This is a genomic window from Achromobacter sp. GW823-FHT04E03, assembly GCF_058796095.1.
This window is the reverse complement of sequence record NZ_JBXAIJ010000003.1, coordinates 620,173-676,963: the sequence shown is the minus strand read 5'-3', so window position 1 is coordinate 676,963 and position 56,791 is coordinate 620,173. Positions and strand designations below refer to the sequence as shown.

The window sequence follows — 56,791 nt, the reverse complement described above, 5'->3', positions numbered from 1 at the left end:
AGCGTGTATGCGCCCATGGCGCTGCGCGCGGAGGCTTGGCGCAGGCTGGCCGATGAATTGCCGCGCGGCATGCTGGAGGCCAATACGCAGGAGCTGGGCCTGTCGGAAATCGCGGCCGCCGCCGCGCCGTTGCTGGAGGGCAGGATACGCGGCCGCATCGTCGTCGACGTGAATCGATAAGGGCCGCAGCATAGCGACCCGCATACCACCAAAGGAGACTGGGCATGATGAAGCAACGATGGCGTTCCGTCATCGCTGCGGCGGCGCTTTGCGCCACCGCTGGCGCGGCATGGGGACAGGGGTATCCGGACAGGCCGGTGCGGCTGATCGTGCCGTTTCCGCCTGGCGGTTCGGTGGATTACGTGGCGCGCAACATCGCGCCCGTGTTGTCGCAGAAGCTGGGCCAGACCGTGGTGGTGGACAACAAGGGCGGCGCGTCCGGCACCATCGGCACCGCCGAGCTGGCGCGCGCGCCGGCCGACGGCTACACGCTGATGCTGGCTTTCGACTCGCACGCGGTTAACGGTTCGCTGTACAAGAATCTGTCGTACGACACGATCAAGTCCTTCGACTACATCAGCCTGATCGGCACCATGCCCGCAGTGCTGCTGACTGCCAAGAAGACCGGCATCACCACCCTGCAGCAGTTCCTGGACTATGCGCGCGCGCATCCGGGGCAGGTGAACTACGGTTCTTCAGGCGTGGGCGGCTCCAATCACCTGAACCTGGCCGCCCTGGCGGCGCGCACGGGCATCAAGGTGACGCACGTGCCTTATCGCGGGGGCGGCCCGATGTTCAACGCGGTGCTGGGCGGCGAGGTGGATGTGGTCATCGCCAGCCTGCCGACCATCGTTGGCTTCGTGCAGGGCGGGCGCCTGAACGCGCTGGCCATCGGCACGGCGCAGCCCGCGCCCGCGCTGCCGGACGTGCCGCCCATCGCCACGCTGGTGCCCGGCTTCGAAGCCTATTCCTGGGTTGGCATGCTGGCGCCGGCGGGCCTGCCGCCCGAGGTGCGCAAGCGTGTGCAGCAGGCGCTGCGCGACACGCTGGCGACCCCGCAGGTCAAAGACAGCATGGAGCAGGGCGGCTTCAACATCGTGTCCAGCTCGCCGGAGGAATTTCAACAGCGCGTGCAGGCCGAATCGCAGCGGTGGGGCAAGCTGATACAGGACACCGGCATAAAGATCGAATAGCGGCCTGGCATGGGCAGGGCTGCGGGGCCTGCCGGCGCCCCACGCCGCGCCTCAGCCCTTCAGCCCGATGCGTCGCGCCAGCTTGTGCAGATTGCTGGAGTCCACGCCCAGCGCGCGCGCCGCATGGGCCCAGTTGCCCTGGTGCGTTTCCAGCGCCCGGCGGATGGCCTGGCGCTGGCAGGCGTCCACCGCCTCGCGCAGCGTCTGGTCTGGACCGGCGGGCGCGTCGGCATCCTCCTGCGGCGCGGCCAGCGGCATGTCGCCGTCGGACAGGTCCAGCAGCTTGGCGCCCAGCGTCACGATTTCATTGCGCGTGGCGCCGTGGCTGACGGCCTTGATCGCGGCGCGGCTGATGACGTGCTCAAGTTCGCGCACATTGCCGGGCCAGCGGTAGCGGCGCAGCATGTCCTCGGCCTCGGGCGACAGCCGCAGGCTGCGCAGGCCCAGCCGCGCGCGGTTCAGTTCCAGGTAGCGGCCCGCCAGCAGCAGCACGTCATTGCCGCGGTCGCGCAGCGGCGGAATGGGGATGGGATAGACCGACAGCCGGTGATAGAGGTCGGCGCGGAAATCACCGGCGCGCACCAGGTCGCGCAGGCTGCGGTTGGTGGCAGCCAGGATGCGCACGTCGACGCGGCGCGGCCGGTCGTCGCCCAGGCGCTGGATTTCGCCGTTCTGCAAGGTGCGCAGCAGCTTGGCTTGCACCAGCAGCGGCAGTTCGCCCACTTCGTCCAGGAACAGCGTGCCGCCGTTGGCGGCCTCGAAGCGGCCGGGGCGGTCGGCCACGGCGCCCGAGAAGGCGCCCTTGGCGTGGCCGAACAGTTCGCTCTCGGCCAGCGATTCGGGCAGGGCCGCGCAATTCACGTGCACCAGCGGCTTGTCGCGACGGCGGGAGAGCCGGTGCACGCGATGCGCGAACAGTTCCTTGCCGACGCCAGTCTCGCCTAGAAGCAGGATGGGCAGCTCCGAGTCCGCCACCACCTGGATCTCATGCAGCAGTCGGCCGATGGCTTCGCTTTGTCCCAGGATCTCGTTGTTGTCGGCGACGGCGCTGTCGGCCGGTTCGGCGCCGCGCGCCACGCGCAGCGCGCGGATTTCCGCTTCCAGGCGCGTGGTGCGCAAGGCGGCTTCCAGCAGCACGATGTAGTCGCGCAAGTCCGACTGGGCCTCGGCGTCGAAAGTGCCGACTTCCAGCGCGTCCAGCGTCAGCACACCCCAGGGGCGGCCCTCGATGTGCAGGCTGGTGCCCATGCAGTCGTGCACCGGCAGCGGTTCCCCGGCCATGCCGTTGATCAGGCCGTCATAGGGATCGGGCAGGGTGCTGTCGTGGTGGAAACAGGTGACGCCGCGCCGCGCCAGGATGGCCGCCAGCCGCGGGTGCTGCTGCACGGCGAAGCGGCGGCCCAGGGCGTCTTGCGTCAGGCCGTCGACCGCGATAGGGCGCAGATGGTCTTCCTCCAGTTGCAGCAGCGCCACCGCGCCGCAACGGAAATGCGTGCGCAGGCTGGACACCAGCCGCTGCAGGCGGACGGCGGGGGGCAGGTCGGCGACCAGATCGGCAAGCAGGAGGTTTTGCATGGGGTGAATTTTACCGTTCGGGGTGGTTTAAACCTCACGTTTGCAGGGTGATATTCACCCTTTAATTTGCAGTTCATTGATAAATAGCAAGTTTTTCCTGGCACGGATTTCGCATTGCTTTCTGTACCCGTCACGAACTATGGAGAGACGCGATGAGCATGGTTGAGCAATCCCTGGGGCAGTTGGCCCGCAGCATCCCTGGCGCCACGCAGGTGTTTCATGAGTACCAGCTGGACTTCTGCTGTGGCGGCAAGAAGAGCCTGGCCGAGGCGGCGGCCCAGCGCTCGCTGGACGCGGCACAGATCGAGGCGCGCCTGATGGAGCTGGCGCGCAGCCCGTCCCACGAGACGGATTGGGGGCTGGCCTCGCCGGCCGAACTGGTCGATCACATCCTGGCGCGCTACCACGAGGTGCATCGCCAGCAACTGCCCGAGCTGATCCGGCTGGCGCTGAAGGTGGAGCAGGTGCACGCCGACAGCCCGGACTGCCCGACCGGCCTGGCCGATCACCTGCGCGTGATGCAGCAGGAACTGGAAAGCCATATGCAGAAGGAGGAACAGGTGCTGTTCCCGATGCTGGCGCGCGGCCATGGCGCCATGGCCGGCATGCCCATCATGGTCATGCGCGCCGAGCACGACGACCACGGCGTGGCGCTGGAACGGCTGCTGGCGCTGACCCACGACATCACGTTGCCGCGCGCCGCCTGCAACACCTGGCGGGCGCTGTACCTGGGGCTGCGCACCTTCAAGGAAGACCTGATGGCGCACATCCACCTGGAAAACAACATCCTGTTCGAGAACGCGGCCAGTCCGGCGGCGCACGCGCGCAGCTAGTGTCCGCGTCCGGGCGCCGCAACAGCTAGCGGCGTTCCGGCGGAATGCCGTCCAGGCTGCGCCGCAGGGCCTCGTGCGCGGCCAGATCGACCGGGCGGTGCTTGCGCTCGGCGCTGGCTGGGTACTTGCCCAGGAAATTCCCGCCTTTGCGGTCGCTGGCCGGGCGCACGGGCCGGGACGCGAAGCCGCCGCCGCAATTGGGGCAGACATTGCCCAGCAATCCTTCGGCGCAGGCAGCGCAGAAGGTGCATTCAAAGCTGCATATCCGGGCGGCGGTGGAGTCTGGCGGCAGCGCCGCATCGCAGTGTTCGCAGCTGGGTCGCAAGGCAAGCATGTGGCCTCCTGGGGCGAGTGTCGGGTTCTGGCGCCAGGGTAGGCCGGGATGGCCGGCGGCGCCATTGGCATTACGGACAGAAAAGAAGTGAAAACGGCCAGGCTGGTTACGCTTGGCGGGCGGCTGCCGCCTGTACACTCGAAAATCCTTTCGAGGCACAGGGGATTCTTGATGGCTGGAAGCAGCTTCTTTGCACTGTTCGACGATATCGCGACCATCCTGGACGACGTGTCCGTGATGACCAAGGTCGCGGCCAAGAAGACGGCCGGGGTGCTGGGCGACGACCTGGCATTGAACGCCCAGCAGGTCACGGGCGTGCCGGTCAACCGGGAACTGCCGGTCGTCTGGGCGGTGGCCAAGGGCTCCTTCATCAACAAGCTGATCCTGGTGCCGGCGGCGCTGCTGATCAGCGCCTTCGCGCCCTGGGCCGTGACGCCCCTGCTGATGGTGGGCGGGGCCTTTCTCTGCTACGAAGGCGTGGAGAAGCTGGCGCACAAGTTCCTGCCGCACGGCGATTCGGACGAAGGCAATCACGCCGCGCGGGCCGAAGCCCTGCAGGACGACTCGGTCGATATGGTGGCGTTCGAGCGCGACAAGATCAAAGGCGCAATACGCACGGACTTCATCCTGTCGGCGGAAATCATCGTCATCAGCCTGGGGGCGGTGGCGGATGCGGACTTCACCCGTCAGGTGCTGGTGCTGTCGGTCATCGCCATCGCGATGACGGTCGGGGTCTACGGCCTGGTGGCCGGCATCGTCAAGCTCGACGACCTGGGCCTCTACCTCAGCCAGAAGTCGTCCCAGGCCATGGCCTGGCTGGGCCGGCGCATCGTGGGCGCGGCGCCCTATCTGATGAAGACGCTGTCGGTGGTTGGCACCGCCGCCATGTTCATGGTGGGCGGCGCCATCCTGACTCACGGCATCCCGCCGGTGCAGGCCGCGGTCGATCAGGCCGCCGCCGCGGTCGGCGGGGGCGGGGTGGTGCAGGCGCTTACGGCCACCTTGCTCAACGCCTTGTTCGGCATCGTGGCCGGAGCCGTGGTGCTGGGGGCGGTCAGCCTCGCCAAGCGGTTGTTCAAGAAAGGTTGAAGCGGGCAGGCGTCGTCCCGCCCGGCGGGACGCGCCCCGAGCCATCCAGGGGAGCGCCGCGGCGCTCCCTTTTTACGTTCCTAGGGAATCCCCTGCCTTGTTGGGCCGGAATACGTGCGCCTAAAATTGGCGCCAATTTATGTGATCATTATTTTGACCACCGGCACAGACCATCGGCCTCTGCGGCCATGGAAACGAGGAAATCATGCAGTCCAACGCAGCACTTGCCATCCAGCCCGACGCCGCCCGCGCGCGGGCCATGTACGACCTGGGCCACAGCACCGTCTTCGCCGCCCGCTCCGATCCGCGCTTTTCCTATTGCACCTATGTCCCGCCGCACATCGACAGCGCCAGGCATCCGATGCAGCTGGTGGTGATCATGCACGGCACCGGCCGCGCCTTCGTGGAATACCGCGACGCGTTCGCCGAGTTCGCCCGCTGGAACGACTGCATCGTGCTGTGCCCGCTGTTCCCCGTGAGCCCGCTGGGCGACGGCAATCGCGACGGCTTCAAGCAATTGCGCGAAGGCAACATCCGCTACGACGAGATCCTGCTGGACATGGTGGCGGAAGTGGGCGAGAAGTTCGGCTGCGACTTCAAGAAGTTCGGCCTGTTCGGCTACTCCGGCGGCGGCCAGTTCGTGAATCGATTCGCCTACCTGCACCCGGAAAGCCTGTGGGCCGTGTCGATCGGCGCGCCGGGCTCGGTCACGCTGCTGGATCCCAGCCAGGATTGGTGGGTGGGCGTGCGCGATGCCGAGACCCGTTTCGGCAAGCGCATCGACATCGAAGCGCTCAAGCAGGTGGCGGTCCACATGATCGTGGGCAAGGCCGACCTGGAAACCTGGGAAATCACTCACCGCGAAGGCGGAAAGTTCTTCATGCCCGGCGCCAACTCGGCCGGCAATACCCGCCCGGAGCGCCTGGAGTCGCTGCGCCGTTCGTTCGAGGCGCAAGGCGTGAACGCGGTGCTGGACGTGGTGGAAAACGTGCCGCATGACGGCTTGAAGTGTGTGGGCCAGGTGCAGGACTTCCTGGCCTCCGCCCTGCGCAAGCTGCGACATGAAGACAACTGAGACCGGCGGACGCGGCGCTTGCGGGCATCCGCGAGTCCGTGACCAGGAATAGGAGAGGGGCATGCTGCGTTTCGCGCTATCCCGGATCGTCATGGCCATACCGACGCTGCTGATCGTGGCGGTGGCGGTATTCGTGATGATCCGGCTCATCCCGGGCGACCCCGCCCAACTGCTGCTGGGTGACCTGGCGACGCCTGCCGCGCTGGCTGACCTGCGGGAGCGGCTGGGGCTGGACCAGACCTGGCTTACCCAGTTCGGCATCTGGTTCGGCAACATGCTGCACGGGGACCTGGGGTCGTCCATCAATACCGGCCAGCCGGTGCTGCCGCTGGTGTGGGACCGCTTCCTGATCAGCGGCCGCGTGGTGGTGGTGGCGGTGCTGTTCGCCGCGCTGGTGGCGGTGCCGGCCGGCATGATCGCCGCCTGGAAGCAGAACAAGGCGCCTGACCTGTTCCTGGTCGGCACGGCCACGCTGCTGGTGTCGATTCCGACCTTCTGGCTGGGTTTGCTGCTGCTGATCTTCTTCGGCCTCAAGCTGCAGTGGCTGCCAGTGGTGGGCTACGTGTCCATCGGCGAGGACTGGAAGGCCGGCCTGCTGTACCTGGCCATGCCCATCCTGACGCTGTTCCTGCATGAGATCGGCGTGCTGATGCGCATGGCGCGGGCCAGCACGCTGGAAGTGCTGCGGCTGGACTACATCACCCATGCGCGCGCCAAGGGGCTGTCGGAATCCGCGGTGTTGATGCGCCACGCGTTCCGCAATGCCTTCGGACCCACCTGGACGCTGATCGGCCTGGTGCTGGGCAACCTGCTGGGCGGCATCGCGGTGGTGGAAACGGTATTCACCATCCCCGGCCTGGGGCGCCTGCTGGTGGACTCCATCTTCGCCCGCGACTACCCCGTGATCCAGGGCTGTCTGCTGTTCGTGGGCGTGGTCTACGTGATCGTGAACCTGTTCATCGACCTTTGCTATCCCCTCTTTGACCCGAGAGTGACCGCCGAATGAAAAAGCGAATTGCAGCCAACGCGCTACTGGGCGGCGTCATCGTGGCGCTGATGCTGGTGGCGGCCGTCATGGGCGCCTTCTGGACGCCGCATGACCCGCTCAAGATCAACTTCGTGGCGCGCCTGAAGCCGCCTGGCGGCGAGTTCCTGCTGGGCACGGACGAATTCGGCCGCGACGAGCTGTCGCGCCTGCTGGCGGGGGCTTCCAGCAGCGTCTGGATCAGCCTGCTGACGGTAAGCTTCGCCATCGTCGCGGGCACGATCATCGGCACCCTGACCGGCTTTGTGCGGGGCTGGACCGACCGCATCATCATGGCCTTCAACAATGCCTTGCTGGCCTTTCCCGGCCTGCTGCTGGCGCTGGGCCTGCTGGCCGTGGTGGGCGCCAACAAATACGGCATCATCCTGGCGCTGGGCCTGGCCTACACGCCCTCGGTGACGCGCATCGTGCGCGGCACGGTGCTGTCGCTGCGCGAGAAGGAGTTCATCGAATCCTCGCGCGTGCTGGGCAACTCCGAGCTCTACACCATGTTCCGCCATGTGCTGCCCAATTGCGTGGCGCCGCTGACGGTGCTGGCGACCTCCATGTTCGGCTGGGTGATCCTGGCGGAAAGCGCGCTGTCCTTCCTGGGCCTGGGCGTACCGCCTCCCGCGCCCACCTGGGGCAACATGCTGGCCGCTGCCCGGCCGTTCATGGCGCAGGCTTCCTATCTATCCATACTTCCCGGCCTGGCCATCGCGCTCGCGCTGCTGGGAATCAATCTGCTGGGCGACGCGGTGCGTGACCGCCTCGATCCCCGCATGAGGGGCGTGTAATGAGCGCATTGGTATCGGTATCGAATCTGTCGCTGACCGTCGGCCCCGGCGGGCGCGAGATCGTCAGCGGAGTGTCCTTCGAGGTGGCGCCCGGTGAGATGGTCGGCATCGTCGGCGAATCCGGCAGCGGCAAGACGCAGGCCGCGCGCGCCATCATGGGCCTGACGCCGTCGCCGTTGGTGGTGGCTGGCGGCTCCATCAAGTTCGAAGGCGTGGACGTGACGCAGGCGTCGCCGGCTGCGCTGCGCAAGCTGCGCGGCGCGCGCATCGGCATGGTGTTCCAGGAGCCGATGACCTCGCTGAATCCGTCCATGCCAATTGGCCGCCAGCTGGATGAGGGCCTGCGCCTGCATCGCAAGGACCTGTCCGCCGCCGCGCGCCGCGAACGCATCCTGGAAATGCTGCGACGGGTCGGCATCCGCGATCCCAAGGGAGCGATGGAAGCCTGGCCGCACGAGTTCTCCGGCGGCATGCGCCAGCGCATGATGCTGGCATCGGTGATGCTGCTGGAGCCAGCGCTGCTGATCGCCGACGAGCCCACCACCGCGCTGGACGCGGTGGTGCAGCGCGACGTGCTGGAACTGATGGTGGACCTGACCCGCGAACACCATACCGCGGTGCTGATGATCAGCCACGACCTGCCAATGGTCGCGCGCTACACCGAGCGCATGGTGGTGATGCAGCATGGCAAGGTGCTGGAGACCGGCGCCACCGCCAGCATCCTGGAGCGGCCGCAGCATCCCTACACGCGCAAGCTGCTGGACGCCATGCCGCGCCGGCTGCCGGCGCGCCAACTGGGCAAGGAGCCGCCCATTGTCGAGGTCAAGAATCTGGTGGTCGATTACGCCGGCCACCAGCGGCTGTTCTCGCGCACTGGCGCCAAGCGTGCGCTCAACGGCATCGACCTGCATGTCAAGCCGCGAGAAGTGGTGGCGGTGGTGGGCGGCTCGGGTTCGGGCAAGACCACGCTGGGCCGGGCCATTGCCGGACTGCTGGCGCCCACTTCGGGCCAGATCCTGTTCCGTGGCCAACCGGTGAACCGCCGGTCGGCGTCCTGGCGCGACTACCGGCTGAACTGCCAGATGGTGTTCCAGGATCCGTATTCCTCGCTGGACCCGCGCATGACCATCGGCCAACTGGTGGGCGAGGGCCTGCGCATGCTGGACGACATGCCCGCGGCGGAAAAGCGACGCCGGGTGGACGAAGTGCTGGCCGAAGTGGGCCTGGGCTCCGAGTACGCCAAGCGCTATCCGCACGAGATGTCGGGCGGGCAGCGTCAGCGCGTGGCGATCGCCCGCGCCATCGTGCGCCGTCCGGCCTTCGTCATCGCCGATGAGCCGGTGTCCGCGCTGGACGTGACCGTGCGCGGGCAGGTGCTGGACCTGTTTGCCGACCTGCAGGAACGCCACGGCTTTTCCTGCCTGTTCATCAGCCACGACCTGGGCGTGGTGGAGCAGGTGGCCGACCGCGTGGTGGTGATGCGTGACGGCGGCATCGTCGAGCAGGGCTCGCGCGACGCCGTGTTCGACCAGCCGCAAGAGGAATACACCCGCAGCCTGCTGTCGGCGATTCCGGCGCTGGAATCCACCGATACCGGCGGCGTGCGCCTGCGCTGGCGGCTGGACCAACAGGAGCCGTTGCGGGCCAGCGCCTGAGGGCCGGGTATCCCAGGGGGCGACGGCGCCGTACCCCAGGGATACTTACGCATAAAATACGCGCTTCGGATTTGATAGACGGGAGTGGTCCATGCCGAAAGCGGCAACGGCGCAACCCGGCCTGGTTGATCGCATCGCCCACGATATACAGGCGGGCGTTTACGGTCCCGGCGCCTGGCTGAAACAGATCGACCTGCAGGAACGCTACGACGCCAAGCGTCTGGACGTCCGGCGGGCGCTAGACCAATTGGCCGCCAAGCGGCTGATCGCGCACATCCCGAACCGGGGCTATCACGTCTATGCCATGGATCCGGACCAGCATCTGCAGATCCGCGACATCCGCATCCTGCTGGAAACGGGCGCGGCGGCGGACCTGATGCCCAACGTCACCGCGGGCAAAGTCAAGGCACTGCGCACCCTGGCCGAACGCTTCGCCAAGCTGTTGCAGGACGGCACGCTGCTGGAACAGTACGAGGTCAACCTGGCTTTCCACGCGGGCATGTACGACATGTGCCGCAATCGCGAACTGGTCGCGCTGATCCACGAAACGCGCGCCCGCGGCCCGGCGGCGCCAGCCAAGGAATGGGTGACGCGTTCGCGCATCGAGATCTCCGCGCGCGAGCATTTCGACATGGTGGACGCGCTGGAAGCCCGCGACGTCAAGCGTCTGCAAAAAATCATTGCCCAGCACGTGGGGCAGGACATCTCCTGACGCTGCCAGCGTGTCCCGCGCTGCACGCATGCGGCGGCCTTCGGAAAGAAGGCCGCCGTTTTTCATTCCGGCGGCGTCTTCAGGGATACCCCCGATAGCGGAGCGGCGCATTCCGCTCATAATGGGCAGCTAATTTTGGCGCCAATATATGCGTGAATTTTGCGCCGCACGCCGGGGAGTTTTTGCATGCACCACGTTTTCGTACCCAGAGCGCTCGCGCTCAGCCTGGCGCTGGCCGCCGCCGGTTCGGCCCAGGCCGCGCTGCTGACCATCGCCCAGCCCGCCGACATCCGCTCGACCAACCCCGGCGTCAACCGCGACAACACCACCGACGGCGTGGTGCTCAACATCGTGGAAGGTCTGGTCGGCTACCGCGAGAACGGCACTGTGGGCCCTCTGCTGGCGAAGTCGGTGGACCTGTCGGAAGACGGCCTGACCTACACCTTCAAGCTGCGCGACGGCGTCAAGTTTCACAACGGCGCCGCGCTGACCTCGGCCGACGTGATCTGGAGCTGGCAGCGCTACATGGATCCCAAGACGGACTGGCGCTGCCGCAGCGACTTCGACGGCCGCAACGGCCTGAAAGTGACGGACGTGTCCGCGCCCGACGCGCAGACCGTGGTGATGAAGGTGGACCGCAAGTCGGCCGTGTTCCTGGATTCGCTGGCCCGCACCGATTGCGGCATGACCGCCATCATCTCCAAGGATTCGGTCGCGGCCGACGGTTCCTGGATCAAGCCGGTGGGCACCGGCCCCTACATGTTCAAGGACTGGAAGCGCGGCGAATACACCTTGCTGACGGCCTACAAGGACTACGTCTCGCCCGCCGGCGACAAATCGGACGGCTACGTGGGGTCCAAGCGTCCGCTGGCCGACGAGGTCAAGTTCCTGGTGGTGCCGGATCCTTCCACTTCGAAGGCAGGCCTGCTGTCGGGCGCGATCGACGCCGCGCAGATCACCAACACCGACGTGGGCGAACTGAAGAACGCCAAGAACCTGACGGTGTTCAGCCCGCATGACGCGGTCAAGCACGTGCTGCTGTTCCAGACCGAGGATCCGGTCCTGAAGAATGTGAAGATCCGCCAGGCCATCGCCGCCTCGCTGGATATTCCGCAGGTCGTGGCCGCCGCCTCCGAAGGCCTGGGCCAGCTAAACAATTCCGCCGTCTACGCGGGGTCGGCCTATTACAAGGACGCGGAAAAGCGCGGCTACAAATACGATCCGGCCCGGGCGCAGCAATTGCTGAAGGAAGCCGGCTACAAGGGCGAGCCCGTGGTCATCTACGCCAACAAGCGCGCCCACGTACCGAGCTATCAAGTCGCGGTGATCGCCCAGGCCATGATGCAGGCGGTGGGCATCAACGCCAAGATCGAGGTGCTGGAATGGGCCACGCAGTTGGACCGCTACAACACCGGCAAGTACCAGATCAGCTCGTTCTCGTTCTCTTCGCGCCTGGATCCGTCGCTGAGCTTCGAGCAATTTTCGGGCGACAAGGCCAAGCAGCCGCGCAAGGTCTGGGATGACCCGGCGGCGCAGAAGCTGATAGATGAGAGCTTTCTCGAATCCGATCCGGCCAGGCGCCAGGCGCTGTTCGACCAGCTGCACGCCCTGATGCTGGAACAGACCCCCATGCTGATGCTGTACAACGGCGCGGATGCATGGGCATCCAGCAAGCGCGTGGAAGGATTCTCGGTCTGGGAAGGCAAGCCGCGGGCCTGGGAAACCAAGGTCCGCGACGGCAAGTAAGACGCTTGACGGCGCCGGGCCGCCAGTGCGGCCCGGCCTGAATCGCTAGTCGAGCTTCACGCCCGCCTGCTTGATCACCGCGGCCCAATCGCGCACTTCATTGCCCAGGAACGCACTCAGCTCGGCCTGCGTGGACGGCGCCAGGATCAGGCCCTCGTCGGCAAAACGCTTGCGCAGCTCGGCGTTGGTCAGCACCTTCTCCAGCGCCGGTTGCAGGCGCTGCACCACTTCCGCCGGCACGCCGGCGGGCGCCATCAGGCTGTACCAAGTGGTGGCTTCCAGTCCCTTCACGCCTTGCGATGCGGCGGTCGTGACTTCGGGCAGGGCGGGCGACTTCTCGATACCCGTCACCGCCGCGGCGCCGACCCGGCCGCCCTTGTACTGCGGCAGCATCTCCACCACCTGCGTCACGCCCATGCTCAACTCGCCCGAGGCCACCGCCAGCAGCACGGGCGCGCTGCCCTTGTAGGGCACGTGCACCAGTTTCCCGCCCGTGGCCAGGTTCAGCACTTCACCGGTCAGGTGGGTGATGCTGCCCGCGCCGGAAGAGCCGAAGGTCAGCTTGCCCGGATCCTTGTTCGCCAGGGCGATCAGCTCGGGAAGGTTCTTCGCCTGCAGGCCCGGATTGACCGCGAATACCAGCGGGCTCTTGCCCACCAGCGTGATCGGCGTGAAGTCCTTGGCCGGGTCGTAGTTCAGGTTCGGATACAGGCTGGGCGCGATGGCCAGCGTGGACACGTTGCCCAGCAGCAGCGTGTAGCCGTCGGGCTCCGCTCGCGCCACCGCATTGGTGCCGATGGTGCCGCCCGCGCCGGCGCGGTTTTCCACGATGACCTGCTTGCCCAGCGTGTCGTTCAACTGCTGCGACAGTGCGCGCGCCAGGGTGTCGGCCGCGCCGCCGGGCGGGAAGGGCACGACGATGCGGATCGGTTTGCTGGGATAGGCCTCGGCTTGCGCCGCCGGGCTCAGGCCCAGCGCCAGCAACCCGGCCAGGGCCGTGGCCAGCAGGCCGCGGCGATTGATTTTCTGGTACTTCGACATGCTGCTCTCCTGATGAGAAAACGTGGGCGATGCAGAAAATGAATCAGCGCGCGGCGCCCTGGGCGGCCGGATGGTGCGCATGCCAGTGGCGCGCGATGTCGGCGCGCCGGCAGACCCAGACGTCGCCGTGCGCCGCCACGTGGTCCAGGAAGCGCGCCAGGCCCGCCGCGCGGCCCGGCTGGCCGACCAGGCGCAGATGCAGCCCCACGGACATCATCTTGGGAGCCGTGGCGCCTTCCTCGTACAGCATGTCGAACGCGTCGCGCAGGTACTCGAACAGGTCCTGCCCCGTGGCCATGCCGCCGCGGATGAACTTGGCGTCGTTGTTGGCCAGGCCGTAGGGCACCAGCAGATGAGGCTTGCCGGCAACTTCGGTCCAGTAGGGCAGCTCGTCGTTGTAGGTGTCGGAGTCGTAGAGAAAACCGCCTTCCTCGGCCAGCAGGGCGCGGGTGTTCAGGCTGGGGCCGTAGCGGCAATACCAGCCCAGCGGCCGCGAGCCCACCGTGCGGGTGATCGATTCCACGGTGCGGCGGATGCGCTCGCGTTCCTCTTCCAGCGTCAGGTTCTGGTGCCGTTCCCAGCGCCAGCCGTGCGCGCACACGTCATAGCCCGCCGCCTTGATGGCCTCGCAGACTTCCGGATTGCGTTCCAGCGCCAGGCCGCAGCCCAGTATCGTGGCCGCCATGCCGCGCTCCTGCAGCAGCCGGTGCACGCGCCAGAAGCCGATCCGGCTGCCATACTCGAACATCGACTCGGCCGCCAGGTCCCGCCCGGCGAAGCCGCCCGCGCCGCCCTCGGTCAGTCCGGTTTCGGATTCAGCGTCGCCGTCCGGCACCGAAGGCTCGCCGCCTTCCTCGTAGTTGATGCAGAGATTCAACGCCAGGCGCGCGCCGCCCGGCCAACGGGGATCGGGCGGGTTGGCGCCGTAGCCGACGAAATCGCGGCGCAAGTGGGGATGATCGGTAGTCATAGCGGGCTAGCCATCGGGATAGGGTCAATCGGAAATCGAAACCAGGGCGTGCGGAGCCGGCGCCTGCCAGAACTCGTCGTCATCGCCGCGGCCGGTCTGGCCCATCAGGACCAGGAACTCCGCCGGCCCCCGCAGCACGGTCAGGCCGTGATGCCAGGCGCCCACGCGGTAGCACACGCCCTGGCTGCCGGTTGCGAGAAACGCTTCCAGCCGCGCCATGTCAGGCAGGTCGTCGGCCCCGGTAGGCGCCACCACCACCAGATAGGGCGAGTCCGTCAGCGGCACGAAACTCTGCGCCGCGTAGCGGTGGCGCTCCATCAGCCGGATCTCCACCGGCCCGGGCGGCGCCGCCTGCACCCGGCTGACCCAGCTGGCGTGCCGCACAACTTCGGGGCTGTGCCGCATGGGCTCGGTCAGATGGTGACGGCGCTCCGCGCCCTGGTGCGCGATCACTTCGCCATAAGGCGCGAAGGCCTCCGGCGTGAGCGGCCGCGGGCGGATCACGAGCGGGGAGGCATCCATGTCACGCGCCATGGCTCAGATACCCCAGCGAATTCACGTAGCTGCGCCGCACGTTCTCCAGATGCGCCGCCATCGCCTGCCGCGCCCGGGTCGATTCCCCCGACAGCAGCGCTTCCACAATCGCCAGATGTTCTTCCCGCGCCTGCACCTGCCGCTGCGGCAGCCGCTCCACATCGCACATCCGCACCTGCCGCCGCGTCGCCGTGATCATCGTCGCCAGATTCCGGTTGCCGCAATACGCCGCCACCAGATCGTGCAGCGCGTTGTCGACCTCCCAATCCGACTTCTCGTCCGGCGTCTTCGCATCCAGCAAAGCCTGCAGCCGCGCCCGCAGCCCTTCCAACGGCTCCGCCGGAATCCGCCCGGTCGCCATCGCCGCGGCTTCGCTCTCCAGCAGGCTGCGGATCTGCAGCAGCTCCAGCAGGTCCGTCACGCCAAACGAGCGCACCACGATGGACCCGTTGGACAGCCGCTCCAGCATCCCTTCACCCAACAACCGGTTCATGGCCGCGCGCAAAGGCGTGCGCGACACCTCCAGCTCATCCGCCAGTCGGCGTTCCTCCAACACTTCCCCCGCCGGAATCCGGCGCGAAACGATCTGGTCCAGCAGGGTTTGATAGGTGCGTTGCGTAGCGTTCATGTGTATTGCAGCGTAAGAAAAAGGCGCGGACGGCAGAGACTCCGAGTTGCCGTCCGGCGCAATGGACGAGAAGGTACCCCACTGGTATCCCAAAGAGATACCAGTAGTATCCCTAATAGGCCGGACTGATGCTGCCAGCCAATCTGAGAGGAGTGAGACGGGGAGAAGAAGAAAAAAGCGGAGGGAAAACTGCGGGGAGAGGAAACTGCGAGTAGAGAAAAAACAAGACCCACGCCAGCGCGCCAGCGCACACCGCCCCGACGCCCCACCACCACGTAAGCTGCTTGCGGCCGCCTGCGCGGCCGCAAGCGGCGGGCCCCGCAAACCTCGCCACTACCCACGGGTCTAACCGCGCAGCGAACCAAGAAACTCGTAGCCCGGCGGCGCGGGCCCTGAGGCTGCGAGCAACCTCGATGCGCCCGAGGGAATCGGAAGGAGCCGCCGCAGGCGGTGACGACGATGACGACGGGGCAGTCCGGAGCGAACGCTCCGGACCGCAATCGTGGGCGCGAGCAGCCTCAGGGCCCGCGCCGCCGGGCGACCTACGAAGACAACGAAGGCACCAACAAAGACAACAAAACCAACATCAAGGCGCCGAAACCCGCTCCACCTCCCAAGCCCGCGGCTTCTTGACCGCCCAAGGCTGATACCCCCTGATATCCGCCCGATAAGCCCCAATATCCAACCCGTTATACAAAGGAATACTAGGCACATCCGCCAGGAACAGCCTATGCAGCTGATCAAACGAAGCCTGCCGCTTCGCATGATCCGTATCCGACGACGCCGCCTCGATCAGCTTCAGCGCCTGCGGATTGTCCCAGACCTTGCGCGGCTGCTTCGCCTTGTCCCCCGTCACCATCTCGTAGTTCAGCGCCGCATCCAGCCGCGCCGAATAGGGGAACGTCATCATCTGGTAAGTGCCCGCGTTATAGCGGTCCAGCTGCGTCGCCCATTCCACCACCGACAACTGCGCCTTGATCCCCACCGCCTGCAGCATCGCCTGGATGATCACCGCCGAGTTGTACGACTGCGGATAGCGCTTGGTCGTCAGGATCGTCAGATCCTGCCCCTTGTAGCCCGCTTCGCCCAGCAGCTTCTGCGCCAGCGCCGGATCGTAGTTCCAGCCCTGCTTCTGCGCCGCGTCATAGTAGGGCGACACCAGCGGCACGATCGAATTGTTGGGCTGAGCCAGGCCTTCCGTCACCGCCGCCGCCAGTTGCTGGTAATCGATCGCGTGCGCCAGCGCCTGCCGCATCTTCGGATTGGCCAGCACCGGATCCTTGGTCTGCATCAGCAATGCCGTCATGCTCATCACCGGCGCATGCGCCACCTTGACGTTCGGCGTGCCTTGCAGCACCGGCACGTCGCTATTGGACACGTCCTCGATGATGTCGATGTTGCCGCGCTGCAGGGCCGCCTTGGCGGTGGAATCGTCCGGCACGATCAGGAAGCGCACCTCGTCCACCAGCGGCCGTTTCGATCCCGTATAACCGTCACGCTTGCCGTCCAGGTTCGAATAGCCCGCGAACTTCGTCAGCCGCACGTACTCGCCGCGCTTCCATTCCGCCAATTCGAACGGCCCGGTGCCGATGGGCTTGTCCCAGGAACCGTCCGCCCGCACCGAATCCTTGGACAGGATGCCAGTGCCGCCGCAGTCGGCGCGCGCCAGCGTCGCCAGGAACAGGCTGCTGGGCTTTTCGATGTGGTAGACCACGGTCTGCGCGTCCGGCGCTTCCACGCCCGTCACCTTGACCGTGCCGCGCCCGTCGAACTCGCTGGCGCAACGCCAGCCCGAATTGGCCGCGGTGTAATGCTGCCAGGTCCACAGCACGTCGGCCGACGTCATCGGCTTGCCGTTGTGGAACTTGATGCCTTCGCGCAGCTTGAAGGTATAGGTCTTGCCGTCCGCGCTGATATCCACCGACTTGGCCAGCAGCGGCCGCACCTCGGCGTCCTCTCCGTAGGCCACCAGGCCCTCGACGATGTGCAGCACCACCGCGTCGCTGTTGCTGTCGCGGTTCACGCCGGGTTCGGTGGAGCGGATATCGGCCGTGAACGAAATGCGCAGCGGCGGGGCGGATTGCGCCCAGGCCGCGCCGGCCATGGAGCCCAGCGCCAGCGCAACCGCGGCGCTCAACAAATGGTTTTTCATCGATACGTTTTCCTGGGGTTGCGCGGGCGCGCCGCTTCAGGCGGCAGCCAGCAGTTCGGGTTCGGCGGTCAGGCTGTAGCGGGTGAAACTGCGGTTCAGCGCCGGCAGCGGCGCCACTTCCATCAGGCCGGCCTCGGGCTCCATGATCACCATCGCCACCGTGGCCGACAGATTGTCGTGGCTGCCGGGGCGCGGCGGACGGCACACGGAATAGGGCGCGCCGAAGTCATCGAACAGCGCGCGCTTCAAGTCTTCGCGCGTCAGCTTGGATTCCTCGTTCAGCAGGCGGCGCACGCGCCAGTCGCGGTAAGCGCTTTCCGGCGTGCTGGCGCGGCCCGTGTCGCGCAGCTTGCTCAGGGCCACTTCGCTGACCCAGTGGTTGGCGTGGACGATGAGATCGTCGCTGCCCGGGTAGATGGGGAAGGCTTCATCGGTGGTGCATTCGTAGTCGACGCCGAAGCCCGCCGCCATGCCGATCATGATGTTGTTCGAGCAGGACTTGGGCGTGGTCGCCACCGCCTTGATCGCCAGCGCGAAGTGTTCCTGTTCCAGCACCTTGCGGCGGATCAACGAAAGCGGCACGCCCAGCTGGCGGAAGTCGCGGTCGGACTCCAGGTAGTTGGCGGTGATCGAGACGCCGGCGCTGTTCAGGCCGCTGCGCGCCAGTCCGCCCGCTTCGACGAAGGTCAGCATGTCGGGGCCGTTGTCGTTGTGCACGCGCAGCACGATGGCGGTCTCGGCGCATTCCGCGCGCCAGTCCCAGTTCTGGCCATGGATCAGGCGGCCGTTGGCCGAGCGGGTCGGCAGGATCAGCGCGCCGGTGCAGCCGTCGCCCGGCTCCAGCTCGGCGGCCTTCTTCTTCTCGGCGCGGGCCTTGGCGATGACTTCGGTGCGCGCGTTCACCATCACGATGTCTTCGAAAGGCACGTCGGCGCCCGCGGCGATGCCGCGCATTTCTTCCAGGTAGTGCGGCGCGAAGTTCTCGATCTCGCGGGCGAAGCCATTGATCAGCTGGGTGCGCGCCATGGCGTCATAGCCCAGGTCGACCAGGGTCTGGCCGTACATCTTGGCGCTCTTGCGCACGCGGTCGGCGGCTTGCTGGCCATACGAGCGGCCGCGGGCCTCGGGCGCGCCCGAAACCGATACGAAGGGAAATTGGGTGATCTGGGTCATGGACTTGGGCGGCGCGCCGCGCCGCAATCTGGGGGTGGGAATTGGATGGCGAAAAAATGTTAGCTTATTTTGGCGCCAATATTGCTCAGGGTTTACCAGTGCAAGCACGCCATCGGCGTCTTGCGTTCAGCGCGTAGGGGGGGAGGCGGCCAGCTCGGAGCAGGTCTTGAAGCTGGCGCCTGCGGCGCGGAAGCGCTCCAGCAATTGCTCGACTTTCACCAACCTGGCCGCGCGGCCGACGCCGTTGTCGGCGCGCGGATGCAGGGTCAGGCAGGCATAACCATCGGTCGCCAGCAGCGCATCGCCTTGCTCCACCCAGTGCGCATAGGCACGGTCCTGCGTCACGCGGCGGCTGAAATGGGTGGCGTCGCACAGGCCTTCGCTCCAGGGCAGCTCCACCATGCCGGGGCCGCCGTCCGCGTCCAGCGCGTAGGGGGCGTCGTCGTCGATGGCGCTGCTGTCGTAGCGATAGCCGAGCTGGTGGAGCAGCGGCACGGTATTGGCGGTAAACGCGCCGGCATAGCGAAAGCCTTGCGGGGCGGAGCCGGTCAGTTCGGCCAGCCGGTCGCGGGCCCGTTCCAGCACTTCGCCTTCGCGCTCGCCCAGCGCGGGCAGGTCTTCGTAGGCATTGCCGTGCGAGGCGGCCTCGTGGCCGTCGCGCAGGCTCTGCTCCAGCAGGCCGCGGCAGCGTTCGGCTTCGAATACCGGCCAGAACAGCGTGGCGCGGATGTCCTGGCGGCGCAGCATGTCCAGCACGCGCGCCAGGCCGCCGCCGTAGGTGTAGCGGCCATGCGCGTCGCGCCCGTGCAGCGAGGTTTCGGGCTGGGTCGCGGCTTCGGGGCCGATGCCCTGCACATTGATGGTGACCAGTACGGTTTTGTCGGCGCTCATGCGCTTCTCCAGGCGTCGGGGCGGGCCAGGCAGTGCCGCGCCAGCGCTTCCAGCGTCATGACGTGCACATCGGGTTGTGCGGCCAGATAGGCCAGGAAGCGGTCCAGCGCCGCGGCGCGGGCCGGCGTGCCGGAGCCGCCGGCGGCCTTGGGGTGTACGGTCAGGTGCACATAGCCTTCGGCTGCGCGCAGCGCCTCGAATTCCTGCACCCAGTTGTCATAGGCTTCCGCGGCGAGGCTGTGTCCCGAGAAGTAGAACGGATAGTCGTCCAGCGAGACCGTGTTGTTCGGCAGCATGATGAAGTCCGTCGTGTCCGCCGGCAGGTAGGGACGGTCCTGGTCCTTTTCGCTGGCGTCGTAGCAGTAACCCAGCCGCCGCAGCGCGGGCAGGGTGCGATGGCTCTTGCGGCCCGAGGGCGAGCACCAGCCCGCGGGCGTTACGCCCAGCTCGCGCTGGATGATGCGGTGGGTCTTTTCCAGCAGCGCGGGCTCGTCATCGCCCAGGTCCCAGGCTTCGTGCAGATAGCCGTGGGCGGCGATCTCGTGGCCCGCGTCCAGGATGTCGTGGAAGGTCGCCGGATAGTGCTCGACGTCATAGCCGCAGGCAAAGAACGTGGCCGGCATGCCGTGGCGCGCCAGGATCTCCAGATGCCGCGCCACGCCGCGGCGGATGGCATAGCGGCCCGCGGTGTGGGGACCGGCCGGGAACTGCTTGCGGCCGACCTCGACGGCGGGGCCGTCGACGTGGACGGTGACGCAGACCACCGCGCGCACCGGCGCGGCGCCCGCGGCGCGCAGGCCCTGCGCGCGCAGCTCGCGGTCCAGCGCCAGCCAGGGATTGGAGTGGGCGTCCACGGGGACGCCATAGGGTATGCGTTGCATCAGGTGGCCTTGATGTTGGCGCTCTTGATCAGCGTGCGCCACTTTTCGCTTTCGGTGGCGACGAAACGGCTCAGTTCTTGCGGGGTGCTGCCGTGCAGCTCCAGCCCGTTCTGCGTCAATTGCTCCAGGGCGGGCTGCTTGAGCGCGCTTTGCACGGCGCCATTGAGCGTCTGGACGATGGCGGCGGACGTGCCCGCGGGCGCGAACACGCCGTTCCAGCCTATGGCCTGATAGCCGGGAAAGCCCGATTCCGCCACGGTCGGCACGTCGGGCAGCGCCTGCGCGCGCTGCGCCGAGGTCACGGCCAGCGGGCGCGACTTGCCGCCGCGGATGAATTGCTGCTGGTTGATCACCACATCCATCAGGATCGGGAACTGTCCGCCCAGGAAGTCGTTGACCGCGGCTGCCGCGCCCTTGTACGGCACGCCGGGCAGGTCCAGGCCGGCCGTGGCCTTGAGCAGTTCCATGGCCAGGTGCGCAGAGCTGCCGTTCTGCGTGATGCCATAGAAGTACTTGCCCGGATTGGCCTTGATGATGGCGACCAGCTCCTGCAGCGTGCGCGCCGGAAACGACGGATGCACCACCAGCACGTTGTTGTAGTAGCAGACCATGGACACCGGTTCGAAGTCCTTGACCGGGTCATAGCCGATGTTCTCGTACAGGCTCTGGTTCACCGTGTGCGTACCGGTGGAGCCCAGCGCGATGGTGTAGCCGTCCGGCGCCGAACGCGCGGCCTGCTGGGTACCGATGTTGCCTGCGGCGCCACCCTTGTTGATGACGACCACGCTTTGTTTGAGCGCTTCGCCGATGCCCTGGGCCAGCGGACGCGCCACCAGGTCGGTGCCGCCGCCAGCGGGGAAGGGCACGATGAACTGGATGGCGCGTTCGGCCGGATAGCCGGCCGCCCAGGCGCGGCCGGGCCGCGCCAGCGCCGCGCTGGCCAAGGTGGCGGCCGAAGCCCCCAGGAAATGCCGGCGGCTGATGCCGCCCTTGGTGCCGCAAGACTGCTTCATGGATTTTCCCCTGATGTTTTCCGCAGGTGCAGTGGCGTGTTGGACGTCAATCTGCCCATTGCTTGAATATCATTATTCGATAAAAAATTATCTAATCCAATTAGTTTTTATCTATAAATGATAAAAAATAGAAAAACGATAGTTTGCGTCTGGAGGGAAATCAGGGTCTGGTAGTCAGCGCCTATGGCCCAGGCGCGCCGCGGGCATCCCTGTGATACGCTGCGCCCGATCCCGCGTTGTTCCCCGTCCCACGACCGCCATGTCCACCCTGAAGCGAGCCCTAGCGATACTTGACCTCTTCAGCCTGGAAACCCCGGTGCTGTCGGCGGAAGAGATCATTTCGCGCCTGTCGTATTCGGCGCCCACGGGCTACCGCTACATCCGCGATCTGACGGACCTGGGCTATCTGCTGCGCGTGACCGGCGAAGGCTACAAGCTGGGGCCGCGCATCATCGAACTGGACCACCTCATCATCGACGGCGATCCGGTGCTGGGCGTGGCGCGTCCGATCATGCGCGAGGTGGTGGATCAGGTGGGCGGCGACGTATTGCTCAGCGTGATCCACGGCCTGCGCATCCTCAACATCCACCACGAGCGCGGACCCGACGAACTGGGCATTCCGCACGGCCGCGGCCGCGCCCATCCGCTGTTCCGCGGCGCCACGGCCAAGACCATCGTGGCTTTCCTGCCGCGCAAGGATCAGCGCCGCCTGTACGAGGCCCATGCGGACGAGATCCGCGACCTGGGCCTGGGGGCGACGCAGGCCGAATTCACCGGCAAGCTGGACCGGATCCGGGTGCAGGGTTTTTATCTGGGAGTGGGCGAGATCTCGCCAGAACGGGCGGGCATCGCGGTGCCGGTGTTCCAGGAAGACCGGCGCGTGTTCGGCGCGCTGACCGTCACCTTTCTTGCGGCTCGGCTCAACACTATCGCGCAGGACAAGACCACGGCCTTGCTGCAGTCGGCCGCCCGCCGCATCGAATCGCTGGCGCTGGCCACCCGCATGAAGGAACAAGCCCCCGCGCCGTGAGCGCGAGGGCTTGCGTGCCGATCCGCCGCGGCCATGGCCGCGTGTCGCCGGATGTGGCCGGATGCGCCTATTGCTGCGCGGCGCGGGCCGGCGACCCCATGGCCTGGAACAGCGCCGCCGTTTCGGTCAGGCGCGCATTGGCGTATTCGATCTCGCGCAGGCGGGCCGCCACGTAGTGCTGCTCGGCGGCGTACTCGGTATATGGCGCCAGCGCGCCCAGCCGCACGCGGCTGGCGGTGTTGCGGTAGGACTGCTCCGCGGCGCGGCGCGACGCTTCGGCGGAGGCCAGCGCCTGCCCGTCGGCGTCCAGCCGCGACAGCGTGTCGGCCACGTCGCGGAAGGCGGTCAGCACGGTCTGCTTGTATTGCAGCAACGCGGCTTCGTAGCGTTCCTTGGCCGCGCTGCGCTCGGCCAGTAGCGCCCCGCCATGGAAGATAGGCTGCGTGAGCGAAGCGCCGATGGCCCAGACGGCGCCGGCGCCCGACATCGCAGCGGGCCAATTGAAGCCGCTCTTGCCCATGGACGCGGACAAGGACAGGCTGGGGAACAGCTGCGCGGTGGCCAAGCCCACGTCGGCCGCCGCGGCCTGCACCACCGCATCGGCGAACAGGATGTCCGGGCGCGCGGCCAGCAGTTCGGACGGCACCACCACCGGCACTTGTTGCGGCACGGCCAGCATGCTGAAGGCGAGATCGGGCGGAGCCTGGTCCGGATTGCGGCCCAGCAGCACCGCCAGCGCATGGCGCGTCGCATGCCAGCGCGCGCGCAGGCCGGGTAGCGACGCTTCCAGCGTGGCGGCGTCCTGGTCCGCGTCCAGCGCGTCGTTCTGCGAGGCCGAGCCCAGTTCGTAGCGGCGCTGCGTGTCGCGCGCGACCTGCCGCGCCAGCACCACCTGCTTCTCCGTCAACGCCACGCGTTCGGCCAGCGCCGCAGCAGTGATGGCGCCTGTGACGATGTTGCTGGCGAGCGAACGGCGGGCCGACTCCAGCTGAAAGGTCTGCTGCTCGACCTGGGCCGCGAGCGAGGCGTTGGCAAAACGCGCCGCGCCGAACAGGTCCAGGTCGTACTTGGCGTGGACCTGGCCGGTGAAGACGTTGTATTGCGCCGTCGGTTCGGGCAGGTTCGGCATGGTCAGCGCGCGCCGGCGGGAGGCATCGGCGCCCGCGTCGACCGAAGGCAGTAACGATGAATTCACCTGGCCGCGCAGCTGTTCGCGCGCGCCGGCCAGGTTGCGTTCGGCGGCGGCAAGGTCCGGGCTGTTGGCGAGACCTTCGGCCACCAGCGCGTTCAGCGCCTCTGATTCATAGCGCTTCCACCATTCGGGCACGGGCCGCGCGCCTTGCTCGAAGCGCTGCGCAACGCCCTGGGCGGCGGCGCTCGCGGGGGGCGTGGCTTCGACGCCGTACTGCGTCGGTTGCGCGACCGCGGGCGGCTTGCTGCTGGGCGCGAAGGCGCAGGCGCCCAGCGCCAGCATCAAGGGCAGGGCGGCCACGCGCAAGGAAAGTTGGGTCATCGTCATGCTCCCCGTTCCACCGTGTCGCCGGCGTTGGCGCCCGGCGGCACGCCTTCGGGTTCGTCGCGCTCGTCGTGGCGGACGCGGAACCACGCGGCATACAGGGCCGGCAGGAAGAACAGCGTCAGCACGGTGGCGATGGTGATGCCGCCCATCAGGGCGGTGGCCATGGGGCCGAAGAAGTTGCTGCGCAACAGCGGAATCAGCGCCAGCACGGCGGCCGCGGCCGTCAGCGTGATCGGGCGGAAACGCCGCACCGTGGCGCCGACGATGGCGTCCACGCGCTTGTGGCCGGCGCCGATGTCCTGTTCGATCTGATCCACCAGGATGACCGAATTGCGCATGATGATGCCGAACATGGCGATCACGCCCAGCATGGCCACGAAGCCGAAGGGCTTGCCGAACAGCAGCAACGCCGCGACCACGCCTATCAGCCCCAGCGGCGCGGTCAGCACCACCATCAGCACGCGGGCGAAGCTTTGCAGCTGCAGCATCAGCAGGGTCAGCACGGCCACCGCCATCAGCGGCATCTGGGCATTGATCGAGGACTGGCCTTTTGCGCTTTCCTCCACCGGGCCGCCCACCTCGATGCGGTAGCCGACGGGCAACCCGGCGCGCAGGGTGTTGAGCTTGGCATCGATGGCGCGGGTGACGTCTATGCCTTGCGCGCCCGCCGCGACGTCCGCCTGCACCGTGATGGTGGGCTGGCGGTCGCGTTCCCAGATGACGCCATACTCCAGGTCATAGCGCACGTGGCCCAGGCTGCCCAGCGGCACCGCGCCGTTGGGCGTGGGCATGGCCAGGGTGGCCAGGCGCGCGGGATCGATCCGCTCCTCTTGCGACGCGCGCAGGCTCACGGTGATCAGCTTGTCGCGTTCGCGGTATTGCGTGACCGCGTAGCCCGACAGGGTCATGGCCAGGAAGTCCGAGATATCGCTGGAACTGACGCCCAGCTCGCGCGCCTTTTGCTGGTCGATCTCGAAGCGTACCGAACGTTCGGACGGTTCGTCCCAGTCGAACTGCACATTGGTCGAGCGCGGATCGGCGCGGACCTCGGCGGCCACTTGCTCGGCCACGGCGCGCACGTCGGCGATCCTGTCGCCGCTCACGCGGAACTGCACCTGGAAGCCCACGGGCGGGCCGTTCTCCAGGCGCGACAGGCGGCTGCGTATGGCCGGGAACTGCTCGCGCAGCACGGGCTGCAACCATTGCGCGAGCTTCTCGCGGTCCTCCACCGAATGCGTGGTGATGACCAGCTGGGCAAAGTTCGGGGTGGCGAGCTGCTGGTCCAGCGGCAGGTAGAAGCGCGGTGCGCCGGTGCCAACGAAGCTGACCGAGTGATCGATTTCCGGACGGCCCTCCAGCGCCTTTTCCAGCCGCTCGACCTGGCGCAGCGTGGCCGCGAACGAGGCGCCTTCCTGCAGTCGCACGTCCACCAGCAGTTCGCTGCGGTCGGAACTGGGGAAGAACTGTTGTGGCACGAAGCGGAAGCAGGCCATGGACACGACGAAGATCAGCGCCGTGGCGCCCAGCACCAGGTAGCGGCGGTCCACGCACCAGCCCACCCAGCCGCGCAGGCGCTGATAAAAGCGGGTGTTGTAGATGTCGTGTTCGTGGTCGTCGGGCAGATGGGCTTCGCGCTTGCGTTCCGGCAGCATGCGGTAGCCCAGCAAAGGGATCAGCACCACGGCGGCGAACCACGAGGTGATCAGCGCGATGGCGGACACCTGGAAGATGGAACGGGTGTATTCGCCCGTGCTGGACTTGGCCAGCGCGATCGGCAGGAAGCCCGCCACCGTGACCAGCGTGCCGGTCAGCATGGGAAAGGCAGTGCTGGTGTAGGCGAATGCAGCGGCGCGCGCGCGGCTCCAGCCCTGTTCAAGCTTTACCGCCATCATCTCGACCGCGATGATGGCGTCGTCCACCAGCAGGCCCAGCGCCAGCACCAGCGTGCCCAGCGATACCTTGTGCAGGCCGATGCCGAACATGTCCATGAACAGCGCCGTGACCGCCAGCACCACCGGGATCGAGATGACCACCACCATGCCGGTGCGCAGGCCCAGGGACACCAGGCTCACCGCCAGCACGATGGCCACGGCTTCGGCCACGGAGCGCAGGAAGTCGTCGACCGAATGCGATACCGCCTTGGGCATGCTGGAGACTTCCTTCAGCGTCAGCCCGGCGGGCAACTGGGCCTGGAGTTCTTCGAACTTGGCGCTCAAAGCCTTGCCCAGATGGACCACGTCGCGCCCCGGCTGCATGGTGATGCCTATGCCCAGTACGGCGTTGCCGCCCAGCCGCATCTGCTCGATTGCCGGATCCTGGTAGCCGCGGCGGATGGTGGCGATGTCGCCCAGCCGGATCGATTTGCCGTTGACCCGGATCAGCGTGTCGGCCAGGACGCGGCTGTTGGCGTACTGGCCGCTGGGCCGCACGAAGATGCGGTCGTCGGCGGTGGTCAGCGTGCCCGCGCTCGTCACGGCGTTCTGGCTGTTAATGGCCTGGGCGATCTGCTGCGGCGACACGCCCAGCCGCGTGAGCTGGGTGTTGGAGATCTCGACGTAGATGTGCTCAGGCTGATCGCCGAAGTAGTCCACCTTGGCCACGCCCGGCACGCGCAGCAGCACGGTGCGCAGCCGGTCGGCGTAGTCATGCAGCTGCGCGGGCGAAAAGCCGTCGCCCTGCAGCGTGTAGATGTTGGTATAGACGTCGCCGAATTCGTCGTTGAAGAAGGGGCCTTGCACGCCCGGTGGCAGCGTGGCTGCAATGTCGCCGACCTTCTTGCGCACCTGGTACCACTGTTCGGCCACGGTGCTGGCGGGCGCGGAGTCCTTCATGGTGTAGAAGATCAGCGATTCGCCCGGCCGCGAGTAGCTGCGCATGAAGTCCGTGTTGGGGGCTTCCTGCAGCTTCTTGGCGATGCGGTCGGTGACCTGCTCCTGCACCTGCTGCGCAGTGGCGCCGGGCCATAGCGTCTTGATGACCATGACGCGGAAGGTGAAAGGCGGATCTTCCGATTGCGCCAGCTTCGAGTACGACAGGACGCCGAAGAGCGTGATCAGCGTGATGATGAAGATGACCAGCGGCTGGTGCCGCAGCGCCCATGCCGACAGGTTGAACCGGCCTTCCTCGTGGCGAGGCGCCTGCACGGAAGCGTCATGCTGCGGGCCGCTCATGAGGCGAAATCCTCGGGATGCAGCGGCGGCACGGCGCGGACTTTCTCACCGGCGGCCACCGCGTGCACGCCTTGCCAGACCACGCGTTCGCCCGCCTGCAGGCCCTTGGACAGGGTGACGGTGCGGGCGTCGTAGCGCAGCACCTCGACGCGGCGCAGCTCCAGCGTGTCGGCGTCCGGCTTGACGATCCACACGGCGGGCGCGGGGCCGTCATGGAACAGCGCGGTGGCCGGCACGGTGTAGGTCGTCAGGTTTTCGCCGGAGCGGTTGTCGAAGCTGATATTGGCCGTCATGCCCAGGCGCACGTCCGGGGTCGGGGATTCCAGCGTGAGCTTGGCGCGATAGGTGCGGCTTTGCGGATCCGCGGCCGGCGCGATCTCGCGCAGCACCGCGGAGAACGTCTGGCCGGGCAGCGGGCCGAGCGTGACGCTGGCGCGTTGGCCGATGGCCAGGCCCGCCAGCACGCTTTCCGGCACGTCGCAGATGGCGTCGATGTCGCCGGACCAGGCCAGGCTGTAGACCGGTTCGCCGGCGGCCACGTTCTGTCCGGTGTCCGCCTGCTCCGCGGTGATGACGCCAGCATGGTCGGCCTGCAACGTGGTGTATTTGAGCTGGTCGGCCGCCAACGCTGCCTGCTGTTGAGCTTGGTCGCGTTGCGCCAATGCCGCGGCGTAGGCGTTGCGGGTCTGTTCCAGCTGGGTCGCGGCGATCAGGTTTTCGCGGGCTTGGGCGCGGTCGCGGTCCAGCTGCTGGCGCGCGTAGTCCAGCTGGTGCTGGGCCGCCGACAGCTGTGCGCGGGCGCTGGCCGCGTTCTTGGCGGCGTCGGCCGGATCCAGTTTGGCGACGATCTGCCCGGGGGTGACGGCATCGCCCAGCCGGACCTGGCGCTCGATGATCTTGCCATTGACCCGGAACGACAGCGGGGTGCTGTAGCGCGCCTGCACTTCGCCAGGCAGCGTCCAGGCCGGCAGGCGTTCATCGGCCTGGGCGGGCATGGCGACCACAGGGCGCGGCGCGGGCGGCGGCGCTTCATTGCGGCCGCAGGCAGCGAGCAGCAGAGCGAGTGACGCGGCGGCAGGCAGCGACCACAGGCGCGGCCAATGGCGGGAGCGGTTGGAGGGTGAAAGCGGCGCCGCAGAGGCGGCCGCGGCGGCGCGCGCGGCAAAGCGCGCGGCAGGGCCAGGGCAAGTCACGGAACACCTCGCGGCGCGGAGATTCGGGAATAAGGGCCGGTTTCGACCCGATACGGCCTGGATTCTAATACATGTATGAATTCGAATTCAATATTGAATCTGAAATGCTCCCCAGTGCTAAACTCCCGCCATGTCAAAAGTCCGCCTTACGCGAGAGCAAAGCCGTGACCAGACGCGCCAGCGTCTGCTCGACGCTGCGCAATCGATCTTTCTTGCCAAGGGATTCGTGGCTGCCAGCGTGGAGGACATCGCCGAGCAGGCGGGGTACACGCGCGGGGCCTTTTATTCCAACTTCACCAGCAAGTCCGAACTGTTCCTGCAACTGCTCAGGCGCGATCACGAGAGCGTGATGAGCGACATGCGCGCCATCTTCGAGGACGGCGAATCGCGTCCGCAGATGGAAGCCCGCGTGCTGGAGTACTACTCCACGCATTACCGCGAGAACGACTGTTTCCTGCTGTGGATGGAAGGCAAGTTGCAGGCGGCGCGCGATCCGGATTTCCGGGCTGGCTTCGTGGCTTGCATGCGGGAATTGCGCGAAGCCACCACGGAATACATTCGCCAGTTTTCTGCGCGGGTCGGCACGCCGCTACGCATGCCGCCGGAACAGATGGCACTGGGCCTGCTGGCCCTGTCGGACGGCATGCAGTTCAGCTATGCCTTCGACCCGCAGGCCGTCACGCCGGAAATGACCGAGGCCGTGCTGGCCGGTTTCTTCCGCAGCGTGGTCTTCGGCGAACCGAAGACCGACTAAGGCGGCCGGTTCCCGGCCTCAGGCCAGCAATTCCGAGATTTCGATGAGATTCAGGTCCGGGTCGCGCAGGTAGACCGAGCGGATCTTGCCGGTGGCGCCAGTGCGCGGCACGGGGCCTTCGATGATCCGGGCGCCTTCGCGGTTCAGATGCGCGATCACGTCTTCCAGCGGGCGATCGGCGATGAAGCACAGGTCCAGCGCGCCCGGTACGGGCAGGTGGGCCTTGGGTTCGAACTCATGGCCGCGCACGTGCAGGTTGATCTTCTGGTTGCCGAAGCGCAGCGCCTGGCGGCCTTCGCCAAAGGTTTCCAGGCGCATGCCCAGGATCCGGGTATAGAAGTCCACCGTGGCGTCGGGGTCGGTACAGGTCAGGACCAGATGGTCCAGGTGATCGATCATGGGATATCTCTCCTCTGGCCGGCCCGGCTTGCGGTTTCAGATTGTCAGACGGCCTTAGGCCGTGATAGTAATACTTGCGGCGCGCGGCCGGACTGAGGGGGGACGCGTGCTGGGAATTTCCAACCCTCGGGCGAAAGGAGCGGCAGCATGACTTCAGAAACCCGACCATCCACCATCAATCGCCCAGTGTTCTTTCCGGCGGCCGTGTTCACGCTGCTGCTGGTGGGGTTCGCGATCCTGGCGCCCAAGGTCGCGCAAAGCCTGTTCGAGTCCGTGCAGGGCTGGATATTGGGCAACGCCAGCTGGTTCTATATCCTGGTCGTGGCCATCATCCTGATCGCGGTGGTATTCCTGGCGGTCAGCCGGTATGGCGACATCAAGCTGGGACCCGACCACAGCGAACCCGATTACCGCAACTTCACCTGGTTCGCGATGCTGTTCTCCGCGGGCATGGGGATCGGCCTGATGTTCTTCGGCGTGGCCGAGCCCGTGATGCACTTCATCGCGCCGCCCGTGGGCGAGGGGGGCACCGCCCTTGCGGCCCGTGAAGCCATGAAGATCACCTTCTTCCACTGGGGCCTGCATGCCTGGGCCATCTACGCGGTGGTGGCGCTGATCCTGGCATTCTTCAGCTATCGGCACGGGCTGCCGCTGACCCTGCGTTCGGCGCTGTATCCGCTGATCGGCAACCGCATCCACGGGCCCATCGGGCATGCCGTCGACATCTTCGCCATCATCGGCACGGTGCTGGGCGTGGCGACTTCGCTGGGCCTGGGCGTGGCGCAGATCAACAGCGGCCTGAACCATCTGTTCGGCATTCCGGTGGGCGTGACCACGCAGATCATCCTGGTCATCGTCACCTGCGGCCTGGCGACCTTGTCGGTGGCCAGCGGCCTGGACAAGGGGATCCGCATCCTGTCCGAGACCAATCTGGTGCTGGCGGCGGTGCTGCTGCTGTTCGTGCTGGTGGTCGGCCCGACGGTGTTCCTGTTTCAGACCTTTGTTCAGAACACCGGCGCCTACCTGTCTGACATCGTCAACAAGACCTTCAACCTGTATGCCTACGAACCCACCGACTGGATCGGCGGCTGGACGCTGTTCTACTGGGGCTGGTGGATTGCGTGGTCGCCCTTTGTGGGCCTGTTCATCGCGCGCATCTCGCGCGGCCGCACCATCCGCGAATTCGTCACCGGCGTGCTGCTGGTGCCGGCCGGCTTCACGCTGTTCTGGATGACGGTGTTCGGCGATACCGCCATCCACATGATCCTGGTCGACAAGGTGCAGGGCCTGGCGGAAGTGGTGCAGGCCGATTCTTCCTTGGCGCTGTTCGCCTTCCTGGAACAATTGCCCTGGAGCGGGGTGCTGTCCGTCGTCGCGATCGCGATGGTGGCGGTGTTCTTCGTGACCTCGGCCGACTCGGGCGCGCTGGTGGTCGACCTGCTGGCCTCCGGCGGTTCGGACCGCACGCCCGTGTGGCAACGCATCTTCTGGTCGGTGCTGATGGGGGCGGTGGCGATCGCGCTGCTGCTGGCCGATGGCCTCACGGCCCTGCAAACCGCGACCATCGCCAGCGCGCTGCCTTTCTCCATCATTCTGCTGCTGTCGCTGTGGGGCCTGTTCAAGGCGCTCAAGCTGGACGCGACCAAGCGCGGCATCCGCTACCAGTCGCTGACCTTGTCACGCCCCGCGCGCGGCGGACAGTCATGGGAGCGGCGCCTGCGCAACATGGTCATGATGCCGCGCCGCGCCCATGTGCAGCGCTTCATCAGCGACGTGGTGCGGCCCGCCATGGAAGACGTGGCGGACGAACTGCGCAAGCAGGGCTACCAGGTGGAAGTGCGCGAGCACGGCAACGACGAGGGCGTGATCATGGAAGTCTCCCATGGCGAGCACCTGGACTTTTCCTACGCGGTGCAGCCCGAGGCTTTCGTGCGTCCCAGTCTCACGCCCGAGGAAGCGGCCGACGAGGACGAGCGCAAGTACTTCCGCGCCGAGGTCCACCTGCGCGAAGGCGGGCAGGATTACGACATCATGGGCTGGAGCCGCGACGCCGTCATCGGCGACATCCTGGACCAGTACGAACGGCATCGCCACTATCTGCACATGGTGCGGACCTAGCCGCGTTGCGCTCCACGAAACCGCCAGCCTGCTGGCGGTTTTTTTTTGCCCACACGGCCCGCAGGGGCTTGCGCGCCATAGTCCGCCGCTATGCAGGGGATTGGATTAACCCTTTTGACGAAATGCCCGATATCGTGGATTATCCAAGAACATTCTTTGATAAATAGCGAGTCAATCATGAAGGCGAAATCAGGAGCGTGGGCGGCCGGGGTCGTGGCGCTGGCGCTGGCGGGCGGCGGACTGTACTGGAAGTACGGCGGCGCGCAGCAAAAGGGCGGCTGGGCCATGGCGCCGGCCAAGGTCGCGGTGGCCGCCGCGCGGCAGGCGGACTTCCCTGTCACGCTGAGCGGCATCGGCTCGCTGGAGGCGGCGCGCCAGGTGCAGGTAGCGGCCGAAGTGGACGGCCGGGTCGACCGTATCCTGTTCGCCTCGGGCGCGCAGGTCCAGGCCGGCCAGTTGCTGGTGCAATTGAACGACGCGCCCGAGCAGGGCGAACTGGCCCGGCTGCAGGCCCAGGCGCGCAATGCGCGCGCCTTGCTGGACCGCACCCGCCGCCTGCTGCCGCAACAGGCCGCCACGCGCGAACAACTGGACCAGGCGCAGGCCGACTACGACCAGGCCGCGGGCGACATCAAGCGCGTGCAGGCCTTGATCGAGCAAAAGCGCATCAAAGCGCCGTTTGACGGCGTGCTGGGCGTGCGCCGCGTGAACCTGGGGCAATTCGCTCGCGCCGGCGATCCGCTGGTATCGCTGACCGACGCTTCCGCCATGTACGCCAACATCACCCTGCCCGAGCAGGCCATGGGCGCGTTGCGCGCGGGCCAGCCGGTGGCGGTGACCGTGGACGCCCATGCGGGACGCGTCTTCGAAGGTCAGATCACCACTGTGGAGCCGCAAGTGGACGCAGGGTCGCGCACCGTGCGCGTGCAGGCGACCCTGCCGAACGCCGACGGCGCGCTCGCGGCCGGCATGTATGCCCAGGGCCAGATCGGCCTGCCCGCGCGTCCCGGCGTGATCACCGTGCCGGAAACCGCGGTCAGTTACAGCGCCTATGGCGATTCCGTCTACGTGCTGAACCCGCCCAAGGCGGGCGAGGCGTCCGCCGGCCCGACGGTCCGCCAGGCCTATGTGAAGACGGCCGAGCGCGTGCGCGGCCGCGTGGTCGTGACCGAAGGCTTGCAGGCGGGCGACCAGGTCGTGACCTCAGGCCAGCTGCGCCTGCACAACGGCGCGGCGGTCGAGGTCGGCGTCGAGGACACCGTGGCGTTGGACGCCGCGCAGCAGACCGTGGCGCAAGTCCGGTAAGGGCGCGGAGCAGAACATGAAATTCACCGATCTCTTCGTGCGCCGGCCAGTGCTGGCGCTGGTGGTCAGCACGCTGATCCTGCTGCTGGGCATCAAGGCCCTGAGCGGCCTGCCGGTGCGGCAGTATCCGCTGACCGAAAGTACCACCATCACCATCACCACCCAGTATCCGGGCGCTTCGCCCGACCTCATGCAAGGCTTCGTCACCCAGCCCATCGCGCAGTCCGTGGCCACGGTGGAAGGCATCGACTACCTGTCGTCTTCCTCCACGCAAGGCCGTAGCGTGATCACGGTGCGGATGAAGCTGAACGCCGACTCCAACAAGGCCATGACGGAGGTGATGGCCAAGGTCAACGAGGTCAAGTACCGCCTGCCGCAGGACGTCTACGACCCCGTGCTGGTCAAGTCCGCCGGCGAGGCGACCGCCGTGGCCTATGTCGGCTTTTCCAGCAGCACCTTGTCGCTGGCGTCCCTGACGGATTATCTGTCGCGCGTGGTGCAGCCGCAGCTCTCGTCCATCGACGGCGTGGCCAGCGTGGAACTCTACGGCGGGCAAAAACTGGCCATGAGGGTGTGGCTGGACCCGAACCGGATGGCGGCGCGCGGCATTTCCGCGGGCGAACTGGCCGACGCGCTGCGCGACAACAACGTGCAGGCGGCGCCGGGGCAGGCCAAGGGCCTGTACGTGGTGTCCAACATCCAGGTCAACACGGACCTGGTCAACGTCGCGGAATTCCGCGACATGGTGGTCAAGCGCGAGGGCGACGCGATCGTGCGCCTGGGCGACGTGGCCACGGTGGAACTGGGCGCGGCATCCACCGATTCCAGCGGCCTGATGGACGGCGAGCCGGCGGTGTACTTCGGCCTTAACGCCACGCCGGTGGGCAATCCGCTGGTGATCGTCAAACGCCTGAACGAGTTGCTGCCCAACATCAAGCAGAACCTGCCGCCCGGCACCAGCGTACAGGTGCCGTTCGAGCTGGCCCGCTTCATCAGCGCTTCCATCGATGGCGTGGTGCATACGCTGATCGAGGCCATCGCCATCGTGGTGGTGGTGATCTTCCTGTGCCTGGGTTCCTTGCGCGCCGTGCTGATTCCGGTGCTGACCATTCCCCTGTCCATGCTGGGCGGGGCTGCCATCATGGCGCTGTTCGGCTTCAGCGTGAACCTGCTGACCTTGCTGGCCATGGTGCTGGCTATCGGCCTGGTGGTGGACGACGCCATCGTGGTCGTGGAAAACGTGCACCGCCACATCGAAGAGGGCAAGTCGCCGGTGCGCGCGGCCCTCATCGGCGCGCGCGAAGTGGCGGGGCCTGTGATCGCGATGACCATCACGCTGGCCGCGGTCTACGCGCCGATCGGCCTGATGGGCGGGCTTACTGGTTCGCTCTTCAAGGAGTTCGCCTTCACCCTGGCCGGGTCCGTGGTCGTGTCGGGCGTCATTGCGCTGACCTTGTCGCCCGTGATGAGCTCGTTCCTGCTCAACAGCCGGGTCTCCGAGGGCTGGATGGCGCGCCGCGCCGAGCATTTCTTCGGACGCCTGGGCGATGCCTATGGCCGCGTGCTGGACGTCTCGCTGCATCACCGATGGGTGACCGGGCTGATTGCCGTGGCGGTACTGGCGAGCCTGCCGTTCCTCTACAACGCCGCGCAGCGCGAGCTGGCGCCGGTCGAAGACCAGTCGACAGTGCTGACCGCGATCAAGTCGCCGCAGCACGCCAATATCGACTACGTGGAGAAATTCGGCCGCAAGTGGGACGACGTCATGAAGACCCTGCCGGAACAGCAGGGGCGCTGGCTGATCAACGGTTCCGACGGCGTCTCCAACAGCATCGGCGGCGTGGACTTCGTGCCTTGGGAAAAGCGCGAGCGTTCGGCCGACCAGATCCAGGCCGACATGCAGGCTATGGTGAACCAGGTCGAGGGCAGCAATATCTTCGCCTTCCAGCTGCCGTCCCTGCCGGGCTCCACCGGCGGGCTGCCGGTACAGATGGTCATCATGAGCGCGTCCGACTATCCGGTGGTCTATGAGGCCATGGAGGGCCTGAAGAAGGCGGCGCGTGAAAGCGGCTTGTTCATGGTGGTCGACAGCGACCTGGACTACAACAATCCGGTGGTGCAACTGAAGGTGGACCGCGCCAAGGCCAACAGCCTGGGTGTCACCATGAAGGCCATCGGCGACACGCTGGCCGTGCTGGTGGGCGAGAACTACGTGAACCGCTTCGGCATGGACGGCCGTTCCTACGACGTTATTCCGCAGAGCCTGCGCGAACAGCGTATTTCGCCGGAGTCGCTGGCGCGCTACTACGTCAAGAGCGCCAGCGGCGCGCAGGTGCCGCTGTCCAACCTTGTGACCGTGTCCATGGGGGTGGAGCCCAACAAGCTGACGCAGTTCAACCAGCTCAACGCGGCCACCTTCCAGGCCATTCCGATGCCTGGTGTGACCATGGGCGATGCGGTGCAGTTCCTGACCCAGCAAGCCCAGTTCCTGCCTGCGGGCTTCAGCTACGACTGGCAGTCGGACGCGCGCCAGTACAGCCAGGAAGGCTCGGCGCTGATGATCACCTTCATCTTCGCCATCATCGTGATCTACCTGGTGCTGGCGGCGCAATACGAGAGCCTGCGCGACCCCTTCATCATCCTGGTGAGCGTGCCCATGTCGATCTGCGGCGCGCTGATACCGCTGGCGCTGGGCATGGCTACCGTCAACATCTATACCCAGATCGGGCTGGTGACGCTGATCGGCCTGATCAGCAAGCACGGCATCCTGATGGTGGAGTTCGCCAATGAAATGCAGGTCAGCTACGGGCTGGACCGGCGCACCGCGATGGAGCAGGCCGCCCGCATCCGGCTGCGTCCCATCCTGATGACGACCGCCGCCATGGTCATGGGCTTGATCCCGTTGCTGTTCGCCAGCGGCGCGGGCGCACACAGCCGCTACAGCCTGGGCCTGGTCATCGTGGTGGGCCTGCTGGTGGGCACGCTGTTTACGTTGTTCGTGCTGCCCACCGTCTACACCGTATTCGCCCGCGACCACCGCGCAGCGCACGACACGCCGCGCGCCCGGGAACTGGCGCTGGCCCAGGCCGAGGACGCCGCGGCGCCCGGCGCCTCCGCCTAGCCGAAGGAAACCATCATGAAGCACTCACAACTTTCCATACGCATGCGCCGCGGCGCGGCCGTGCTGCTGGCCGCGCTGGCCACGGCCGGCTGCGCCGTCGGACCCGACTACCAGAAGCCCCAGGCTGCTCCGGTGGCGTTGGCCAGCCCTGAACAGGCCCTGTTCTCAACCGATCAATTGCAGCGCGACTGGTGGAAGCAATTGCAGGACCCCCAGCTGGACCGGCTGATCGATCTGGCGCTGTCGCGCAATCTGGATATCCGCATGGCGCAGGCGCGCCTGGCCGAGTCGCGCGCGGTGCTGGACGAGAAGGAGCTGGACCAGTTGCCGGCGGTCACGCTGGGCGGCGGCTATGAACGCAGCCTGTCGCAGGCCAATGCCGGCGTCGCGGGCCAGCGCAATCTGGCCGAGAGCTACCGGGCGGGCTTTGACGCCACCTGGGAGCTGGACCTGTTCGGCCGGCTGCGCCGGGCGGCCGAGGGCGCGGCCGCGCGCAGCGAGGCGCAGGCCGCGGACCTGGCCCAGACCCGCATCGTCGTGGCCGCCGAAGTGGCGCGCAATTACTTCGAGCTGCGCGGCGCGGAACAGCGCCTGGCCGTGGCGCGCGCCAACCTGGAAAGCCAGCGCGACAGCCTGCGCGTGATCCAGGCCATGGTGTCGGCCGGCCGCGGCGACGAAGGCGACCTGGCCAGCGCCCGCGCCGAACTGGAGACCGTGCAGGCCAGCGTGCCGTTGCAGATCGCGGCCCGACGGCTGGCGCAGTACCGGATCGCGGTGTTAGCGGGCCTGCGGCCGGTGGAGCTGGGCGAGCTCGATGCGGGCAAGGCGCTGGCGCCCCTGGATACCCGCCTGCCGATCGGCGACGTGAGCGCCTTGCTGTCGCGCCGCCCGGACGTGCTGGCGGCCGAACGCGGCATGGCTGCGGCCAACGCCGACGTGGGCGTGGCGACTGCGGAGCTCTATCCGCGCATCGACCTGGGCGGATTCCTGGGTTTCGTCGCCCTGCGCGGCGCGGATTTCGGCTCATCGGCCAGCCGCGCGTTCAGCGTGGCGGCCACGGCCAACTGGCCTGCCTTCCATCTGCCCACGGCGCTGGCGCGCAAGCGTGGCGCGGTGGCGCGCGCGGACGGCGCCGTCGCCAGCTACGAGCTGACCGTGCTGCGCGCGGTCGAGGAACTGGAATCGGCGCTGACGGAGTACGGCCAGACCCAGCAGCGCCTGGGCAGCCTGGCGCAGGCGGCCGCGCATAGCGGCAGGGCGGCGGAACTGGCGCAGCTGCGCTACCGTGAGGGCAGTACGCCGTATTTGACGGTGCTGGACGCGCAGCGTACGCTCTTGCGCGCCCAGGACGCCGTGGCCGTGGCCGAAACCGAGTCCTATACCCGCCTGATCGCGCTGTACAAAGCTTTGGGGGGCGGATGGGAGGCGCCCTCGATGGATCCGCCGGCCGCTTCCGGCTGACCGGCAGGCCAGGTTCATGGCACCATAGGCAAACAACCGGAGTATGCACATCCATGTCTGACAGTCCGTCCCATCCCGTGGTCTGGGAGCATCAGCCCGCCGATCGCGTGCTCATGACCCTGAAGACGCGGGGCCCGCAATCCGTCGCCGTCATTGCCAAGGCCCTGGACGTGACGGCCGAGGCCGTGCGTCAGCAGATGACGCGCCTGCATGCGGAAGGACTGGTGGATTCCGAAAGCCACAGCGCGGGCCGGGGCCGGCCCACGCAGATCTGGTTCCTGACCGATGCCGGAAACGGGCGCTTCCCGGACACGCATGCCGAAATGACGGTGCAGATGCTGGGCGCGGTGCGCCAGGTGTTTGGCGAAGAGGGCATCGAAAAGCTGATCCAGGCGCGCGAAGCCGCCATGCTCAATAGCTACCGCCAGGCCATGCAGGGCGCCCGCAGCCTGAAGGAAAGGCTGGAGCGGCTGGTGGAAGTCCGCTCTGCCGAAGGCTACATGGCCGAGCTGCGCAAGGATGGCGCGGACTTCCTGTTCATCGAGAACCACTGCCCGATCTGCTCCGCGGCCAAAGCCTGTATGGGCTTTTGCCGCAGCGAGCTGGAGCTCTTCCACAAGGTGCTAGGAGCAGAAGTCCGGGTGCGCCGCGAAGAACACATCCTCGCGGGCGCGCGCCGCTGCGCCTACCGCATCGACAAGGCTGGCTGACCAGTCATGAGCGGGGCTGCTCCCAGCCGCCCAGCGCCTTGTACAACTCCACCGCATTGACCAGCCGGCGCTGCTGCAGCCGGATGAACTCCTGTTCGGATTCGAACAGGCTGCGCTGCGCTTCCAGCATTTCCAGGTAGCTCGCCACGCCTCGTTCGTAGCGCCTTTCGGTCAGGCGCTGGCGGTCGCGGTCGGCGTCGCGGACCTTGCGCTGGGCGTCGATCTGGGCGCGCAGCGTGTCGCGCGCGGACAGCGCGTCGGCCACTTCGCGGAAGGCCTGCTGGATGCTGCCCTCGTACTGGGCCACCGCGATGTCCTTGCGCGCTTCCGCCAGCGACAGGTTGGCGCTGTTGCGTCCGGCGTTGAAGATGGGCAGCGTCAGCTTGGGCGCGAAGGTCCAGGTGCCCGTGCCCGAACCGAACAGGTCCGAGAAGCTGCCCGCCGTGGTGCCGATGTCGGTCGTCAGCTGCACCGACGGGAAGAACGCCGCGCGCGCCGCGCCGATGTCGGCGTTGGCGGCCCGCAGCGTGTCCTCGGCCTGGCGCAAGTCCGGGCGACGGACCAGCAGGGTCGAAGGCAGGCCCGCGGCCAGCGGTGTCAGGCTCTGGCTTTCCAGCGTGACGGCATCGGTGTCGGGCGGCAGCGAAAAGTCGCCCGCCAGCAGGCCCAGGGTGTGCACCGACTGCCGGTATTCCCGGCTCAGTTCGGCATGCGTGGCGCGCGAGGATTCCACCAGCATCTGCGCGGTACGCAGCCCCACGGCCGTTTCCAGCCCGGCGTCGTAACGGCGCTGGGTCAGTTTGAGCGAGGCCTCGCGTAGCGCCAGCGTGCTTTCGGTCAGGCGCAGCTGTTCGGCCAGCGAGCGCTGGTTGAAGTAGGCCGTGGCCGTTTCCGAAACCAGCGACAGCGTGGCAGCACGGTGCGCTTCCTCGCTGGCCAGGTAGCGCGACAGCGCCGCGTCGCTCAGGCTCTTCACGCGGCCGAAGAAATCCAGTTCGAACGCGGCGATGCCGACCGCGGCGCGGTAGCGGTCGGCCACCGGCATGCGCGGCTGGCCGGGCTCCGCGCCGCGTCCGCGGCTGAACTCGCCCGTGCCGTCGATGGACGGCAGGCGGTCGGCCTGCTGTACGCCGTACAGCGCCCGCGCTTCCTGGATGCGCAGCGCCGCCACCCGCAGGTTGCGGTTGTTCTCGAGCGCGGCGGCGATCCAGGCCTGCAGCGCCGGGTCGTTGAAGTAATCGCGCCAGTCCTGCGGCATCGCCGCCAGTCCGTCCGCGGCGACCGTGTCATAGGCCTGGGGGACCGGCGCTGCCGGTCGCTCATAGGTGGGGGCCAGCGAGCAGCCGGCCAGGGCCAGCGCAAGCAGGGTCATTGCCATAGCCTTCATGGCGTGGTCTCCAGCGTTTCGCGGCCTTGCGGACGCGAGGGGCGCACGCGCATGCCCAGCGCGCGGCCCACGATCAAAAAGAAGAGCGGCACCAGGAAGATGGCCAGCACCGTCGCCGTGACGATGCCGCCCAGCACGCCCGTGCCGATCGCGGCCTGGGCGCCCGAGGCCGCGCCGGTGGCCAGCGCCAGGGGCAGCACGCCCACGCCGAAGGCCAGCGAGGTCATCACGATGGGCCGCAGCCGCAGCCTGGCGGCCTCCAGCGTGGCGGACACGATGCCCTGGCCGTCGCGCACCAGGTCCTTGGCCACTTCCACGATCAGGATCGCGTTCTTGGCCGACAGCCCGATGGTGGCGATGAGGCCGACCTTGAAGTAGATGTCGTTGGGCATGCCGCGCAGCGTCACGCCCAGCACCGCGCCGATCACGCCCAGCGGCACCACCAGGATCACCGCCAGCGGTATCGACCAGCTTTCATACAGCGCGGCCAGGGCCAGGAACACGACCAGCACCGACAGCGCGAACAGCACGGGCGCCTGGTTGCCGGACAGCCGTTCCTCGTAGGACTGCCCCGACCAGTCGAAGCCGATGCCGCGCGGCAGTTCGGCCGCCAGCGCCTCCATGGCGCGCATGGCCTCGCCGCTGCTGTGCCCGGGCGCGGCCGAGCCGTTGATGGTGAACGACGGGAAGCCGTTGTAGCGGTTGAGCTGCGGCGGTCCCATCGACCATTTCAGGGTGGCGAAGGCCGACAGCGGCACCATCTGGCCCTGCAGGTTGCGTACATGCAGGCGCGACACGTCTTCCATGTCGACACGGCTCTTGCCGTCGGCCTGCACGGTCACGCGCCGCACCTGGCCATTGAGCATGAAGTCGCCGATATAGTCCGAACCGTACATTACCGCCAGGGCGGTGTTGATCTCGTCCAGTGGCACGCCCATGGCCTGCGCCTTGTCGCGGTCGACGCGCAGCTCCAGCTGCGGCGCTTCTTCCTGGCCGGCGAAGACAACCTCCGTCAGCGCGGGATGCTTGGCCGCCGCTGCCAGCAATTGCTGGCGCGCCTGCTCCAGGGCCTCGTAGCCCAGTCCACCCCGGTCCTGCAGGCGGAAGTCGAAGCCCGAGGTGGAGCCCAGGTCCGGCAGCGGCGGGGAGTTCAGCGCGTGCACCATGACGTTCTTGCGGTCGGCGAAGGCGGCGTTGATGCGTTCCACCACCGCGTTCACGTGCAGGTCGGCGCCGCCGCGCTGCTTCCAGTCCTTTAGCGTGACGAAGAACATGGCCGAGTTCGGTCCGCTGCCGTAGTTGCTGAAGCCGTTGACCGAATACACATATTCGACGGGCTCATGCTCCATCATGTAGCGCTCGACCTCTTTCACCATCGCCATGGTTTCGGCTTGCGGCGAGCCCTGGGGCAGGATGACCATGGCCATGAAGCTGCCCTGGTCTTCGTCCGGCAGGAAGGAAGAGGGCAGCCGGGCGAACAGCAGCGCCACCGCGGCGATCACCGCCAGATAGGCCAGGCCGAAGCGCACCGGACGGGCCAGCACGCCCGACACCCGGGCGGTGTAGCGCGCCGTCAGGCGCGCGAAGGCCCGGTTGAACCAGCCGAAGAAGCCGCGCTTCTCGTGGTGGCCGGCGGCGATCGGCTTGAGCATGCTGGCGCACAGCGCCGGCGTCAGCGACAGCGCCAGGAAGGCCGAGAAGGCAATCGACACGGCCAGCGTCACGGCGAACTGGCGGTAGATGTTGCCCACGGCGCCGTCAAAGAAGGCCATCGGCACGAACACCGACACCAGCACCACCGTGATGCCCACGATGGCGCCGCTGATCTGGCCCATGGCCTTGACCGTGGCCTCGCGCGGCGACAAGCCTTCCTCGGCCATGATGCGCTCGACGTTTTCCACCACCACGATGGCGTCGTCGACCAGGATGCCGATGGCCAGCACCATGCCGAACATCGTCAGCACGTTGATGGAATAGCCCAGCCCCAGCATCACGCCCAGCGTGCCCAGCAGCGCCACCGGCACGACCAGCGTCGGAATCAGCGTGGCGCGGAAGTTCTGCATGAACAGGTACATCACGCAGAACACCAGGGCTACGGCTTCCAGCAGGGTCATCAGCACCTTCTTGATCGAGATTTCGACGAAGGTGGATGTCTCGTACGGAATGTCCCAGGTCACGCCCGGCGGGAAATACTGGGCCAGCTCCTGCATGGTCGCGCGGATGCGCTTGGTGGTTTCGACCGCGTTCGAACCCGGCGCCAGCTTGATGCCCAGGCCCGTGCCGGTCATGCCGTTCACGCGCGACAGGTACATGTAGTCGGTGCCGCCCAATTCGACCCGCGCCACATCCTTCAGGCGCAAAGTGGCGCCGTCCGGCTGCGCGCGCAGCGGAATGTTGCCGAATTGCTCGGGCGTGCGCAGGGACTCGCCCGCGACGATGCTGGCGTTCAGCGGGGCGTCCTTGGGCACGGCCTGGTTGCCCAGCTCGCCGATGGTGACGCGCGCATTGTGGCTGCGCAGGGCCGAGACGATGTCGCCCGGGGTCAGGGACATGGCCGTCAGCTTGGCCGGATCCGGCCAGATGCGCATGGCGGCTTCCGCGCCGAACGACTGCACCTTGCCCACGCCTTCCACGCGGCGCAGCGCCTGCAGCACGTTGGAAGCGGCCAGCTCGCCCAGCTGGATGTCATCCAGGCCGCCGTCCGATTTCAGCGACACCACCAGCTGGATGTTGTCGGCCGCCTTCTCCACGCGCACGCCGTCGCGGCGCACCGATTCCGGCAGGCGCGGCTCCACCGCCTTCAGGCGGTTCTGCACTTCCACGGCGGCCAGGTCCGGGTTGGTGCCTTGCTTGAAAGTCAGGTTGATGCTGGCCCAGCCCGTCGAGTCGCTGCTGGACGAGGTGTACATCAGTCCCGGCGCGCCGTTCATCTCGCGTTCGATGATGGCGGTGACGGCCTCTTCGACCACCTTGGCCGAGGCGCCGGGGTAGCTGGCGCCGACGTTGACCACGGGCGGAGCGATGTCCGGATATTGCGCCACCGGCAGCGCACGGATCGACAGGATGCCGACCAGCACGATCAGCAGCGAGATCACCCAGGCGAAGACGGGGCGATCGATAAAAAAACGCGCCATTGCGGTTTATCCTTTTTGGCCCGGCGCGGACGTCCTACCCTGGACGCCGGCCTCCGGGTTGCCGGCGGCGGGGGCCTGCGCACCGGGCGCGCCCCGCTCCACCGGTTTGATTTTCTGTCCCGCCGCCATATGCGCGGCGTTCTCGACGACGATGCGTTCGCCGCCTGCCAATCCCTGCGTGACGATCCAGTTCGGACCCTGCAGCCGCTCTGCGGTGACGGCGATCTTCTTCAGCTCTCCGTCTGCACCCGCGGCCAGCACGTGCGCGCCTTCGGCATTGCGCAGCAGGGCGTTGCGCGGCACCAGATAGGTGTCGCGGTTGATCGCCTGCTCCAGCCGCACCCGCACATACATGCCCGGCAGCAGATCGCGGCCCGGGTTCTCGAACAGCGCCCGCATGGTGACGTTGTCCGTGCCGGGATCCACCGCCAGATCGGCGAACGACAGCGTGCCGCCGCGCCCGTACTCCGAGCCGTCGGGCAGCAGCAGCCGCACCCGCACCTGGTCCGGCGCCACGCCTTCCAGGGCGCCCGCGCGGATCTGCTTCTGCAACTGCATCACCTCGGCCGCCGGCTGGGCGAAGTTCACGTAGATGGGATCGATCTGCTGCACCACCGTCAGCGGCGTGGCCTGGCCTTCGCCCACCAGTGCGCCTTCGGTCACCAGCGCGCGTCGCGCCCGGCCGTCGATGGGCGAAGTGACGCGCGCGTAATCCAGCTTCAGCTTGGCGCTTTGCAGGTTGGCGCGGGCCAGGGCGACCTCGGCCCGGGCCTGGCGTTCCTGCGCCACGCTTTCGGCGTGGTCGCGTTCGCTGATGGCGCGGTCCGACACCAGGTCAGCGTAGCGGCGCAGCTTGTCGGCGGCGGCGGAAAGATTGGCCTGCGCGCGCGCCAGGTTCGCGGCTTCCGAATCGTAGGCGGCCTGCAACGGCGCGGGATCGATCTGGAACAGGGCGGCGCCGCGCGTCACATCCTGGCCTTCTTCGTACAGGCGCGCGGTGACGATGCCGGCCACGCGCGCGCGCACTTCGGCTTCGCGGTAGGGCTCCAGCCGGCCCGGCAATTCGGTCGCGACGCTGGTGGGCGTGGCTTGGGCAACGATGACGCCGACTTCGGCGGGAGCCTCGGTGGCTTGTTGGGCTTCCGGTTTCGAGCAACCGGTAATAAGAATTAGTACGGAAGAAAGGGCGAGCGTGCGTAGAGAGACTCTTTGCTTCATTTTTAAAATTTCTGATGGGCCCGCAGAGGGCTGAGGTGGGGAAAGGCGCCGACTTTCCCGCGTGGGGAAGCGAGTCTATCATTTAATCCGTCACGCTTGATTAATTATTTTGTTCGGAAGTATGCTCCCCGCTTCACACTTATTCACAGTGACGAAAGAGGCGGCTTCTTGTTTTGAAGCCGCCGTTTTTTTGCAGCCGGTTTTTTAAGAAGGAGGTCCCCCGCATGGCCCGCAAGACGAAAGAAGAGTCCCAACGCACCCGCGACCGCATCCTGGATGCCGCGGAGCACGTGTTCCTGTCCAAGGGGGTGGCCGCCACCACCATGAGCGACATCGCCGACCACGCAGGGGTGTCCCGGGGCGCCGTCTACGGCCATTACAAAAACAAGATCGACGTCTGCATCGCCATGTGCGACCGCGCGCTGGGCGAGGCTGCTCCCCTGACTCATGTCTCGACCGACGGCGAGGCGCTGGAATCGCTCTACACCTCCATGCGGCAATACATCCAGATCTACGCGCAGGAAGGCTCGGTGCAGCGCGTGCTGGAAATCCTGTACCTCAAATGCGAACGCAGCGACGAGAACGCGCCCCTGCTGCGCCGCCGCGATCTGTGGGAGCGCCACGCCCTGCGCACCTCGGAGAAACTGCTGCGCGCCGCGGTCAAGCGCGAGGACCTGCCGCGCGCGCTGGACGTGCGCCTGTCCAATCTTTATCTGCACGCCCTGGTCGACGGGGTGTTTGACAGCATCTGCTGGTCCGATCGCCTCAAGGGCGACATGTGGCCGCGCGTCGAGCGCATGCTCCGCGCCGCCATCGATACCCTCCGGTTTTCCGCGCACCTGCTGACGCCGAAAGCCGCCTGATTCCGCGGCGGGCGCTTTTCAACGGGATGCTCCTGAATTGAGCATCCCCATGCCGGACGCCCCTACAATCCGCGCATGACCCTCAAGCAACTCGAAGCCTTCTACTGGGCCGCCACCTGCGCAAGTTTCGCCGTGGCGGCCGAGCGCCTGCATCTGTCGGTATCGTCGCTGTCCAAGCGTATCACCGAGCTCGAGGAAGGCCTGGGCCTGTCCTTGTTCGATCGCAGCGGCCACAAGGCGGTGCTGACCGACGCCGGCCAGCGCCTGCTGCCGCAGGCGCGCGACCTGCTGGCCTCGGCGGAGCAGATACGGGCGTCGCTGGCGCAAAGCGCGGGGCTCAGCGGTCGCTGCCGCTTCGGCGTGGGCGAGCTGACCGCGCTCACCTGGCTGCCGCGGCTGATCCGGGGCGTGCGCGCCGCCTATCCGGACCTGGTGCTGGAACCCTATGTGGACATCGGCCAGGTGCTGGAGCAGCGCGTGGCCGACGGCGAACTGGACTTTGCCGTGATCGCCGGCCGTTCCTCTCGGCCCAATATCGCTTCCACGGCCATAGGCCAGGCCGACTTCTCCTGGGTCGCCGCGCCGGCGCTGCTGGACGGCGCCACGCGCATGACGCCGGAGCTGCTTGCCCGCCTGCCGCTGGTCACGCTGCCGGCGGGGGCCGGCACCACGCGCATCATCGACGACTGGCTGGCGGGCCGCGATGCCGGCGGCGAACGCCTCTGCTGCAACAACTGGGGGGCGGTGGTCGGCCTTCTGATAGAAGGCACCGGGGTCGGCCTGCTGCCCAGCCATTGGGCCCGCGCCTTGCAGGCCGAGGGCAGCCTGCGCGTGCTGGAAGGCGATACGCCGCTGGCGGCCATGCCTTATGCATTCCAGTACCGCCGCGATGATGCCCGGCCGCTGGTCGCCAAGCTGCGCGCCGAGGTCCAGGCCGCCGTGGACTTCGCTGCCCCTTGCCGCATCCCCTGAGGGTGCGTCCGCAAGGCGGCCGTCCGGCGCGCATTTAGGCTTACGACAGCCGTCGCTCTATACAATCGCCGCGCGCCTGGCGCAGAATCCAACAAGAACGTGCGCAGCGGGGGATGGACCCGGGTGCAGCACGGCTCGGGTCTGTTCCCTCATGCCGGGCGGCGCGTCCGCGTGGGGAACCAGGCCGACCTGAACCGACGGAGATCTTTCATGCGTAAACTTTGCCTCGCCATGGCCATGGCGGGAATGCTGGCCAGCGGATTGGCGCAAGCGCAATCCACCCTGCGTATCGGCTTGCAGGACGACCCCGACGTGCTGGACCCGGTGCGCGCGCGCACCTTCGTGGGCCGCATCGTCTTCGCTTCCCTCTGCGACAAGCTGGTGGAGATTACGCCGGACCTGAAGATCGTGCCGCAGCTGGCGCAATCCTGGACCTTCAGCCCCGACAACAAGGTCCTGACCTTCAAGCTGCGCACGGACGCCGTTTTCCATGACGGCACGCCGGTGAACGCCGCCGCCGTCAAGGCCAACCTGGACCGCGCCCGCACCTTGCCCGACAGCAACCGCAAGAGCGAGTTGGCCACCGTCGCCAGCGTCGAGGCCCCGGACGCCAGCACCGTGGTGCTGACGCTGTCCGAACCCGATGCCTCGCTGCTGTCGCAGCTGTCCGACCGCGCCGGGATGATGATGTCTCCCGCCAGCTTCGACAAGGACCCTGGCGGCAAGCCGGTGTGCTCCGGCCCCTACCAGTTCAAGGAGCGCGTGCAGAACGACCGCATCGTGCTCGAGAAATTTCCCAAGTACTGGGACGCCGCCAACTATCACTTCGACCGTCTGGTCTACACCCCGATTCCCGACAACACCGTGCGCCTGAACAACCTGCGCGCCGGCGACCTGGACATCATCGAGCGCGTCGCGCCCAGCGATGCCAAGGCGGTGAAGGACGACAAGAACCTGACCCTGGCGCCGGTGACCGGCCTGGGCTTCCAGGCCATTTCGGTGAACCTGGCCAATGGCGCGCGCGCCAACAACCCCCTGGCCAAGGACAAGCGCGTGCGTCAGGCGCTGGACCTCGCGATCGACCGTGACGTGCTCAATCAGGTGATCGGCGAAGGCATGTTCCAGCCCGCCTATCAGCCGTTCCCGCCGGCCAGCTTCGCCTACAACACCGCCTTCGAGCACAAGGGCCGCGACCCCAAGAAGGCGCAGGCGCTGTTGAAGGAAGCGGGCTATGACCGCGTCAAGTTCGAGATCACCTTTGGCAACAACACCACCATGCAACAGGTGTTCGAGCTGGTACAGGCCATGGGCGCCGAAGCGGGCTTCGACATCACACTGCGTCCGGTGGAGTTCGCGTCCCTGCAATCCTCGCTCGCGCGCGGCGACTTCGAAGTAGGGCAGAGCGGCTGGTCGGGCCGCGTCGATCCCAGCGGCAACATCCACCAGTACCTGAGCTGCAAGGGCAACCTGAACGACGGCAAGTTCTGCGACGCCGCCGTGGACAAGCTGCTCAACGATGCCCGCGCCGAATCGGACACCGCCAAGCGCCGCGCCATGTATGACCAGGTGCTGACGGCGATGCAGGACCAGCGCCCGATCGTCTATCTGTTCTACCTGCCGTGGACCTTTGGCGTGCAGAAGAAGGTGGAGGGCTTTGTGCCTTACCCCGACGGCCTGATCCGCCTGAAGGGCGTCACTGTGGCAAAAAAGTAGGCTCCCCCCTACCCGTTGGCGCGGGCCCCCCAGGGGGCGGCGCTGACGGACCGGCGGAGCCGGATCCGCGGTGCCCCGGCTGGCAGCGTCCGCCGGCCTCTCCAGCGTGCCTGTTCTTTTGATCGCCAGGCGCCCGCCGTGCAGGAAGTGTTCCGCGTTTCAGCGGCAGCCCTATAGGAATCATCATGTTTACCACTCGCCCGGAAATCCTTGGCACCTTCGGTGTCGTGACCTCCACCCATTGGCTGGCCAGCGCCGCCGGCATGTCGCTGCTGGAGCGCGGCGGCAACGCCTTCGACGCCTGCGTGGCCTCGGCCTTCGTGCTACAGGTGGTCGAACCCCATCTGGTGGGCCCGGCCGGCGAAGTGCCCGCGGTGTTCTACTCCGCGCGCACCGGCCGCGTCGAAGTGCTGTGCGGCCAGGGCACCACGCCCGCTGCCGCCACGCTCGAACGCTACCGCGCCGAAGGCCTCAAGCTCATCCCTGGCAACGGCCTACTGGCCACGGTCATCCCTGGCGCCTTCGACGCCTGGATGCTGCTCCTGCGTGACCACGGCAGCATGCGCGTGCGCGACGTGCTGGAGCCCGCCATCTATTACGCGGAGCACGGCCACGCGCTCATGCCGCGCATCTCCAACACCATCGCCGGCCTGAAGGACTTCTTCCAGACCCATTGGCCCACGACGGCCGCGGTCTACGTACCGGGCGGCCAGGTGCCCGAGGCCCGCAAACTGTTCCGCAATCCGGCGCTGGCTCGCACCTGGACCCGCGTGCTGAAGCAGGCCGAAAGCGCCGGCGCAGACCGCGAGCGCCAGATCGAAGCGGCGCGCGACGCCTTCTACCGTGGCTTCATTGCGGAGGAAATCGACAAGTTTGCGCGCAACACCGATGTCATGGACGAGAGCGGGTCCACCCACCGCGGCGTCATTACCGCCGAGGACCTGGCGGGCTGGTCGGCCAGCTACGACACGCCGGTCACCTACGACTATCACGGCTACACCGTGGCGAAAGCCGGCTCCTGGAGTCAAGGTCCGGTCTTCCTGCAGACCCTGGCGCTGCTCAAGGAGATGGATCTGGCAGGCGTGAGCCCGACCAGCGCCGAATTCGTGCACCGCGTGACCGAGGCCATGAAGCTGGCCTTCGCCGACCGCGAGGCCTATTACGGCGATCCGGCCTTCGTCGACGTGCCGCTGGACCATCTGCTGTCCGACGCCTATAACGCCGAACGCCGCGCGTTGATCGGCGAGTCGGCTTCGCAAGATCTGCTGCCCGGCCAAGTGCCGGGTTTCGAGGCGCAAGTGAAGCGCGTCATGGACACGCTGGAGCGCCTGTCCAAGGTATCCGCGCCCGGCAGCGCCACCAATGAACCCACGCTTGCCGACATGCGCGCCTCCGCCAAACGCGGCGACACGACGCACGTGGACGTCATCGACCGCTGGGGCAACATGATCTCGGCCACGCCTTCGGGCGGATGGTTCCAGTCTTCGCCGGTGATCCCGGAACTCGGCTTCGGCCTGAACACCCGCGCGCAGATGTTCTGGCTGGAAGAAGGGCTGCCTGGCACGCTGGCGCCCGGCAAGCGTCCGCGCACCACGCTGACGCCCTCGCTGGCGCTGCGCGATGGCAAGCCCTGCCTGGCCTTCGGCACGCCGGGCGGCGACCAGCAGGAGCAATGGCAACTGTTGTTCTTCCTGCGTCACGTGCACCACGGCCTGAACCTGCAGGAAGCGATCGACCTGCCCATGTCCCACACCATGCATTTCCCCACGTCCTTCTATCCGCGCGACCGCAAGCCGGGGCATCTGGCGGTGGAGGCGAGCTTCGGCGCCGAGGTCATCGCGGCGCTGCGCCAGCGCGGGCACCAGATCGAGGAAGTGCCAGAGTGGTCGGTGGGCAGGTTGACCGCGGCTTCGCGCGATGCCGACGGCCTCCTGCACGCGGCAGCCACGCCGCGCCTGATGCAGGCTTACGCCATCGGCCGCTGAACGGCGGCGGCGGGCGCGCCTGGCGCGTCCGCCGCCAGCCTTGTTGCGGCGCTTTGCCGGCATGGGGTATGTTTGTCGCATGACGCCAACCCAGCATAAACCGGCAACAGCGGCCCATTCCCTGACGGGACAAGAACCCCTCTTCATCGTCCTCAATACCGGATCGGGACGCGGCGACGCGCAGATCCTCCAAGACACGATCCGTCGCATACTCGACGAGGCCGGGCGCCGTTACGAATTGATGCCCGTGCAGGATCCGTCGCGCCTGACCGCCACGGCCGAGGCCGCGGTCACGCGCGCGCAGGAACAGCAGGGCGTGGTCATCGCGGCAGGCGGCGATGGCACGCTCAATGCGGTCGCGGGTGTGGTGCTTGGCAAAGGAGTGCCGTTCGGCATCCTGCCCCAGGGCACGTTCAATTACTTCGGGCGCAGCTACGGCATCTCGCAAGATACCGAGGTGGCTTTGCGCGGCTTTCTGCAAGGCCAGCCCAGGCCGGTGCAGGTCGGCATGCTCAACGGCCGGCTGTTCCTGGTCAATGCCAGCCTGGGTCTGTATCCGCAATTGCTCGAGGACCGCGAAGCCTATAAACAGAAGTACGGCCGCAGCCGGATGGTGGCGCTGTGGTCCGGCCTGGTCACCCTGCTGCGCGCGCCGCGCCAGTTGAGCCTGCTGCTGGATCATGGCGGGCAGGCCCGCAATCTGCGCTCGCCCACCCTGGTGGTGGGCAACAACAAGCTCCAGCTGGAGCACATCGGCATCGAATCGGCGGAGCTGGATCAGAACCGCCTGATCGCCATGGCGGCGCGGCCGGTCGGCACCTTGGCGCTCTATGGCCTGCTGTTGCGCGGCTTGTTCAGCCGCCTGGGCGAAGCCGAGCATGTGGTGAGTTTCGCCTTCGACCGTCTGACGGTGGCCGTGCGCGGGCGCCGCCGCGTCAAGGTGGCGATGGACGGCGAAATCTCCTGGATGGATACGCCGCTGGAATTCAAAGTGGCCGACGAACGGCTGCCGCTGGTGGTGCCGGCGGACTCGCAATATCTGGACCGTTCATGACCCGTATCCTGCATTTTTCCGATACCCACTTCGGCACGGAACGCAAACCCGTGGTCGAAGCCGCGCTGGACCTGGCCTGCACGCTTGCGCCTGACCTGGTGGTGCTTAGCGGTGACATCACGCAACGCGCGCGGCGCGGCCAGTTCGCCGCCGCCCGCAGGTTCATCGAGCGCCTGTCGCTGCCGGTGCTGACCGTGCCGGGCAATCACGACATTCCGCTGTTCAACGTGTTTGCGCGCGCGCTCAATCCTTACGGCAACTACAAGCGGGCTTTGGGGCCAGTGCTCGAACCCGTGTTCGAGAACGCCGGCCTGCTCGCCATCGGCGTCAACACGACACGCCCGCGCCGCCGCAAGGATGGCGAGATATCCGGCGCGCAGATCGCCCGGGTCGCCGAGAGGCTGCGCCAGGCCAGGCCGGGGCAGTTGCGCGTCGTGGTGGCGCACCATCCCGTGCGCGCCAAGGTCGAGTCGGACCTGTCCAATCTGCTGAACGGGCGCGAACGGGCTCTCGAAGCCTGGACGCAGGCGGGCGTGGACCTGATCCTGGGGGGGCATATCCATCTGCCCTATGTGCTGCCCGCGAACCCGGCGGCGCCTTCCGGCGGCTGGGTCGTCCAGGCTGGAACCACCTGCTCGCGCCGCGTGCGCGGCAATGTGCCCAATTCGGTCAATGTCATCACCTGCGAGGGGGCAGGCGAGTGCCATATCGAGCGTTGGGACTACGCCGCCGGGGCGCATGCTTTTGCACCGGTAGACAGGACCTTGGTCGCGCTGTAATTGAGAAGGATCGGGAGTTTCATCGTGGCGGGCTCTTATTCATGACGGACGCGTACGCGGCATGGGCCGCGGCCCATGCCTTGCAGTTGTTCATCGCGCTGCCGTTGCTGGCCGGCGGGGTGGCGCTCGTGTTTGCGCGCTGCGGCCTGAGTCTGCGCGGCCGTCGCCGCGACGCCCTCTTCATGACGGGTACGTGCGCCGCGCTCGTACTCTTCCTGGTCCTGGCTTTCGCGATAGAAAGCGAGGGGAGGGTAGTGGCGTTCGACCGGGCCCTGGCCAATTCCCTGAGCATGTCCATGTCCACGCCGTTGCTGTGGTTGCTGTCCTGGTTCACCTACCTGGGCGACCGGAAATTCCTGACCGGGGTCAGCGTGCTGATGACGCTGTTCCTGTTGTGGCGCGGAGAATGGCGGCTGGCCGTGGTTTGCGCCGTCGCCACGGGCGTGGGCGGCGCGCTCAACTGGCTGCTCAAGCACGCCTTCGAACGGGTGCGGCCAGAGCACGATCATGGCTACGCCAGCGTGGCGGGATGGAGCTTTCCCAGCGGCCACTCCTCTGCCGCGATGGCCGTCTACGGCATGGCCTGCTATCTGTTGTGGCGTCTGGCGCCGCCTGCCTGGCGCCTGCCCGGCATTGCGCTGCTGGCGGCGCTCATCATGGCGATCGGACTCAGCCGCATCCTGCTGCAGGTCCATTTCGCCAGCGACGTGCTGGCGGGCTTCGCGGTCAGCCTGGCCTGGTTGGCGCTGTGCGTGGCGGCGGCGCAGCGCCTGCGGCCCTCATGCGCCGCGGGCCAGCGCGTTCAGTAAGCGCGTCTCGGCGAGCGGAGCGTCCACCGCCGCGGCCAGGGGCGCGCAGGTGTAGCGGCCGCCCGCCGCGACGATGGCCTGGTCCAGGCTGCGCGCGCGTTCGGCGCAAGGCGGCTCCAGATCCACGATCAGCTTGCCTGCCACCGGCGCCGTCACGTTGCCGTCGCTGAAACGCTCCAGCGTGCGGTCGATCTCGCGTTCGCGTGGCAGGGCCAGCACGATGGTGTCGGATTCTTCCAGCGCTTCCCGCGCGGAGGTGGCCAGCGTCGCGCTGCCGCGGAAGTCTTCGCAACGCCCGGGCTCGATGTCGTAGAGGGTCAGCGCGATGTCCGGCTCGGCCGCCAGGAGGCGCTGTGCGGCCTGCGTGCCGATCCTGCCCATGCCGACGATGCTCACGCGCATGCTCATGGCTTTGGCACGGACCACGTGCTCACGATATGGGCAAGAGGTTCGTCTGAACCCTCGCCGGTCAGGATGACTTCCCCGGCGGACAGCCGGCCCACTTTCAGCAACCGGGCGTCGGCATAGATGGCGCCCGCGGGGCTCTTGCGCAGGAAATTGATCGTCAGGCTGGCAGTCACAGCGTGCGCCTGTCCGGTGGCGCCCACCACCGCCGCGTACATGGTCAGGTCGGCCAGGCCCATCAGCATGGGGCCGGCAACGATGCCGCCCAGCCGCTGGTGGGCGTCGCGCGCCGGCAGCACCGCGCGCGCCGTGCCGCGGCCGATGCGTATCACGTCTATGCCCAACAGCATGGAAAACGGATGCTGGTCGGCCAGCAATATATGGAAGTCGGCCAGGCTGATCAGCGGGGCGTCGGCCGGGGTGTCCAGGTCGGTTGCGGTCATCGTTGCTCCAGGGCGAGGCAGTAGTTGTCCAGCAGCGTTTCCGCTTGCTGGCCCAGGGATTTCAGGCGGCGGGTGTGCAGCAGCAGCAGCAACCCCATCAAATAGGTGAAGAGATTCATCTGTTCGACGGCGACGGTCGCGGCCTCCCAGGACTTGGTCCGGGCCAGCGACACGCCCAGCAGATCTATGCACTGGCGCAGGCGGGCGTTGAGCCGTTCGTCCATTTCCCGGCCCAGGCCGCGCGGCCCCAGCCCCTGGAACAGGTACATGCCCAGCGAGAAGTCGGTCCGCCGTTCTGCGTAGTACCCGAAGAACGCATGGATCGCAGTGCGCGCCGCGGCCGGCGCCGGCCCGCTGGAGGCCGCCTCGGCCAGATGCGCATGCAGGCGTTCCAGCGATTCCTCCAGCAGTGCGCCATAAATGATTTCCTTGCCGGCGAACCACGGATAGATGGCGCCGGTGGTGCAGCCGGCCTCCTTGGCGATCGCGCGGATCGTGGTCTTCTCCAGGCCGCCGCGCTCGAACACGCGCTGGGCGGCGTCCAGAACCAGCTGGCGGCGCAACGCATTCAGTCTTTCGGAACGGTCGGCGCGGGACGTGGGCGTAGGCATATGGCTGGATGGTGAGACGACGATTCGATCATATCGGCGATTTTTATAAATAACAACGTTATTGATAGTGGACGAGTCGGCGCATTCCTGCTGTGGGGGCCTTATGGCGAAGGTGCGATTCCGATGGCTGGTTGGAGGTCGCGGCGACGCGGAAACAGGGCTCGGAAGGGAGCTGTATTTGATGGCGGGGATGGTATCCGGAGCATCCGGATAATTAGGGGCAGGGCTGAAAGTCGCATGAATAGGTGCTTGGCCTAAAAACTAAGGGTAAGCCCTAGCGTGTCCGGCCAGGCTTCGCTGAGTTGTTGCAATATCCCAACAAGCCTGTCGTAAACCTGCACTTTTCTGGCGCCGACCATAGCCAGCCCCCCTGATTTTTGATGCAATAGCGTCAACTTCCCTTCGCGGAGTTAGGGGGGCGGCAGGCTGGTTTGCTGGATTGCTGCTCTTGTCACTCAAATCAACGGAGATTTCTTAAATGAAAAAGACTCTGCTCGCTGCCGCCCTGCTCGCCGGTTTTGCCGGTGTCGCCCAGGCAGAAACGTCTGTCACCCTGTACGGTATCATCGACACGGGTATCGGCTACAACAAGATCAGCGGTGGTCCCGATGCCATGAACGGCAGCCGTTTCGGCATGATCAACGGCGTCCAGAACGGTTCGCGCTGGGGTCTGCGTGGTTCGGAAGACCTGGGTGACGGCCTGCGCGCTGTTTTCCAACTGGAATCCGGCTTTGATTCGGGTAACGGCAAGTCGGCCCAAGGTGGCCGCCTGTTCGGTCGTCAAGCCACCATCGGTCTGGCCAGCGACAGCTGGGGTCAACTGGACTTCGGTCGTCAAACCAACATCGCGTCGAAGTACTTCGGCTCGATCGATCCGTTCGGCGCTGGCTTCGGTCAAGCCAACATCGGCGTTTCGATGAGCGCTGCCAACACGCAACGCTACGACAACATGGTCATGTATCAGACCCCGTCGTTCAGCGGCTTCCAGTTCGGCGTTGGCTACTCGTTCAACGCTGACGACAACAACGCTGATCAAACCGGCTGGCGCACGGCTGACAACACCCGCGCCATCACGACCGGTCTGCGTTACGTGAACGGCCCCCTGAACGTGGCCCTCACGTACGACCAGCTGAACGCTTCGAACAAGTCGGTGTTTGCTGATCAAGACGCGACCCCGCGTATGTACGCCATCGGCGGTTCGTACGACTTCGAAGTCGTGAAGCTGGCCTTGGCCTACGCTCGCACGACCGACGGCTGGTTCGCTGGCCAAGGCGTGAACACCGGTTCGGGCTCCCTGAGCATCGGCACCAACATCTTTGCTGACGGCTTCAAGGCCAACTCGTACATGGTCGGCCTGTCCGCCCCGATCGGCGGCGCAAGCAAGCTGTTCGGTTCGTGGCAAATGGTTGACCCCAGCAACGACCGTATCAACGGTGCTGAGACGATGAACGTCTTCTCGCTGGGCTACACCTACGACCTGTCCAAGCGCACCAACCTGTACGCTTACGGTTCGTACGCCAAGAACTACGCCTTCATCGAAGACGTCAAGTCGACCGCCGTCGGCGTCGGTATCCGTCACCGCTTCTAATCCAAAGCAGGGCGCAAGTCCTGCCTGGATTTAAAGTGCACAAACGGGCTTCGGCCCGTTTGTATAAAACCACCCTCCGGGGTGGTTTTTTTCGTTTTTGCGCCTGTGTTTTTACGTGTGTTTGTGCGTGCATCGGCAGGCTGCTGTATGCTTGCGTACCGGTGCTGAAAGCAGCCATTGTTCCATTTAAGGAATGCTGTCTTTCGCCTGCTGTTCGAGCTACAGAGTTCAGCCAGAAGTAACCGCGCGAATGCTACAATCCTAAGGTTTGCGCATTTGACGGACGCCTGAATGAACCTGCAACAGTATTTTCCCGTCCTGCTGTTTATCGTAGTGGCCACCCTTATCGGGTTCGCGCTTCTAACGGCCGGCTCCCTCCTTGGTCCGCGGCGTCCTTACGCCGAGAAGCTCTCGCCGTACGAATGCGGTTTCGAGGCCTTCGAAGACGCCCGCATGAAGTTTGACGTGCGCTACTACCTGGTGGCGATCCTGTTCATTCTTTTCGACCTGGAAATCGCCTTTCTGTTCCCGTGGGCCATCGCCCAGGGCACGGTCGGTCTCGTCGGTTTCTGGACGGTCATGGTTTTCCTGGCCGTGCTGACGGTCGGCTTCATCTACGAATGGAAAAAGGGCGCGCTGGACTGGGAATAACCCGCCGGGTTTTTTCACAGCACGCTATCAGAGACGAATATGGCTATAGACGGCATTCTCAAGCAAGGGTTCATCACAACCAGCGCCGACAAGTTCCTTAATTGGGCGAAGACCGGCTCCATGTGGCCCATGACCTTCGGTCTGGCCTGTTGCGCGGTTGAGATGATGCACGCGGGCGCGGCCCGCTACGACCTGGACCAATTCGGCATCATCTTCCGCCCCAGCCCGCGCCAGTCCGATCTGATGATCGTGGCCGGCACGCTGTGCAACAAGATGGCGCCGGCGCTGCGCAAGGTCTACGACCAGATGCCCGAGCCGCGTTGGGTGGTTTCCATGGGCTCCTGTGCCAACGGCGGCGGTTACTACCACTACTCGTATTCGGTGGTCCGTGGCTGCGATCGCATCGTACCGGTAGACGTCTACGTGCCAGGCTGCCCGCCCACGGCCGAGGCGCTGGTCTACGGCTTGCTGCAAATGCAGAACAAGATCCGTCTGACCAACACGATTGCGCGCTGAGTTCCGCCGCGCCAGGCAGCAGCCTTTGCAGCCGGCCCCGCGAAACCAGCATATCGGTTCACCTAAGCGTACAAGATGATGACCAGGCTCGAAACCCTGAAAAACAATTTGCAGACCACCCTCGGCGCGGATATCGCGCTGACCGAGGCGTTGGGCGAGCTGACGCTCGAAGTACCCGCGCAGCAGTGGTTCTCCGTCTGCAACAAGCTGCGCACCGAAGCCGGCCTGCGCTTTGAAACCTGTATCGACCTCTGCGGCGTCGACTACCTGACCTGGGGCAACGGCACGCGCCAACTGCCCGAGGAAACCAACGCCAAGATCCACCGCTCGCGTTTCGCCGTGGTTGCCCATGTGCTCTCGATCGAGAACAACTGGCGCCTGCGCGTGCGCACCTGGGCCGAGGACGACGAGTTCCCGATGGTCGCCTCGCTGATGGAATGCTGGCCGGCCGTGGGCTGGTTCGAACGCGAAGCCTTCGACCTGTACGGCATCGTCTTCGAAGGCCACCCGGACCTGCGCCGCATCCTCACCGACTATGGCTTCATCGGCCATCCCTTCCGCAAGGAC

General features: G+C 66.7%; 49 protein-coding genes (2 of these 49 running past the window's edge). 28 read left to right on the top strand and 21 right to left on the bottom strand.

The features are described from left to right. Together acuI and AC1RHV_RS22675 are read left to right on the top strand one after the other, a co-directional pair. Positions 1–180 carry the final stretch of an acrylyl-CoA reductase (NADPH) gene (gene acuI, locus AC1RHV_RS22680; RefSeq protein WP_370528709.1) on the top strand. It extends 828 nt beyond the left edge of the window, so only the last 180 of its 1,008 coding nucleotides appear in the window; its start codon lies beyond the left edge, outside the window; its stop codon occupies positions 178–180. A gap of 44 nt (positions 181–224) precedes the next feature. Beyond that, entirely contained in the window at positions 225–1,193 is a 969-nt protein-coding gene (locus AC1RHV_RS22675; RefSeq protein WP_054450406.1) for a tripartite tricarboxylate transporter substrate binding protein, read from the top strand. Between the two features lie 51 nt (positions 1,194–1,244). On the opposite strand, the gene norR is transcribed toward AC1RHV_RS22675, so the two are convergent. Further along, positions 1,245–2,768, bottom strand: coding sequence for a nitric oxide reductase transcriptional regulator NorR (gene norR, locus AC1RHV_RS22670; protein ID WP_175159615.1), 1,524 nt, complete (start codon positions 2,766–2,768; stop codon positions 1,245–1,247). A 152-nt stretch (positions 2,769–2,920) separates the two neighbouring features. Between norR and ytfE the strand changes: the two genes are divergently transcribed. Further along, the gene (gene ytfE / locus AC1RHV_RS22665; protein WP_054450410.1) at positions 2,921–3,601 is read left to right on the top strand and encodes an iron-sulfur cluster repair protein YtfE; all 681 of its coding nucleotides are present in this window, start codon (positions 2,921–2,923) and stop codon (positions 3,599–3,601) included. 25 nt (positions 3,602–3,626) lie between these two features. Here ytfE and AC1RHV_RS22660 read toward each other — a convergent pair whose 3' ends face one another. Continuing rightward, positions 3,627–3,935, bottom strand: coding sequence for a DUF1272 domain-containing protein (locus tag AC1RHV_RS22660; protein ID WP_119449037.1), 309 nt, complete (start codon positions 3,933–3,935; stop codon positions 3,627–3,629). Between the two features lie 171 nt (positions 3,936–4,106). Between AC1RHV_RS22660 and AC1RHV_RS22655 the strand changes: the two genes are divergently transcribed. From AC1RHV_RS22655 to AC1RHV_RS22625, 7 genes are all read left to right on the top strand, one after another. Beyond that, on the top strand, positions 4,107–5,024 hold the full coding sequence (locus AC1RHV_RS22655) for a DUF808 domain-containing protein (RefSeq protein WP_175159617.1): 918 nt from the start codon (positions 4,107–4,109) through the stop codon (positions 5,022–5,024). Between the two features lie 205 nt (positions 5,025–5,229). After that, on the top strand, positions 5,230–6,099 hold the full coding sequence (locus AC1RHV_RS22650; RefSeq protein ID WP_054450417.1) for an alpha/beta hydrolase family protein: 870 nt from the start codon (positions 5,230–5,232) through the stop codon (positions 6,097–6,099). Between the two features lie 61 nt (positions 6,100–6,160). Further along, the gene (locus tag AC1RHV_RS22645) at positions 6,161–7,105 is read left to right on the top strand and encodes an ABC transporter permease (protein WP_054450419.1); all 945 of its coding nucleotides are present in this window, start codon (positions 6,161–6,163) and stop codon (positions 7,103–7,105) included. After that, the gene (locus AC1RHV_RS22640) at positions 7,102–7,920 is read left to right on the top strand and encodes an ABC transporter permease (protein WP_054450421.1); all 819 of its coding nucleotides are present in this window, start codon (positions 7,102–7,104) and stop codon (positions 7,918–7,920) included. The genes AC1RHV_RS22645 and AC1RHV_RS22640 overlap by 4 nt, the downstream gene beginning before the upstream one ends. After that, the gene (locus tag AC1RHV_RS22635; protein ID WP_492302026.1) at positions 7,920–9,575 is read left to right on the top strand and encodes an ABC transporter ATP-binding protein; all 1,656 of its coding nucleotides are present in this window, start codon (positions 7,920–7,922) and stop codon (positions 9,573–9,575) included. The genes AC1RHV_RS22640 and AC1RHV_RS22635 overlap by 1 nt, the downstream gene beginning before the upstream one ends. A 91-nt stretch (positions 9,576–9,666) precedes the next feature. Beyond that, positions 9,667–10,287 (top strand): GntR family transcriptional regulator, encoded by a 621-nt coding sequence (locus tag AC1RHV_RS22630; RefSeq protein WP_054450425.1) that lies wholly within the window; start codon positions 9,667–9,669, stop codon positions 10,285–10,287. A gap of 186 nt (positions 10,288–10,473) precedes the next feature. After that, complete coding sequence (locus AC1RHV_RS22625; RefSeq protein WP_492302024.1) at positions 10,474–12,033, top strand: ABC transporter substrate-binding protein; 1,560 nt, start codon at positions 10,474–10,476, stop codon at positions 12,031–12,033. Positions 12,034–12,078: 45 nt separating this feature from the next. On the opposite strand, the gene AC1RHV_RS22620 is transcribed toward AC1RHV_RS22625, so the two are convergent. The 9 genes from AC1RHV_RS22620 to AC1RHV_RS22580 all read right to left on the bottom strand — a co-directional run bounded on the left by AC1RHV_RS22620 (position 12,079) and on the right by AC1RHV_RS22580 (position 21,316). Continuing rightward, complete coding sequence (locus tag AC1RHV_RS22620; RefSeq protein ID WP_492302022.1) at positions 12,079–13,074, bottom strand: Bug family tripartite tricarboxylate transporter substrate binding protein; 996 nt, start codon at positions 13,072–13,074, stop codon at positions 12,079–12,081. Between the two features lie 43 nt (positions 13,075–13,117). Further along, positions 13,118–14,044: an allantoinase PuuE gene (locus AC1RHV_RS22615; RefSeq protein WP_125473040.1), complete on the bottom strand. Its 927-nt coding sequence runs from the start codon at positions 14,042–14,044 to the stop codon at positions 13,118–13,120. 24 nt (positions 14,045–14,068) lie between these two features. Continuing rightward, entirely contained in the window at positions 14,069–14,566 is a 498-nt protein-coding gene (locus tag AC1RHV_RS22610) for an ureidoglycolate lyase (RefSeq protein WP_460360267.1), read from the bottom strand. A 1-nt stretch (position 14,567) separates the two neighbouring features. Further along, a complete protein-coding gene (locus AC1RHV_RS22605) occupies positions 14,568–15,206 on the bottom strand; it encodes a GntR family transcriptional regulator (protein WP_054450430.1) in 639 nt (212 codons plus the stop codon). Positions 15,207–15,792: 586 nt separating this feature from the next. Then, positions 15,793–17,358: an ABC transporter substrate-binding protein gene (locus AC1RHV_RS22600; RefSeq protein WP_054450431.1), complete on the bottom strand. Its 1,566-nt coding sequence runs from the start codon at positions 17,356–17,358 to the stop codon at positions 15,793–15,795. 36 nt (positions 17,359–17,394) lie between these two features. Beyond that, entirely contained in the window at positions 17,395–18,531 is a 1,137-nt protein-coding gene (locus tag AC1RHV_RS22595; protein ID WP_175181216.1) for a C45 family autoproteolytic acyltransferase/hydrolase, read from the bottom strand. Between the two features lie 126 nt (positions 18,532–18,657). Continuing rightward, positions 18,658–19,422 carry a polysaccharide deacetylase family protein gene (locus AC1RHV_RS22590; protein ID WP_492302020.1) on the bottom strand — a complete coding sequence of 255 codons (765 nt, stop codon included), beginning with the start codon at positions 19,420–19,422 and terminating at the stop codon, positions 18,658–18,660. Beyond that, positions 19,419–20,303 (bottom strand): polysaccharide deacetylase family protein, encoded by an 885-nt coding sequence (locus AC1RHV_RS22585; protein ID WP_054450433.1) that lies wholly within the window; start codon positions 20,301–20,303, stop codon positions 19,419–19,421. Before AC1RHV_RS22585 ends, AC1RHV_RS22590 begins: the two co-directional genes overlap by 4 nt. After that, a complete protein-coding gene (locus tag AC1RHV_RS22580) occupies positions 20,303–21,316 on the bottom strand; it encodes a Bug family tripartite tricarboxylate transporter substrate binding protein (RefSeq protein WP_492302018.1) in 1,014 nt (337 codons plus the stop codon). The genes AC1RHV_RS22585 and AC1RHV_RS22580 overlap by 1 nt, the downstream gene beginning before the upstream one ends. A gap of 259 nt (positions 21,317–21,575) precedes the next feature. On the opposite strand from AC1RHV_RS22580, the gene AC1RHV_RS22575 reads away from it, so the two are divergent. Beyond that, the gene (locus AC1RHV_RS22575) at positions 21,576–22,346 is read left to right on the top strand and encodes an IclR family transcriptional regulator (protein WP_082400661.1); all 771 of its coding nucleotides are present in this window, start codon (positions 21,576–21,578) and stop codon (positions 22,344–22,346) included. A 67-nt stretch (positions 22,347–22,413) separates the two neighbouring features. Here the strand turns inward: AC1RHV_RS22575 and AC1RHV_RS22570 are convergent, their stop codons facing one another. From AC1RHV_RS22570 to AC1RHV_RS22560, 3 genes are read right to left on the bottom strand one after another with little or no spacing between them, the layout of a single operon-like run. Further along, positions 22,414–23,859, bottom strand: a complete 1,446-nt coding sequence (locus AC1RHV_RS22570) for an efflux transporter outer membrane subunit (RefSeq protein WP_492302210.1) — start codon at positions 23,857–23,859, stop codon at positions 22,414–22,416. Positions 23,860–23,861: 2 nt separating this feature from the next. Beyond that, positions 23,862–27,035: an efflux RND transporter permease subunit gene (locus AC1RHV_RS22565; RefSeq protein ID WP_460360264.1), complete on the bottom strand. Its 3,174-nt coding sequence runs from the start codon at positions 27,033–27,035 to the stop codon at positions 23,862–23,864. Then, positions 27,032–28,126 carry an efflux RND transporter periplasmic adaptor subunit gene (locus AC1RHV_RS22560; protein ID WP_082400744.1) on the bottom strand — a complete coding sequence of 365 codons (1,095 nt, stop codon included), beginning with the start codon at positions 28,124–28,126 and terminating at the stop codon, positions 27,032–27,034. The genes AC1RHV_RS22565 and AC1RHV_RS22560 overlap by 4 nt, the downstream gene beginning before the upstream one ends. A 232-nt stretch (positions 28,127–28,358) precedes the next feature. On the opposite strand from AC1RHV_RS22560, the gene AC1RHV_RS22555 reads away from it, so the two are divergent. Further along, the gene (locus AC1RHV_RS22555) at positions 28,359–28,982 is read left to right on the top strand and encodes a TetR/AcrR family transcriptional regulator (RefSeq protein ID WP_119449046.1); all 624 of its coding nucleotides are present in this window, start codon (positions 28,359–28,361) and stop codon (positions 28,980–28,982) included. A gap of 18 nt (positions 28,983–29,000) precedes the next feature. On the opposite strand, the gene AC1RHV_RS22550 is transcribed toward AC1RHV_RS22555, so the two are convergent. After that, complete coding sequence (locus tag AC1RHV_RS22550) at positions 29,001–29,381, bottom strand: VOC family protein (RefSeq protein ID WP_054450441.1); 381 nt, start codon at positions 29,379–29,381, stop codon at positions 29,001–29,003. 147 nt (positions 29,382–29,528) lie between these two features. Between AC1RHV_RS22550 and AC1RHV_RS22545 the strand changes: the two genes are divergently transcribed. The 5 genes from AC1RHV_RS22545 to AC1RHV_RS22525 all read left to right on the top strand — a co-directional run bounded on the left by AC1RHV_RS22545 (position 29,529) and on the right by AC1RHV_RS22525 (position 38,096). Next, positions 29,529–31,499: a BCCT family transporter gene (locus AC1RHV_RS22545; protein WP_054450443.1), complete on the top strand. Its 1,971-nt coding sequence runs from the start codon at positions 29,529–29,531 to the stop codon at positions 31,497–31,499. A 177-nt stretch (positions 31,500–31,676) separates the two neighbouring features. After that, positions 31,677–32,804, top strand: a complete 1,128-nt coding sequence (locus AC1RHV_RS22540; protein WP_119449047.1) for an efflux RND transporter periplasmic adaptor subunit — start codon at positions 31,677–31,679, stop codon at positions 32,802–32,804. 16 nt (positions 32,805–32,820) lie between these two features. Further along, complete coding sequence (locus AC1RHV_RS22535) at positions 32,821–35,925, top strand: MexW/MexI family multidrug efflux RND transporter permease subunit (RefSeq protein WP_492302015.1); 3,105 nt, start codon at positions 32,821–32,823, stop codon at positions 35,923–35,925. Positions 35,926–35,940: 15 nt separating this feature from the next. Further along, positions 35,941–37,386, top strand: a complete 1,446-nt coding sequence (locus AC1RHV_RS22530; protein WP_119449048.1) for an efflux transporter outer membrane subunit — start codon at positions 35,941–35,943, stop codon at positions 37,384–37,386. Positions 37,387–37,439: 53 nt separating this feature from the next. Beyond that, positions 37,440–38,096 (top strand): helix-turn-helix transcriptional regulator, encoded by a 657-nt coding sequence (locus tag AC1RHV_RS22525; protein ID WP_119449049.1) that lies wholly within the window; start codon positions 37,440–37,442, stop codon positions 38,094–38,096. A gap of 4 nt (positions 38,097–38,100) precedes the next feature. Here AC1RHV_RS22525 and oprZ read toward each other — a convergent pair whose 3' ends face one another. The 3 genes from oprZ to AC1RHV_RS22510 are packed head-to-tail and all read right to left on the bottom strand — an operon-like array spanning position 38,101 to position 43,835. Next, positions 38,101–39,483, bottom strand: coding sequence for a multidrug efflux RND transporter outer membrane subunit OprZ (gene oprZ, locus AC1RHV_RS22520; RefSeq protein ID WP_054450454.1), 1,383 nt, complete (start codon positions 39,481–39,483; stop codon positions 38,101–38,103). After that, entirely contained in the window at positions 39,480–42,617 is a 3,138-nt protein-coding gene (locus tag AC1RHV_RS22515) for a multidrug efflux RND transporter permease subunit (protein ID WP_175159636.1), read from the bottom strand. The genes oprZ and AC1RHV_RS22515 overlap by 4 nt, the downstream gene beginning before the upstream one ends. Positions 42,618–42,623: 6 nt before the next feature. Beyond that, complete coding sequence (locus AC1RHV_RS22510) at positions 42,624–43,835, bottom strand: MexX/AxyX family multidrug efflux RND transporter periplasmic adaptor subunit (RefSeq protein WP_492302012.1); 1,212 nt, start codon at positions 43,833–43,835, stop codon at positions 42,624–42,626. 224 nt (positions 43,836–44,059) lie between these two features. Between AC1RHV_RS22510 and axyZ the strand changes: the two genes are divergently transcribed. The 7 genes from axyZ (at position 44,060) to AC1RHV_RS22475 (ending at position 52,010) form a co-directional block, all read left to right on the top strand. Next, a complete protein-coding gene (gene axyZ / locus AC1RHV_RS22505; RefSeq protein ID WP_119449053.1) occupies positions 44,060–44,698 on the top strand; it encodes a multidrug efflux transcriptional repressor AxyZ in 639 nt (212 codons plus the stop codon). 75 nt (positions 44,699–44,773) lie between these two features. Continuing rightward, complete coding sequence (locus AC1RHV_RS22500; protein ID WP_119449054.1) at positions 44,774–45,670, top strand: LysR family transcriptional regulator; 897 nt, start codon at positions 44,774–44,776, stop codon at positions 45,668–45,670. Between the two features lie 210 nt (positions 45,671–45,880). Next, positions 45,881–47,383 (top strand): ABC transporter substrate-binding protein, encoded by a 1,503-nt coding sequence (locus tag AC1RHV_RS22495; RefSeq protein WP_119449055.1) that lies wholly within the window; start codon positions 45,881–45,883, stop codon positions 47,381–47,383. Between the two features lie 185 nt (positions 47,384–47,568). After that, positions 47,569–49,368, top strand: a complete 1,800-nt coding sequence (locus tag AC1RHV_RS22490; protein ID WP_492302011.1) for a gamma-glutamyltransferase family protein — start codon at positions 47,569–47,571, stop codon at positions 49,366–49,368. A gap of 79 nt (positions 49,369–49,447) precedes the next feature. Then, positions 49,448–50,422: a diacylglycerol/lipid kinase family protein gene (locus tag AC1RHV_RS22485; protein ID WP_054450469.1), complete on the top strand. Its 975-nt coding sequence runs from the start codon at positions 49,448–49,450 to the stop codon at positions 50,420–50,422. Beyond that, a complete protein-coding gene (locus AC1RHV_RS22480) occupies positions 50,419–51,201 on the top strand; it encodes a metallophosphoesterase family protein (RefSeq protein WP_054450471.1) in 783 nt (260 codons plus the stop codon). Before AC1RHV_RS22485 ends, AC1RHV_RS22480 begins: the two co-directional genes overlap by 4 nt. 41 nt (positions 51,202–51,242) lie before the next feature. After that, a complete protein-coding gene (locus tag AC1RHV_RS22475) occupies positions 51,243–52,010 on the top strand; it encodes a phosphatase PAP2 family protein (RefSeq protein WP_346544859.1) in 768 nt (255 codons plus the stop codon). Here AC1RHV_RS22475 and AC1RHV_RS22470 read toward each other — a convergent pair. The 3 genes from AC1RHV_RS22470 to AC1RHV_RS22460 are packed head-to-tail and all read right to left on the bottom strand — an operon-like array spanning position 51,981 to position 53,469. Continuing rightward, positions 51,981–52,418: an NAD(P)-binding domain-containing protein gene (locus AC1RHV_RS22470; protein ID WP_054450475.1), complete on the bottom strand. Its 438-nt coding sequence runs from the start codon at positions 52,416–52,418 to the stop codon at positions 51,981–51,983. The genes AC1RHV_RS22475 and AC1RHV_RS22470 overlap by 30 nt on opposite strands. Beyond that, positions 52,415–52,858: a PaaI family thioesterase gene (locus AC1RHV_RS22465; protein ID WP_054450477.1), complete on the bottom strand. Its 444-nt coding sequence runs from the start codon at positions 52,856–52,858 to the stop codon at positions 52,415–52,417. Before AC1RHV_RS22465 ends, AC1RHV_RS22470 begins: the two co-directional genes overlap by 4 nt. Further along, a complete protein-coding gene (locus AC1RHV_RS22460; RefSeq protein WP_492302008.1) occupies positions 52,855–53,469 on the bottom strand; it encodes a TetR/AcrR family transcriptional regulator in 615 nt (204 codons plus the stop codon). Before AC1RHV_RS22460 ends, AC1RHV_RS22465 begins: the two co-directional genes overlap by 4 nt. 478 nt (positions 53,470–53,947) lie before the next feature. Between AC1RHV_RS22460 and AC1RHV_RS22455 the strand changes: the two genes are divergently transcribed. The 4 genes from AC1RHV_RS22455 to AC1RHV_RS22440 all read left to right on the top strand — a co-directional run. Beyond that, positions 53,948–55,057 carry a porin gene (locus AC1RHV_RS22455; protein WP_125472577.1) on the top strand — a complete coding sequence of 370 codons (1,110 nt, stop codon included), beginning with the start codon at positions 53,948–53,950 and terminating at the stop codon, positions 55,055–55,057. A 291-nt stretch (positions 55,058–55,348) separates the two neighbouring features. Next, positions 55,349–55,708: an NADH-quinone oxidoreductase subunit A gene (locus AC1RHV_RS22450; protein ID WP_006217959.1), complete on the top strand. Its 360-nt coding sequence runs from the start codon at positions 55,349–55,351 to the stop codon at positions 55,706–55,708. A 39-nt stretch (positions 55,709–55,747) separates the two neighbouring features. Next, positions 55,748–56,224, top strand: a complete 477-nt coding sequence (locus tag AC1RHV_RS22445; RefSeq protein ID WP_006217960.1) for a NuoB/complex I 20 kDa subunit family protein — start codon at positions 55,748–55,750, stop codon at positions 56,222–56,224. A 75-nt stretch (positions 56,225–56,299) separates the two neighbouring features. Continuing rightward, positions 56,300–56,791 carry the 5' portion of an NADH-quinone oxidoreductase subunit C gene (locus AC1RHV_RS22440; protein WP_054450481.1) on the top strand. 135 nt of this gene lie beyond the right edge of the window, so the window shows 492 of its 627 coding nt (coding positions 1–492); the start codon lies at positions 56,300–56,302; its stop codon lies off the right edge, out of view.

Coding starts and splice junctions, on each gene's coding strand:
- AC1RHV_RS22535 (WP_492302015.1), top strand. CDS start 32,821: ATGAAATTCACCGATCTCTTCGTGCGCCGGCCAGTGCTGGCGCTGGTG.
- AC1RHV_RS22540 (WP_119449047.1), top strand. CDS start 31,677: ATGAAGGCGAAATCAGGAGCGTGGGCGGCCGGGGTCGTGGCGCTGGCG.
- axyZ (WP_119449053.1), top strand. CDS start 44,060: ATGGCCCGCAAGACGAAAGAAGAGTCCCAACGCACCCGCGACCGCATC.
- AC1RHV_RS22550 (WP_054450441.1), bottom strand. CDS start 29,381: ATGATCGATCACCTGGACCATCTGGTCCTGACCTGTACCGACCCCGAC.
- AC1RHV_RS22600 (WP_054450431.1), bottom strand. CDS start 17,358: ATGAAAAACCATTTGTTGAGCGCCGCGGTTGCGCTGGCGCTGGGCTCC.
- AC1RHV_RS22485 (WP_054450469.1), top strand. CDS start 49,448: ATGACGCCAACCCAGCATAAACCGGCAACAGCGGCCCATTCCCTGACG.
- AC1RHV_RS22660 (WP_119449037.1), bottom strand. CDS start 3,935: ATGCTTGCCTTGCGACCCAGCTGCGAACACTGCGATGCGGCGCTGCCG.
- AC1RHV_RS22570 (WP_492302210.1), bottom strand. CDS start 23,859: ATGACCCAACTTTCCTTGCGCGTGGCCGCCCTGCCCTTGATGCTGGCG.
- AC1RHV_RS22645 (WP_054450419.1), top strand. CDS start 6,161: ATGCTGCGTTTCGCGCTATCCCGGATCGTCATGGCCATACCGACGCTG.
- AC1RHV_RS22620 (WP_492302022.1), bottom strand. CDS start 13,074: ATGTCGAAGTACCAGAAAATCAATCGCCGCGGCCTGCTGGCCACGGCC.
- AC1RHV_RS22455 (WP_125472577.1), top strand. CDS start 53,948: ATGAAAAAGACTCTGCTCGCTGCCGCCCTGCTCGCCGGTTTTGCCGGT.
- AC1RHV_RS22610 (WP_460360267.1), bottom strand. CDS start 14,566: ATGGATGCCTCCCCGCTCGTGATCCGCCCGCGGCCGCTCACGCCGGAG.
- AC1RHV_RS22675 (WP_054450406.1), top strand. CDS start 225: ATGATGAAGCAACGATGGCGTTCCGTCATCGCTGCGGCGGCGCTTTGC.
- AC1RHV_RS22495 (WP_119449055.1), top strand. CDS start 45,881: ATGCGTAAACTTTGCCTCGCCATGGCCATGGCGGGAATGCTGGCCAGC.
- AC1RHV_RS22640 (WP_054450421.1), top strand. CDS start 7,102: ATGAAAAAGCGAATTGCAGCCAACGCGCTACTGGGCGGCGTCATCGTG.
- AC1RHV_RS22450 (WP_006217959.1), top strand. CDS start 55,349: ATGAACCTGCAACAGTATTTTCCCGTCCTGCTGTTTATCGTAGTGGCC.
- norR (WP_175159615.1), bottom strand. CDS start 2,768: ATGCAAAACCTCCTGCTTGCCGATCTGGTCGCCGACCTGCCCCCCGCC.
- ytfE (WP_054450410.1), top strand. CDS start 2,921: ATGAGCATGGTTGAGCAATCCCTGGGGCAGTTGGCCCGCAGCATCCCT.
- AC1RHV_RS22625 (WP_492302024.1), top strand. CDS start 10,474: ATGCACCACGTTTTCGTACCCAGAGCGCTCGCGCTCAGCCTGGCGCTG.
- AC1RHV_RS22605 (WP_054450430.1), bottom strand. CDS start 15,206: ATGAACGCTACGCAACGCACCTATCAAACCCTGCTGGACCAGATCGTT.
- AC1RHV_RS22525 (WP_119449049.1), top strand. CDS start 37,440: ATGTCTGACAGTCCGTCCCATCCCGTGGTCTGGGAGCATCAGCCCGCC.
- AC1RHV_RS22595 (WP_175181216.1), bottom strand. CDS start 18,531: ATGACCCAGATCACCCAATTTCCCTTCGTATCGGTTTCGGGCGCGCCC.
- AC1RHV_RS22475 (WP_346544859.1), top strand. CDS start 51,243: ATGACGGACGCGTACGCGGCATGGGCCGCGGCCCATGCCTTGCAGTTG.
- AC1RHV_RS22490 (WP_492302011.1), top strand. CDS start 47,569: ATGTTTACCACTCGCCCGGAAATCCTTGGCACCTTCGGTGTCGTGACC.
- AC1RHV_RS22655 (WP_175159617.1), top strand. CDS start 4,107: ATGGCTGGAAGCAGCTTCTTTGCACTGTTCGACGATATCGCGACCATC.
- AC1RHV_RS22510 (WP_492302012.1), bottom strand. CDS start 43,835: ATGAAGCAAAGAGTCTCTCTACGCACGCTCGCCCTTTCTTCCGTACTA.
- AC1RHV_RS22480 (WP_054450471.1), top strand. CDS start 50,419: ATGACCCGTATCCTGCATTTTTCCGATACCCACTTCGGCACGGAACGC.
- oprZ (WP_054450454.1), bottom strand. CDS start 39,483: ATGAAGGCTATGGCAATGACCCTGCTTGCGCTGGCCCTGGCCGGCTGC.
- AC1RHV_RS22515 (WP_175159636.1), bottom strand. CDS start 42,617: ATGGCGCGTTTTTTTATCGATCGCCCCGTCTTCGCCTGGGTGATCTCG.
- AC1RHV_RS22445 (WP_006217960.1), top strand. CDS start 55,748: ATGGCTATAGACGGCATTCTCAAGCAAGGGTTCATCACAACCAGCGCC.
- AC1RHV_RS22635 (WP_492302026.1), top strand. CDS start 7,920: ATGAGCGCATTGGTATCGGTATCGAATCTGTCGCTGACCGTCGGCCCC.
- AC1RHV_RS22545 (WP_054450443.1), top strand. CDS start 29,529: ATGACTTCAGAAACCCGACCATCCACCATCAATCGCCCAGTGTTCTTT.
- AC1RHV_RS22465 (WP_054450477.1), bottom strand. CDS start 52,858: ATGACCGCAACCGACCTGGACACCCCGGCCGACGCCCCGCTGATCAGC.
- AC1RHV_RS22530 (WP_119449048.1), top strand. CDS start 35,941: ATGAAGCACTCACAACTTTCCATACGCATGCGCCGCGGCGCGGCCGTG.
- AC1RHV_RS22585 (WP_054450433.1), bottom strand. CDS start 20,303: ATGCAACGCATACCCTATGGCGTCCCCGTGGACGCCCACTCCAATCCC.
- AC1RHV_RS22630 (WP_054450425.1), top strand. CDS start 9,667: ATGCCGAAAGCGGCAACGGCGCAACCCGGCCTGGTTGATCGCATCGCC.
- AC1RHV_RS22500 (WP_119449054.1), top strand. CDS start 44,774: ATGACCCTCAAGCAACTCGAAGCCTTCTACTGGGCCGCCACCTGCGCA.
- AC1RHV_RS22615 (WP_125473040.1), bottom strand. CDS start 14,044: ATGACTACCGATCATCCCCACTTGCGCCGCGATTTCGTCGGCTACGGC.
- AC1RHV_RS22650 (WP_054450417.1), top strand. CDS start 5,230: ATGCAGTCCAACGCAGCACTTGCCATCCAGCCCGACGCCGCCCGCGCG.
- AC1RHV_RS22470 (WP_054450475.1), bottom strand. CDS start 52,418: ATGAGCATGCGCGTGAGCATCGTCGGCATGGGCAGGATCGGCACGCAG.
- AC1RHV_RS22555 (WP_119449046.1), top strand. CDS start 28,359: ATGTCAAAAGTCCGCCTTACGCGAGAGCAAAGCCGTGACCAGACGCGC.
- AC1RHV_RS22575 (WP_082400661.1), top strand. CDS start 21,576: ATGTCCACCCTGAAGCGAGCCCTAGCGATACTTGACCTCTTCAGCCTG.
- AC1RHV_RS22590 (WP_492302020.1), bottom strand. CDS start 19,422: ATGAGCGCCGACAAAACCGTACTGGTCACCATCAATGTGCAGGGCATC.
- AC1RHV_RS22460 (WP_492302008.1), bottom strand. CDS start 53,469: ATGCCTACGCCCACGTCCCGCGCCGACCGTTCCGAAAGACTGAATGCG.
- AC1RHV_RS22565 (WP_460360264.1), bottom strand. CDS start 27,035: ATGAGCGGCCCGCAGCATGACGCTTCCGTGCAGGCGCCTCGCCACGAG.
- AC1RHV_RS22580 (WP_492302018.1), bottom strand. CDS start 21,316: ATGAAGCAGTCTTGCGGCACCAAGGGCGGCATCAGCCGCCGGCATTTC.